Source organism: Kushneria marisflavi (genome assembly GCF_002157205.1).
GTDB lineage: Bacteria > Pseudomonadota > Gammaproteobacteria > Pseudomonadales > Halomonadaceae > Kushneria > Kushneria marisflavi.
In genome coordinates this window covers 2,879,582-2,936,811 of sequence record NZ_CP021358.1, presented here as the reverse complement: position 1 = coordinate 2,936,811, position 57,230 = coordinate 2,879,582, and the positions used below count along the sequence as shown (strand labels likewise).

Genomic DNA, 57,230 nt, shown 5'->3' with positions numbered 1-57,230 from the left:
CCGCCGTGCCACCACGATGGCAGACGCCACCACCAGCCCGAAAAAGAAGGCGTTGAGCAGCATGGCCTGATGATCCAGCAGGTAACTCACCAGATGCGCCAGACTGAGCACGCTGGCAGCTATCCCCGCCAGAAGCGGGATCAGAAAGCCAAGGTTAAGATGTACGATCAGACCTTTCAGACCATTATCACGCAGGGCGCCGAAGGCACTGGGACCAAAGCGACGAATGGTCTCGATCAGCTCCTGATAGATGCCTGTCACAAAGGCAATGGTCCCGCCGGACACGCCGGGCACGGAATCCGCTGCCCCCATGCCCATACCTTTCAGAAAAAGCGTCACATGCCTTTTCACGTGTTCTACTCCAGATCGATGGGCGGTCCATGGACCGACTCGGGATAATCGGTTAAAGCGCGTACAGGCACTTTTGTCAGCGATGCCTGTTACACGGCGGTCGATTCGAGGGCGCGAGTATCGCATCGCGCCCGGTCACTGTCTGCTCCAGGGTGCTCAGACACCCGTTATCCACTCGACTCTGCCTTTTCAGGTCAGGTCTCCGCCCTGTTGACGCGGACCGGTCAGCGCTTCGAGCCAGCCGCTGACATCGGCGATCGAAGCGTGACGAGTCAAATCCGTCTGCAGCGGCGTGATCGACACGAAACCGGCCTCAATGGCGGCAAAATCGGTATCTTCGCCCATATCGGCACTCTCCCCGGAGGCTGCAATCCAGTACCGGGTACGACCGCGCGGGTCCTGAAGCCGTATGGGCTGACTGCCCTGGCCACGCTGGCCCTGCCGGGTCACCCTGAAGCCCTTGAGTTCATCCCAGGGCACGTCGGGGACGTTGACGTTCAAAAGACTCCGTGGCGGCAGCGCCAGCTGCTCGACGGCGCTGACCAGGGTAGCCGCCACGCGCCCGGCCGTTTCGAAATACTGGTGGCCCGCCAGCGACATGGCGATCGCCGAAAGTCCCAGCGACCGCCCTTCCATGGCCGCCGCCACGGTGCCGGAGTAGAGCACGTCATCGCCCAGATTGGCGCCATGGTTAATGCCCGAGATCACCATATCCACGGTTTCATCGAAGATATCGCTTACGCCCAGATAAACGCAGTCGGCCGGGGTGCCGTCGACGCTATAAAAACCGCTGTCCATCGGCGTCAGCGACAGCGGATATGCCAGCGTCAGCGAGTTGCTGGCGCCGCTGCGATCACGATCGGGCGCAATCACTCGCAGCCGGGCCTGATCGACCAGCGCATCGTGCAGCGCTCTGAGTCCCGGTGCATGCACCCCGTCATCATTGGATAAAAGCAGTCTGCGCATTGGACTTCCCTGTTCAGATCAATTCGAAAATGGATGCGGTTGCCCGACGCTGCGATGGCGAACAACGCAAGGCCCCACAAGCCCCGGGCACCAATGAATTAAAGTGCCGGGTGCTGAAAGAGCTCACGCAGCACCGCCGTGGCAAACCCACCGCGCGCCAGCGAAAAATGAAGCCAGAGCCCCTCACCGTCCCGCTCAAGTGACGGCGACTGAAGGCCAAGGCGCAGCGGTCGACGCATGGGTGCAGCGCCGGATGATTCAATGCCCTTGGCAAGGACAGCGTCCCGTTCGGCCACGTGACACTCGAGCATCCGTGCCTCACCACTGACGCCACCGTCGCCACGCCCCCACATCGGGCCGGTCGGATGAATATCCAGTGCCGTCAGCCGCGCTTGCAACTCGTCATCAAGGGCTTCACCGGCAAACTGGCTGGCGCTGCCTTCAAGGTTGAAAACGTCTCCCTCCAGCCCGCTGGCCCAGCTGCCCTGCTGGATGCGCGCGTTCAGCACCTGGTTAAACAGGAAACTACGCGCGCTGGAGAGCAGGAAGCCATCGCGGTCCTGTTTTTTCTTCCAGCCACGCGCCATCAGGGCTTGAGCACGCGTGAGGTTACTGCCCTGATGCCCAAAACGCTGCGGTCCGAAATAGTTCGGCACCCCATGCGCCACCAGTTCCAGCCAGCGTGTTTCAAGCGATCCCTGCGTGACGGCATCACCGCTCACATACAGGGCAAATCGATTGGCGCGGTGCACGCCACGACGCAGCTTGCGCGGATGCCGGCCAAATGACAGCAGCCGCAGTCCGTCCCTTTCAACCAGCGCCAATAGATCCACCGGGGTTACCCGACCGGTCATGGCCACCGACACCCATTGACGAGTCAGTGCGGTATGGTCCTTGAGACCACTGACACCGATATCACGCGGGGCCACCTCCAGCTGATGCGACAGATGGCGAATCAGCTGCGCCGTGGACATATTGCGCTTTTCGCAGTGCAGCCAGAGGTGTTCGCCGTCGCCTTCGGGCGTGAAGGCCATTTGCTCTTCGACTCGAAAGGCCTCGGGAAATTCACGAAACCGACCGGTATGCGGTGGCATACCAAGGCTTCTGGCCCAGTCAGGCAGCGGTGAGTCCTGCCTTTCGCCAACCGATGGGGTCATGAGGCCTCGTCATGGCGCATTAAAAGCGCCACGGCTTCGACAGCAATGCCCTCACCGCGACCGGTAAAGCCAAGTTTTTCGGTGGTGGTGGCCTTGACGTTGACGCAGATGCTTTCAAGCCCGATGTCGCCGGCAATCACCTCACGCATGGCGTCGATGTGCGGCGCCATTTTGGGCGCCTGCGCCAGAATGGTGATATCGACATTGATCAGGCCAAATCCCTGCGCCCTGACCAGCGCTACCACGTGGCGCAGCAGCGCACGGCTGTCAGCACCGCGCCACTGCTCGTCGGTGTCGGGAAAGTGGCGACCGATATCTCCCAGCGCCGCGGCACCCAAAAGGGCATCGCTCAGGGCATGCAGCACCACGTCCCCATCGGAATGAGCGACGAAACCGTGGTCGAAGGCCACGCGCACACCGCCCAGCATCAGATGGTCGCCCTCGCCAAAACGATGGACGTCAAAGCCGTGACCGATACGCAGCCGGGCGAGCAGGGAAGGATCAGACAGGCTCATGGCCGGGCTCCTTGTCGGACAGGGATAAATGAACGCTGGCCCGCTGGGCAGAGAGAATCTGCGCCGCCAGCGCCAGGTCTTCAGGATGGGTGATTTTCAGATTGTCACTGCGACCGGTGACCAGCCGGGGAGCATGACCGAGGCGTTCAACGCCCGAGGCTTCATCGGTCATCAGAAAGTTCGCCTCACGGGCAGTCCTGAAGGCCTCCTGCAACACGCCATAGCGAAAGCCCTGAGGGGTCAGGGCGCGCCAGAGCCCCTGACGCGGTACGGTTTCGTCAACCCGCTGGTCAGCGTCCTGACGCTTGAGGGTATCGGTCACCGGCGCCGCCAGCAGGCCCCCCACCGGATCATGCCGGATAGTGTCCATCAGATGGTGCAGGTCCGCCACGGTGACACACGGGCGTGCCACATCATGGACCAGCACCCAGTCATCAACATGGGCACGATCCGTGAGCCAGTCGATACCGGCGCGCACCGAGTCCACGCGCTCGTTGCCACCGTTTAGACGATGCCAGTGTGCAAAGGGCACCATGGACTCATGGAACCACTGGTCTTCAGAGTCCAGGCACAGCAGCAGCGTGGCCTCGGGAAAGGCCTCATTCAACCGCGCCAGCGTACAGGCGAGCACCGCAGCCTCATCAAGCAGCAGATACTGCTTGGGACAGGCCGCACGCATGCGTGTGCCCCGACCGGCCGCCGGCACGATCAACCATTGAGGGGCACTCATTGCTCTCTCCCGGCAAACTGATCACGCGCTTCATCGGCACTTTGATCGGCACCGGGAGGCGCTACCTTCGTGGGATTGTGACTGGCCTTTTCGCTGGGTACCCAGAAAAACTGTTCATCGTTGCGAATCATGCCCAGATCATTACGCCCGCGCTCCTCGATCGCATCAAGACCGTTTTTCAGATCCACCACCTCGGCGGCAAGACGGTCGTTGCGGTCGGTCAGCAGCTGATTGCTCTCCTGCAGCTCATCGGCGCGCGCCTTGACCCGGCTATGCTCCAAAAGCCCGCCATCTCCCAGCCAGAGCTGATACTGCAGCGCGGCCAGTGCGACGACCAGCGCGATTGAAATCCATTTGAGCATCGTGATCTATATCGTTGTCGGCCGAACCGGCCCTAGGAAAAGCCGCAATTATGCCACTATCCAACGGTGGATGGTCCAGCGGTGGATGGTCCAGCGGGCAACGTGGGTTGCCGCAGAAGTTGTGCGGTGCACCGCCGCTGGACTACCAGCGGCGAATCACATCGGCATGCAGGGGATACAGCGCCAGGTGCTGAACATCGAGTGCGTCGCGACCAAAGCGGGCTCGGTCGCGGAAATAGTATTCAAGCGTTTTCGTAATGGTGGAAAAGGCCAGCTCCGACCAGGGGATGTCCTCTTCACGGAAAAGACGCACTTCAAGACTTTCAGGCCCTGCCGAGAAGGCCGGCTCAAGATCATTGCGCAGTCGCGCCAGATAGATCATGTAGACCTGATTGATGTGCGGCAGATCAACCATGGTGTAGAGACCACCCAGCTCGATCTCGGCACAGGCCTCTTCGCGGGTTTCTCGAATGGCGGCCTCGGGCGTGGTTTCGCCGTTTTCCATGAATCCGGCCGGCAGCGTCCAGTACCCTTCCCGCGGGGAAATCGCCCGCCGACACAGCAGTACCCGATCATCCACAATGGGTAGACTACCGGCCACAATCCGTGGATTCTGATAATGGATGGTGCCGCAGTTGTCACACAGATAACGCGGACGATCATCGTCCAATGGAATGGCAAAGCGCACCGGCGCGCCGCAATGACTGCAAAAATTCATGCTTTCCCCGTCGCTTACGGCGAGTGACCGAACGCTTTACACTACGTCTGATCACTTCATGTGTCGATTGGCGATTTTGTCATGACGCCCTGATTTTTCTGGAAAGTGTCCCTTATGCTGCTAGCGGCGCAACATCGACTTCATGACTATCGCCCGGCCCGGCTGGACGGTCATCATCCACGGGCTGCCGTGTTGATGCCGATCATCAACCATGAAACGCCCACCCTGTTGCTCACGCGCCGCAACGCGCGTCTGAGCTCTCATGCCGGGCAGGTGGCCTTTCCGGGCGGCAAGCTGGACCCCGAAGACGAAAGCCTTGAGGACTGCGCCCTGCGGGAAAGTTTCGAGGAGATCGGCCTGCCGCCCGAGCGGGTGCAATTGCTGGGCCGGCTTTCCGAGCGCTTTTCCGCCAACGGCATGATCGTGACACCCTTTGTAGGGCTGATTGGGCCCGACGTGTCCTTTACGCCCAATCCCGATGAGATCGACACCATCTTTGAGGTCGAGCTGGCACGCCTGATGACCGACCCGCGCCAGCATACCGACGTGATTCGCGATGATGACGCCTGCTGGTATGTGCCCAGCTACACGATTTTTGAGCACACGCTATGGGGGCTGTCAGCGATGATGGTCGTCGAACTTTTAAGCGTCGCCTTTCATGTGGATATCGGGCTGGATCGCTATCCTGAAGCCTCGCCCCTTCGCCATCTTCCTCCTCGACCCTCACGCAGGCGCCCGTCATGAGTACCGTCATTGATGATTTTGACCGCGAGGTTCAAGCCCTGCTGGCGGCCTCGCCCCTGAACCCGGAGCGTATCGACGTCCTCATCGAAGACCTGATTCACCAGGGATTCAGTCATCAGCGCGACTTCTTTTCATCAGCACTGATAGACGCCCTGCTGTCTGATCTTGAGCGTCTTGAAGCGCATGACGCCCTGACAAGCGCCGGTATTGGCCGACTACAGGAACATCAGCTGGCCTCCAGCGTTCGCGGCGACGCGATCCGCTGGCTGAACCGGGAAAGCCCGGCTCAGCAGGTCTATCTCCAGCGCCTTGATGAGCTGCGCGAGGAGATCAACCGGGCGCTGTTCATCGGTCTGTTCGAGTTCGAGGCCCATTTTGCCCGTTACCCACCGGGCGCCTTTTACAAGCGTCACGTGGACAGCTTTCAGGGACGCGCCAATCGGGTGATCTCCACGGTGACCTATCTCAACCGCGATTGGCCCATTGATGGCGGCGGCGAGATGGTGCTGTTCGAAAGCCAGCAGCAGGGGCCGGATGGTTTCGATCCACACGCCCCGATTCGCGAAATGACCCGGGTGCACCCGGAGGCCGGCACGCTGGCCTGTTTTCTGTCGGACGCCGTCCCCCATGAGGTACTGCCCACCCGTCTGCCGCGTGCCAGCATTGCCGGCTGGTTTCGACGCAATGCCTCGGTCAATGGCGTGGTCGATCCGGCACGTTAATCCCCTGGCATCACGATGACAGCGGCAGACATTGGAATGCCCTCGTTATCGTGCTCTTTTCATCGCATGATTTCTTTCCCCTCGCCGTTAAAGTCGATGCCATTACGGCCGACATAAGTTGCTCGTTCTTGACGCTCGACGGATGAAACTTTTGTCGACGACTCTGTTTTTCGACGTGGCGAGACCCAAGTCTGATGAAGTTTCATGCACTTTTGCTGACAACGCTTTTGCTGATAGGCAGCACCGCTGCTCAGGCGCAGACACACCTTTTGGAAGACCGGGTAACAATTAGTGGGTTTGGCACGGCGGGTCTCATTCACAGCGATCAAGGAAAAGCCGACTTTGTGCGTGACACCGGCCAGCCCAAAGGCGCCGAACAGGGCTTGAGCGCCCGAACCGATACGCGGCTGGGCCTGCAGGCCAGCCTGTTTCTGACCAGCGAGCTCGATGCCGTGGTGCAGGGCATGAGCCAGTATCGCAGCTCTGGTGATTTCAGCCCCGAGCTGATGCTGGCCTTTGTGCGTTACGCCCCGACACCGGATTTTCAGATGCGGGTCGGCCGGCTGGGCTGGGATGTCGACCTGCTCTCGGAGTCACGTTATATCGGCTATGCCTCCCCCTGGATTCGCCCACCTGTGGATCATTTCGGGGTGCTGCAGCTGACTTATATTGATGGTGCTGACATGACCTTTACCCGACCGGTCGGCGATGATCTGGTCTGGGCACGTTTTTTTGCCGGCACTTCCGACAGCCGATTTTTCATGACAGATGCCCTGCAGGTGGATTTTGATGCCCACCACGTGCTGGGCGGTCATCTCAATTTTGAAACCGGCCCCTGGAGGTTTCGCGCCGGCTATACCCGAATTCGGTCAGACGTTGATTTCAGCGGCGCTGATGCTGACCTTGTAAGTCAATTTTTCAACATCGATGCCAATGACTACCTGAATCGTCTGACCGGTTTTGACGAAATACAGGTCTATTCACTGGGAGCGTCCTACAGCTCGGGGCCCCTGCAACTGCAGGCGACCTGGAATCGCGACATTTTTGCCAGGGGTAGTACCTGGCTGGATACCGGATTTGTCTCAGCAGCGTGGCGAATGGAGCAATGGACACCCTATGCGCTGATGTCAGGCATCAGAACGCATGATGATAGCGAAGATCCCTTCAGCTCCAACGTCAATCAGAACACCTGGTCATTGGGGCTTCGCTATGACGTGGCCACCAACCTGGCCCTCAAGGCCCAGTTTGACCGTATCCATACCCGCTCACCCGGACTGCTGTGGCGTGGAACCGACGGCACCTGGAAGGACGATCAATCAAACCTTGTCAGCCTCGGGCTGGATTTCATCTTTTAAGGAGACTTCCGTGCCCCGCTTCATGCCCCTGACGTGCCTTGCCACAGTTGCTGTCCTGATAATCAGCACCCCGGTCCGGGCCGACATTGCCATCGTCATCAACGAGGCAAGTCCCGTACACCAGATCAACCATGGCGAGGCGGTCAATATTTTCATGGGCCGCTACCGGCGCCTGCCTGATAACAGCGTGGCCCTGCCGATCGATCAGGGACCGCTCAAGGCTCGTTTTTACAAGGCGCTGGTGAAAAAGGACATGGCCGAGATCAATTCCTACTGGGCAAGACTGGTCTTTTCCGGCCGCGCCTCTCCCCCACAGCAGACCGACACGCTGAAGGATCTTGTCGACATCGTGACGCACAACAACAACGCTCTCGGCTATGTGGACGTCGCCGAAATGCCGCCGAACATGCGCGTTTTACTGACCATCAGTGAGTCGCCATGAAAGGCCTGATGCGCCTTTTCCGCAGCCGGCTGGCCCTGCGCGCTGCCGCCAGCATCGTCGTCATCGTGGGCGCACTGGGGATCGCCTTTTTGGTCTCGGCCGTACACCTGCGTGCTGAATCCGAAAAAAAAATCCAGCAAACGCGGCTTGAGGGGCTGATTGCCACGGTCGAGCGCACGGCCCAGATCGCCTGTTTTCTGGACGACACACAGCTGGCCGGTGAAGTGACCCAGGGGCTCCTGAGCAATCGTATCGTGCGTGAAGCGCGGCTGATTCGTCGCGATGACAGCGCACTGGCCGATCATGCCAATGCCAACGAGCATCAGGGCGGGACGCCCATGACCCGGACCATCCACTCCCCGTTCGACCCCGCTCAGGAGGTCTGCCGCATGACGCTGGTACCGGATCAGGACTGGATTGATAGTATGGTCAACAACGCCACGCGATTTCTGTCAATGGCGCTTGTCCTGCAGCTTCTGGGGATCGGCCTGAGCGTGATTCTGGTGGTATTTTATTTCGTGACCCGCCCGATCAGTGATATTTCACAAAAACTGCACTCCCTGGAGGCGGAAACGGGTCAGAAACTGCCCCCACCCGGAGGCCATCACAAGGATGAGATCGGCAAGCTGGTGTTTAGCGTCAATGCCATGATCGATCGTCTGGTCAGCAGCCTGAGCGAGGAACGCCGGCAGCGGCTGGCCCGTGAAATCGAGGAGCGACGCTACCGCACGCTCTTTGACAACGTCGAGGCCGGCATTTTTGAACTCGACGGTCAGGGGCATCTGCTGTCCGCCAATCCAGCCTTTTGCCGGCTATTTCTGGCGGGCAGAGCGCTGGATACCACCGCACCGCCGATCACCTTTACATCGCTGATCAGCGAGGGCTGTCCTACCACCGAAGAGCTTGCCACGCGCCGTGCCCGTCGGGACGGCACTCGCGAATGGGAAATGGCGATAGGCGAAAATGAACAGCGGCGCTGGGTCAACGTCATGGTCAGCCGTCTGGAAGAGGGCCGTCTTCAGGGCGTGGCCCACGACGTCACCGAGCGGCGTCGGACGGCTGAAGCTGCCGAGAAACTGGCGATGACCGACCCGCTGACCGGGCTAGGCAACCGTCTGGGTTTCGAGCGTCGGCTGAGCGTCATCGAGCGCTATCACCGCCTTCATCCTGAACATCACCATGCCTTGATGCTGCTCGATTTCGACCACTTCAAGCAGATCAATGATGCCCATGGCCACCATGCCGGCGATGAAGTGCTCCAGCAGATCGCCGGAACACTGCGCGCCATCTCGCGCCAGCATGACTTTTCAGCCCGCCTGGGCGGCGACGAGTTCGTGATGCTGCTCGATCATCGCACACCTCGCGAGGATCTGGCCGTCATGGCGCAGCGTCTGATCGACAGCATCAACCAGCCGCTAACGCTGGCTGACGGTCAAAAGGTGCAGCTGGGCATCAGCATCGGCATCGCAGTACTGGGCAGCGATACCGATGATGTCAGGACACTGGTCCAGCTGGCCGATCAGGCGATGTATCGAGCCAAGCGCGAAGGCCGTAACACCTGGCGCTTTCATGATCAAAATCTCACCTTCGATATCTGATCCTTACCCTCACTGTGAGAGAGGTGCCGTTTTATCATTGGCGTGCGCAGCACTGTCATAACGCGCATTGTCCTGATGCGCCGCCTCTTCGGCCTCATCCTTTTCTGCCTGAATTTCAGCCCCGGCCACCATCTCTTCAGTCACATCAAGCTCGGCACCCACCACGGTCTGTACCGGGTGTGCGGCAAACGGCGCCACCGGCTGCGGGGCCGGACGCACACTGCGCCGCCACATGAAAAATAGCGCCATGGCCGCCGAGATCATGGCAAGACCATAGAACAGCCCGTTACCGCCCGTCTGCCCCATCACCCCTGTCAGTATGGGGGCGCTGAGCGTGCAGCCCACCGCATTGATCAGAAGCAGCCCCTGACTCATGCCAACCAGCGCCTGGGGCGGCGCTCGATCGGCGGCGTGACTCATGGCCACCGGATAGAGCGAAAACGCCATGCCTCCGAACACAAAGAGCACAATGCCCAGTGCCAGCTCGCTCATGGCCGCCGCCAGCGGCAACGCCAGGGAGAGCGCAATCAGCGTCATGCCAAGAATGATCAGAACAATCTGGCGATCATGGCGATCCGACCATCGCCCCATGGGATATTGCAGGGCCATACCGCCCACGATGACCGCGGCCATGAACTGACCCAGCCGTTCAACCGACAGTCCCGTCTGCTGAAGATACAGGGGCAGCAGCGAATAGAGCGCCGCCACGATCAGTCCCGAGCCAAAAACGCCCATGATCCCGGTCGGCGTCACGCGAATCAGCCGCCAGGGCGGCAGCGGCACGGCATGCTCCAGCAGTGGCGACACCCGGGGAATGATGCAAAGCGGCAGTACCGAAAGCGACGCCAGCATACCGATCACCACATAGGGCGTGGCATCGAAAGGCGCCTCGAAAAGCCCCAGCAGCAATTGCCCGAGTGCCAGCGCCGCGTAGAGCGAGATCATGTAAAAGGCCAGTATCTGGCCGCGGCGGGCCGAATCGCCGCTGGTCAAAAGCCAGCTTTCGATCACCAGATAGACCCCGACCGTGGCCCAGCCACCCACCAGACGCATGGCAAACCACCAGCCGGCATCAAGCCACAGCGCCTGAGCCAGTGCGGCGGCGGCCACCAGCGAGGCAAAGCAGGCATAGGCCCGGATATGTCCGATGCGCAGCAGCAGACGATCGTTGAGCACCGCCCCCAGCGCCAGTCCCACATAGTAGGCCGAGGACACCCAGCCGATGGTCTCCACCGAGGCGCCGGCGTTATCGAGTCGTAATGTCACCAGCGTGGATAGAAACCCGTTGCCCAGGGCCAGAATGAAAAGCCCCAGCAGCGGTGGCAGGATCAGGGTCAACAGTGGACGAGCCATGGCTTCCTCACAGGACGGCGAACATGGATGGGTCAGTAGCATTGACGGTCAACGCGCCTTGAAACATCAATTGCTCTGGCTTCAATCGATAAGCGACAGACTTGAATCGATGGCTACAGGCTGGCCCGATTGCGAGGGATTTTCCAGCATTGACGGCACCTCCCGGGACAGGTCATCCTGGGTTATCGCACCACCCGGCCATGAAGCCGCGCAGTCAACTGGTTATACTCCCCGTCGATTTCGACACCACCAAAGCGTAGCAATGACGATGAAAGACAACTGGCAGGCGCGCCTTATCATGCGCCTCTGGCAAGTGCTCTCGCAGCGCACGCCGTCCACTCTGTGGCGTCTGGCCTCACGTTTCGAACCCGTTTACAGCCTGATTGGCGTGCGCGAGCGACGCATTACGCGCATGAATCTGCGCCAGGCCTTTCCGGAGGTCAGCGAACAGACCCGCCGACAGCAGATTCATGACAGCCTGCGCCATTCGATCGCGACCATGATGGAGCTGGGATTTGCCTGGCAGGGGGATCCCGAGGCGGTGGAGAAGTCGATTGTCGAGGTGCATGGGCGTGAACTGCTCGATGAGGCGCGCGCCGAGGGACGCGGCGTGATCGTGCTGGCGCCCCACTTTGGCAACTGGGAGATTCTCAACTTCTGGCTCTCCAGCCACTTCCCGTTCACGGCCATGTACGAACCGCCCAAGATCAGTGCGCTTGACCCCGTCATTCGACACGGTCGCGAGCGCATGGGAGCCAGTCTCGTCCCCACGACCTCGCGCGGTGTGGCGGCGCTTTTAAAGGCCCTCAAGCGCAGCGAGGCGATCGGCATTCTGCCCGATCAGGTGCCGGACTGGGGCAGCGGCGAATTTGCCGACTTCCTTGGCTATCCGGCCTACACCGCCACCCTGCTGCCACGGCTGGTTTCGCGCACCAACGCTCGGGTCGTGACCGGCGTGGCCAGACGGCGCGAGGATCGACGCGGCTTTGATATCCACTTTCTCAAGGCCGACGAGCGAGTCTATGCCCAGGATGATGACGCCCTGTCAGCGCGTGGCGTCAACGCCAGTGTCGAAAATGCCATTGCACTGGACCCCATGCAGTATCAATGGGAATACAAGCGCTATCGGCGCACGCCCGGCCAGCGCGAAAACGTGCCCGGCTGGCGCGAGCAGCGCTTTTACAAGCAGGGACGTGGCGGCCGCAAGCTCTGACGCCGGAGGCCGCGGGTCGCATCAATCGCGGAAGTTATCAAACTGCAGCGGCAGATCCGGCCCCTCTTCGCTTTTCAACAGCGCAATGGCCTGCTGCAGGTCATCGCGTTTCTTGCCGGTCACGCGAACCTTGTCGCCCTGAATGGCGCTTTGCACCTTGAGCTTCGACTCCTTGAGCTGCTTGACGATCGCCTTGCAGTCAGGCTGCTCGAGGCCCTGCTTGAGCTGAACTTCCTGACGCGCCTTGACGCCGGACAGCACGGGCTCCTGCTCATCCATGCAGCGGGCATCAATGCCCCGACTGATCAGTTTGGAACGCAGGATGTCGAGCATCTGCTTGAGCTGGAAATCGGCATCGGCTTCCAGCGACACCTTCTCTCCTTCCAGAGTGAAGCTGGCATCGACCCCACGAAAGTCAAAGCGAGTCTGTACCTCGCGGTTGGCCTGATCGACAGCGTTGGTGGCTTCATGCTTGTCAAATTCGGACACGATATCGAAAGAAGGCATGGCATGGTCTCCTGAATGCGCCAAAGGGGCTGATTCTAGCCGAGTCCGCGGGCAAGGCCCATTCATCCGGCACGGCTTTCGTATTCAAAAAGCTGTGCCAGCCGTTCTGCCGCCGGGGTCAGAGGCCGTTCCTGATGGCGGACCAGGTGAAAGCGCGCCGACGGCAGCGGTGTTTCAAGGCTCAGTTCGACCAGACCGGCCATGCCATGATGGGCCACCATGCCCTGAGCAAAGACCCCGATCATGTCGCTCTGGGCGATCAGGTTCAGCGAGGTCGTAAAGGAATCACACTCAAGGCGTGACTGTGCGTTGATGATGTGTTTTTCATCCAGCCAGCGATAAAGACCGGCGTAATAGCCGCTTCGCGGCGTGGGCAACACCCAGCGGGCATGACACAGCATCTCGGGGTTGGTGGCCCCGGCCAGCGGATGATCATGGCGCATGACCACCACAAATGGCTTGTCGAACAGCGGCTGAATACGCAGATCATGATCGATGGTGTCCGTATCCACCGTGCTGATCGTAAAATCGAGTTCTCCGGAACGCAGCCGCTCGACCAGCGCCGACAGCTGTCCCTCCTGAAGATGCATGCTCACCTGCGGATAGTCCTTCTGAAAGCGGGCCACAACCGCCGGCAGAATGGTCCGGGCGACGGTAGCCGATACCCCGATGGCCACATGACCACGACCACGACCGCTGACCTGATCCACACTGTCACGCGCCCGTCTGAGTTCACTGACGATCATCCGGGCATGACGTTCAAGCGCCCGCCCACTGTCGGTCAACGTCACACCGCTGGCCCCGCGCACCAGCAGTGCCGTATTCATGAGCGCTTCCAGCTCGCGAATGGACCGGGTCATGGCCGGTTGCGACATGCCCAGCTCACGCGCGGCCGAGCGGATGCTGCCGTGGGTGGCCACGGCCACAAAGGCCCGAATGTGATGCAGCCGCGGTTCTGCTCTACCTGAATCCATCCTCTGCTCTCTTGTCATGTATCGCACGGGCCCCTGCATCGCGTGGTCATCTACCGTGATAACACTCGGGTATCAGGCAGAACACAGCGGTATCTGCCAAACGGCCATCGCTTTCTCATACAGTGATATGACCTGAACGTTCGATGCGGCCCATCATATCGATAAAAACCCGCCCATTGGCATCAGGTAACCGATAACAATCGCCGGGACTGCACGGCACACAATAATACGTTACTCGGAGCCCCCATCATGGTTGCCACCACGCACCAACAGGCCCATGAGCCACGCCGCTCGACGCGCTGGCTCAATACCATCGAACGCCTGGGCAATCGCTTGCCCGACCCTTTCATGCTGTTTGTCGCCCTGGCCGTGGTCGTGTTGATCGCCTCCGTGATCTTTGCCGCCGTCGACGCCAGCGTTGTCCTGCCGGCGACCGGCGAGAACCAGCCCATACGAAGCCTGATCTCCAGTGAAGGCGTACGCTTCATGCTGGGATCAATGCTGACCAACTTCACCGGCTTTGCCCCGCTCGGGCTGGTGCTGTCGATGATGCTGGGCATCGGGCTTGCCGAAAAGATCGGTTTGCTGGATGTGTTGATTCGCCGCACGGTCATGTCGGCCCCTCGCCAGCTGGTGACCTATACGGTCGCCTTTACCGGCATCATGATGAATGTGGCCTCCGATGCGTCGCTGATTCTGCTGCCGCCGCTGGCCTCCATGGTGTATCACGGGCTGGGGCGTCATCCGGTGGCGGGACTGGCGCTCGGGTTTGCCAGCGCCGGTGCCGGTTTTACCGCCAATCTGTTGATTGTGGGTACCGACGCTCTGCTCTCCGGCATTTCTACGGAAGCTGCCCGGCTGATCGATCCCGACATGGTGGTCACCCCGGTCGACAACTGGTATTTCAACTGTCTGTCGGTCGTGGTGCTGACCGTGGTCGCCGCTCAGATCAGCGAACGCATTACCGAGCCACGACTGGGCACCTATCAGGGCGAGGTTGAACGGGTCGAAAGTGACGAGCCGGCCAGTGCCGGACGAGGCCTGCGCAACGCCGGCATCGCAGCACTTCTCTATCTTGGCGGGCTAGCCACGCTGGTGCTGTGGCCGGATTCGCCGCTTAAAAACGACGACGGCGGCCTGATCCCCTCGCCCTTTTTGTCGGGCATCATCCCGATCATTCTGCTGTTTTTCATCACCGTCAGCGTGGCCTATGGCGTTACCACCGGCAAAATCAAAACCTCCCGGGATGTCTCGGAGCGCATGGCAGAGGCCATGCGGGATCTGGGCGGCTATATCGTGCTCATCTTTGCCGCTTCGCAGTTCATTGCCTGGTTTGGCTGGACGCATATCGGCAGCTGGCTGGCGGTCAACGGTGCAGAGCTTCTGACCTCGATCAACTTCACCGGTCTGCCGGTCATCATCTGCTACATCCTGTTTACCGGCTTCATGAACCTGCTGATCTTTTCGGGCTCGGCCAAGTGGGCGCTGGAAGCCCCCATCTTCGTGCCGCTGTTCATGCAGCTGGGCTATCACCCGGCCTTTATCCAGATGGCCTATCGCGTCGCGGACTCCTCGACCAACATCATCTCACCGCTCAACCCCTATATGGTGGTGGTGCTGACGTTTATCCGAAAATACGACCGAGAGGCAGGACTGGGCACGCTGATTTCGCTGATGCTGCCCTACACGCTGGCCTTTTTGAGTCTCTGGATCGTGATGCTGGTGGCCTTTTATCTGCTTGGTCTGCCGTTCGGACCCGGCATTCACGCGCTGATGCCCTAGCGTGCCAACGACGGCCAGCGCGCAGACCCCCATAGACGCGTCTGGCCTTCAAAGGCCCTGATATTCAAAAAAGGAAAATCCCGCATGTCCGAATCCCTGATGCCACAGCTCAATACCCAGCTTGAGACGCTCACGCCGCAGCTCACCGCCTGGCGGCGCGATTTTCACCAGCACGCCGAGTCAGGCTGGGTCGAATTTCGCACTGCCTCACTGGTCGCCGAGGAACTTGACCGTCTTGGCTATCAGGTCACGCTGGGACGCGATGTCGTTGATGATACCTCACGCATGGGCGTACCTGACGCCGATACTCTGGCCCGTGAAGAGGCGCGCGCGCGTACTCAGGGCGCCATCGAGCGCTGGCTCCCTCAGCTCTCCGGTGGTTTCACCGGCGTGGTGGGCGTCCTTGATACCGGTCGCCCCGGGCCCACCCTCGGCTATCGCATCGATATGGACGCGCTGGACCTTGAAGAGTCCCGCGAGGCCTCGCACCGCCCGGCACAGCAGGGCTTCGGCTCGCAAAATGCCGGTATGATGCATGCCTGCGGTCATGACGGTCATACCACCATCGGGCTGGGGCTGGCACGATTGTTCAAGACGTTTGAATCCGAGCTTTCCGGGCGCATCAAGCTGATCTTTCAACCGGCAGAGGAAGGCGTACGCGGGGCCCGCTCCATGGTGACCGCCGGCGTACTCGATGATGTTGATGTCTTCATTGCCACCCACATCGGTCTGGACATTCCCTGCGGCGAAATTGTCTGCGCTCAGGATGGCTATCTGGCCACGACCAAGCTCGACGTGCGCTATACCGGCGTGCCGGCCCATGCCGGCGGTCGTCCTGAAGAGGGGCGCAATGCCCTGCTGGCTGCCGCTCAGGCCGCCGTGGGGCTGCATGCCATTCCCCGTCACAGCGGTGGTGCCTCGCGCATCAATGTCGGCGTGCTCAACGCCGGCAGCGGTCGTAATGTTGTCCCTGCCACGGCGATGATGAAGATCGAGACCCGCGGCGAAAATACGGTCATCAACGAAGAAATGCGCCGCCGCGCGATCGATGTCATCGAGGGGGCCGCGCAGATGCAGGGCGTCAGTGTCGAGTACAGCCTCGCCGGTGAAGCCGATACCTGTACCTCGAGCCCGGCACTGGTCGATTACATCCAAAAGCGCATCGAAGGGTTGCCGGGCGTTGAGGTGGTCACGCCACGCATCAGCGAACCCTCGGGCTCCGAGGATGCGACCTGCATGATGAAGCGAGTGCAGGAGCGCGGTGGGCTTGCCACCTACATGATCTTTGGCACCGAGCTGGCCGCCGGCCACCACCATCAGTGCTTTGACTTCAACGAGGACGTGCTGCCGCTGGCGGTGCGCACCCTGGCCCATCTCGCCTTCGACATGGCGTTACCGGGAGCGCGCCATGACCGCTGAAGCCCCACGTGAAGAGACCCCGGCGATGCGCCTCAGTGCGCGGGTCGAGGCACGTCGCGATCAGTTCATCGCACTGGCCGATGCCATCTGGGACCATCCCGAAACCCGCTTTGAGGAACACGTTTCAAGCCGCCTGCTGGCTGATGCGCTCGAGGCCGAAGGCTTTCATGTCGAGCGCGGCGTGGCCGGGATGGAGACGGCGTTCGTGGCCAGCATTGGCAGCGGTGCACCGGTGATTGCCCTGCTTGGCGAGTTCGATGCCCTGCCCGGGCTCAGCCAGCGCGGCGGCGCCAGTGCCCACGAGCCACTCGAACCCGGCGGCCATGGGCATGGCTGCGGCCACAACCTGCTGGGCACGGCGGCGCTGGCCGCCGCCGTGGCCGTGCGGGATGAGCTGCACTCGTGTGGCAGACTCGAAGGGGCCGGCACCGTGCGCTTTTACGGCTGCCCAGGCGAGGAAGGCGGCTCGGGCAAGACCTTCATGGTCCGCGAAGGACTGTTCGACGACGTCGATGTGGCGCTCACCTGGCACCCCATGACGTTTACCGGGCTTTTTTCGACGCCGACGCTTGCCAACATTCAGGCCTATTTTCGCTTTCATGGCACGGCCGCCCATGCCGCCAACTCGCCACACCTGGGCCGCAGTGCGCTGGACGCGGTCGAGCTGATGAACATCGGCGCCAACTATCTGCGCGAACACGTCCCGGAACAGGCGCGTCTTCACTACGCGGTGACCGATGCCGGTGGCAATTCCCCCAACGTGGTCCAGTCCAGCACCGAGGTCCTTTATCTGGTACGCGCCCCCGCCATGCCCGAGACCGAGGAGATCTACGACCGTCTGCAGGAGGTGGCTCGCGGTGCGGCGCTGATGACCGGCACGAGTGTCGAGGTGACGTTCGACAAGGCCTGCTCCAGCTACCTGCCCAATCGCACGCTAGAAGCGTTGATGTTCGAGCAGATGGAGACGCTGGGCGCGCCTGACTTTGACGAGCAGGATCAACGCTATGCCCGTAAGATTGCCGATACCCTCACCCCGGCAGGCAGGCGGGCCGATCTCGACACCATGCGTCGGATGACCGGCAACGACACTCAGGCCCGTATCGAAGCGTTTGAGGATCAGGCGCTGGCCGATGCCGTGCTCACACCGGGCGATGGTCGGGAAATCATGAAGGGCTCCACCGATGTCGGCGATGTCAGCCGCGTGGTACCCACCGCACAGTGCTATGTCAGCTGCTTTGCCATCGGCACGGCTCTGCATACCTGGCAGGTCGTCGCTCAAGGGCGCAGTGCGCTGGGTCACAAGGGCATGCTGCGAGCGGCAGAGATACTGGGCAGCACGGCTCTGCGGCTGCTGGAAGATCCCGAGCGGGTAAGTCAGGCACGCGAGGAACTGTCGCGTGTGAACGCGCGTACGCCCTACATCTGTCCGATTCCGCCGGACGTGACACCCTCGCCGCTGGCTTCCTGAGTCGAACCAGCGCGGACAGCCCTTTCCCTGTCGGGTTATGATGGCGCGATATTACTCTCACGAGGAGCCGTTTCGTGACCGACAGGGACCCGGTACTTCATGATCAACCCGGCGCCGACGATGACCCCATGATGGTGCGCATCGGCTACGCTCTCTATCTGGCCAGTCTCCTGACCGGCATTACCGCGCTGGCCGGTCTGGTCATCGCCTATATCTATCGCGGCCGCTCGTCAGGCTGGCTGTATGATCACTACACCTTCCTGATCCGCACCTTCTGGATCGGGCTTTTTTATATGGCGCTGGCCACAATGCTCTCGTTTCTGGGCGTCGGCGTGCTGCTGTTTCCGCTGATTACGGTGTGGATCATCGTGCGCTGCGCGCGGGGCTGGCGCGAACTCGAGCGCCGACGTATCCCGTCGCCGCTGATGAACTGGGCCTGGTAGTCGCGCCTTCGGCCTGGTCCTTTCCCTACAGACACAAGCCTTTGCCCATAAACAACGCCCGCAGCAACCGCTACGGGCGTTGTTTGTTTTCTCAGGGCGCGTTCGCTACACGGCGTTTAATCCACCAAAGCGACCGTTGCGATAATCATCGACCGCCTGCTCGATCTCCTCACGCGTGTTCATCACAAACGGGCCGTGAGACACCATCGGCTCCTTGAGTCGTGGGGCGTGACCAAACAGCAGGGTCGCATCGCCTGAGCCGCGGATCTCGACGTTATCCCCTTCCTGCTCGAACTCGATCAAGTGGCAGGGGCGAATCGCCTGCTCGGAAATCATGATGTTGCCACGCACCACGTAGCAGAAAATTTCGTGATCCTCGGGTACCGGCAGGTGAATGAGTGAGCCTTCCCTGATGGTGATGACCGACATGAAGGTGGGCGTCAATGTTTCGATCGGGCCGCGGAAGGTACTGCCCTGTTGATCGAACTCACCGGCGATCAGCGTCATGTGTCCCCGACCATTATCGAGTTCGACCTGCACCAGCTCATCGGCCTGAAGCCCGGTGTAGCGCGGCTCGGTCATCTTGAGCTCGGCGGGCAGATTGATCCAGAGCTGGAGAATTTCCATGCGGCCGCCTTCGCGCCGAAAGGCTTCGGGCGAAACCTCCGAGTGCACCAGACCGCTGCCGGCGGTCATCCACTGCACGCCGCCGGCGTTGATGATGCTTTCATGGTCACCGCTATCGGCATGCGCCAACGAGCCATCGAGAATAAAGGTGACGGTTTCAAAACCGCGATGGGGATGTGGGCCGAACGGCAGGCCCTTGTTATCGCGATCGTAAACCTGCGGCCCGTGATGATTGAGAAACAACCAGGGATCGAGATAGTCGATCGAGGGGCCGGGCAACGGTCGATGCGTAATCAGATCGCCGATGTCATCGCGAATGGCGGTATGCAGGTGCCGTACTTTTCGAGCTGTCATCGGTGTTTTGTCCTGTATTTAAATGAAACACGGGTGACGATCAGTGTAAGACACATCCCCCGCCTGCGCCGTTAACCTGTCATGGGAATGACGCGGATTCACGCCGCCGCCATGCTCAATCGGCGCAGCCGCAGCCCCACCAGCAGCGCCAGCAGCAACAGCACCGCGATGAAGGCACTCACGCCATTCCAGCCGGCCATGTCCCAGAAGGTGCCGCCCAGCGTGCCGGCCAGACTCGAGCCCAGGTAGTAGCTGAACAGATAAAGCGAAGAGGCCTGACCGCGGGCCTGTGTGGCGCGCTGCCCGACCCAGCCGCTGGCGATCGAATGGGCGGCAAAAAAACCAAAGGTGAAGATCAACATGCCGACCATGATCAGTGCCACGGGTGAGGCCAGCGTCAGGGCAAGGCCTGCGAGCATTACGACCACGAAGACCCAGAACACGCGCGAGCGCCCCAGTCGGTCGGCCAGCCCCCCGGCCCAGGCCGAACTGTAGATACCCGACAGATAAACGATCGACAACAGCCCGATCACCGTCTGGCTGAAGTGATACGGCGCTTCCAGCAGGCGATAGACAATGTAGTTGAACAGCGTCACGAAGCTGCCCATCAGCAGGAACGCCTCCAGAAACAGCCACGGCAGTCCGGCATCACGAAAGTGCAGCCGAAAGGCCCCTGCCAGATTGGCGATGCTCAGCTTTCTGGGTTCAAAGTGACGTGAGGCCGGCAGCATCTTCATGAACGCCAGCGCACTGATGAGCGAAATGATGCCCATGGTGGCCAGCGTCACTCGCCAGTTGACGAAATCCACCATGACGCCGCTGATCAATCGTCCGCTCATGCCGCCAATGGCATTGCCGCCGATATAAAGCCCCATCGACACGCCGATGAAGCTCGGGTGTATCTCCTCGTTGAGATAGGCCATCGCCACGCCACACAGCCCCGCCATGGAAAGCCCCGCAAGTGCCCGCATGACAAGGATCATGCCCCAGTCCTGCATGAACGATGCACCGATCGTCAGCGCAGAGGCACTCAACAGCGCCAGCGACATCATTTTCTTGCGCCCGATGGCGTCCGACAGCGGCCCGGTAATCAAAAGCCCTACCGCCAGCATACCGGTCGATACCGACAGCACCAGGCTGGTGCTGGCCGGATCGATCCCGAAGGCCTCGGACAAAATCGGCAGCATGGGCTGGACGCAGTACAGCAGCGCAAAGGTAGAAAAGGCGCCCAGAAACAGCGCCAGCATGGTCGGTCGATAATCGGGGCCGCCACGCTCGATGAACTCGGCACCTTGCGATGATTGTTGAAACGATACATTGGACACATCCGATGTGCCGTTGCCCTTGTCACTGGTAAGGGGCATGGTCTCTCCCTGGCATCTGCCGCCTGTCGGCGGCGTTGAACCCTTCATTGTCTGACATCAACCGGCAGTGTGCGCGACGGACTGGTCGCGACGTGCCGTTCACTTGTGACGTACCCTTCATTCGAGACCTGGCCTTCGTTCGCCACGTGCTATTCATTTGCCACGTACTATAGAACGTTCGGGCCATACTCACGGCCACCAGACGTGACGCCATTACGTTCTACCTTTCCCTCATGGATCATCCTGAGAGGCCATCAGGCACTCGCGTAGCAAGGCCTGCGCAGAGCCCGGCATCAGCGGGGCGCGCGTCACCATCATCAGCTCACGCTCGATGGCAGGTGATGGCAGTGCATGAACGCGAATGTCGCGATCGATGTCCCGACACCACAGCCCCCCCATCGGCACCAGTGCAACGCCGAGACCGGAGGCCACCATGCGCACAATGGCCTCGATGTCGTCGACCTCGAGCACGGTCGAGGGTGCAAGGCGCTGACGCTTTAAAAAACCGGCCACCTGACGTCCGCCAAAGGAGCTGCGGTCGTACTGGATAAAGGGATGTCCGGCCAGAATCTCCAGCGGATCGCCGCCGGTCACCTCATGCGGGGTAATCAACACAAACGGTTCGCGATGGAACACCTCCCCCTGAAGGGACGCCGGCAGCGCAAAGGGCGGGCGAATCAAAAGCGCCATATCCAGCTCGCCCCGATCCACCTGATCCAACAGCGTCAGTGACACGCCCGGTATCAGCTGGACATGCAGATCAGGCGCCTGCATGCGCATGTCCCGCAGCACCGGCGGCAGCAGCGTGCCCTGCACACTGGTGATGGCCCCCAGACGTAGATGTCCCTGCAGAGCAGTGCCATCGTTTTTTTGCATCTCATCGGCCAGTGCCAGCATCTGCCTGGCCAGGCGCACGACTCGCTGAGCGTCCGGTGAAAGGCGCAGCGCACGTCCGGTACGAATGAAAAGCGTCATGCCCAGTCGGTTTTCAAGCTGGCGGATGCGCGAGCTGATGGCCGATCGTGACAAGCCGATCTGTGCCCCCGCCGATTCAAACGTGCCATGTTGTACGACCGCCAGCAGCGCCTTGAGCTCCTCAAACATCACGAATCCTGCTTTATGGTTTTCAGACGGGCATATTATGCGCTTTTTATTCGATTATTCCGCATTCATATTGAGGGTATTCGTGCTTTCCAAAGGCGAATTTTCATCCTGACAGGAGCTCTCCATGGCACTTTCTCCCTTTCACCTGGCCATTCCGGTACATGATCTGCCTGCAGCCCGGGCGTTTTACGGCGAGACCTTCGGATTGAGCGAGGGGCGCTCAAGCGATCAGTGGGTCGACTTTGATTTCTACGGCCATCAGCTCGTGATTCATGAACATCCCAAAACGCCCGCTCAGGAGAATGCCCATACCAATCCAGTCGACGGACATGATGTTCCGATTCCTCACTTTGGCATTGTACTGGGCTGGCAGGAGTGGGAGCGGCTGGCCGAGCGACTTCGAGCGGCCGGAACGGTGTTCGTGATCGAGCCCTACGTGCGCTTCAAGGATCAGCCCGGCGAGCAGGCGACCATGTTTTTGCTCGACCCCTGCGGCAACGCTCTTGAATTCAAGGCCTTCAAGGACATGAGCCAGCTCTTCGCCAAATAGACCCGCTTTTTGCGATGGAGGACGGCCGACAGGGCTTGACCGCCCGGCGCCGAACAGCACAGAGTGACAGTGCGATGGCCTGGCCATCGTCTGCTTGACGGGGTGCCGGTGAATTCCGGCTGAGATAGCGCAGGACGTGCTCTTTTGAGAGTGCCAAGCGCTGGTCCCGCTGAACCTGATCCGGCTAATGCGCTGTTTGGAAAAGCGCGGGTACCGGCGTAGGGATCAAGCGATGGCGCCGGTGTAACGTCTCACTCTTCTCCACGCCACTTCCTCGATCTTCTCGCCTGCCCTTCGGATCGCTACCACCGGAGGCTTTATGGGCTACTGCCTTACCGACCTGATCAACGCTTGTCAGAACGACTGGCGCGCTTACATCGAGCACGATTTCGTGCGACAACTTGGCGCCGCCACGCTCTCAGAGGAATCCTTTCGCCACTACCTGAAGCAGGACTATCTGTTTCTGATCCACTTCGCCCGTGCCTGGGGGCTGGCCGTCTACAAAAGCCGCGACATGACGGAGCTGCGTCACTCGCTGGACAGTTTAAAGACCATCGTGGATACCGAAATGGGCCTGCACATAGGCTATTGCCGGGAATGGGGCATCGATGAAGAAAGCCTGCATGATCTACCCGAAGCCCACGAAACGCTGGCCTATACCCGCTTCGTGCTGGACTGCGGCCACCGGGGCGAACTGCTGGACCTGCATGTGGCGCTGGCGCCGTGCCTGATCGGCTACGCCGAAGTGGCCGACTGGATCACGTCACACCCACAGACCGTGACTTCTGATACCCCCTATCAGGCGTGGATCGACATGTATCGCGACGAGAACTACCAGCAGGCCGCCCGGCGGGAGCGCCGCTGGCTGGATGCGCGGCTGGCCGAGGTGTCGCCGAGGCGTTTTGAGCAGTTGATCACCACCTTTCGTGATGCCACGCGTCTTGAAAGCGCCTTCTGGCAGATGGGGCTTGATGCGGCAAGCTGAGCGGCTATGCAACCGATTGTTATATTTTCTGCTTCGCATGCTCTACCTGAGCTTCGAGCAAAGGATCAAGTAGCATCCAGATTTCTTGCTCGGGGTCGAACTCGAAATAGAGTGACCTACTAGGAGTACTCAGATTTTCTGCAATTTCGGTGATACTATCGCTAGGGTACATCTGGAAGTGCTCTGACAAGAGTCTGTACATCGAATCAACCGCAACCTCATATTTTTTTAGCGACACACCTTCCGGAAAAACAAACTTCAGAGACCTTCCATCTTGCAAAGACACTATGGTTGAAAATAGCAATGAGCGCTTCCGATCTCTATGTTCCGGATGTTTGCCGTATAGCCTACGAGTAAGCTGCAAGATACCTTTCTTCAGAGCCTGATAATGATCCTTTCCGGCCTCTTGGAGGAATCCCTCGAAGTACGGTTTTGCCAAATACGCGATCACCAATGTCGGCAAGGCCCAGTCAATAGAGGCGTAGAAACCACGGGATCGCGATTCAATTTTTATCTGGAGACGGGGATCAGAAACTGTGGCAGAGAACTCATCTATAAAATCCTGAGAAATGTCTTCCTGATACGAAATACCGATGTGTATTTCTTGACTCATATCCCCTGCCTATAAATATGACGCCGCCATGCACGCGCATGTCGCGTACATAGCATTGTTAGACATTCTAGCTTATATATTTTTTTGCAAAACTTGCTAACTCTTGAGCCCTTTTAGGCTCCCAGTCATTATTTAAAGCAAATTGCCTTATTGCCTCCTCTGTTGCCGTGTGCCCTTGTTTTTTAAGGTCAGAGAAGGCTCTTTTTGCCATGTCTTTATCCGATGGATGGCTTAGCCCTGTTGACATGTTGATACAGCGACCCAGTCGTAAAATTTACTTTTGAATAGGAGTTGGCAATGATGATTGCGATGCCACCCAAGAAGAAGCGCCAACAATTTTTGGATTCTATGTTGATAGCCAACGCTTTCCATCCACCTCTAGCCAAGGCAGGAAGACGATAGTGCTAACATTTCCGATACTGTCAACAATGTCTATGTCTTTATCAGTTAGATATGCGGCAAGCACCACCTGATAATTTTCATATTTTGAAATATTTTTAGGTATATTGAATTCTAGGCGAATGCCGTCATCCAGATCGACGGCTTCACCTTTACTCAACGCTTTTGTCACTTGCGGACCAAGAAATATTGCTATATCAGAAGACCCAAAACTACCTTTTACGAGGAACAATAACACAATCCGTTTAAGTCCTGCTTCTTTGCATAGGTGATAAGCCTCATCTAGCGCCAACTTAATATTATCCTGGCTTTAACCGTTGTTTTCGATCAAAAATCTAGAAGCTGGCATATATATTCCTTTTCTATTTAACACGCGGCTTAGCGGCGCGAACGTAGTGAGTGTCCAAGCCGCGCTTTTTGCAGCTGATGCTACAGCCACTTGTTATATTTATTTACTCAAACTCAAACACTACATTGCCTGAACCAGCCCTAGCAATACTGCAGAGATCATTTTTTGATTTACTCAAAGTAACTCTCCTTATTTTGAAAATATATAACGCTTCAAAGCCGGTGCAGCTTCGCTACATCCGCGTGCTTTGATTTATTAGGCATTTTCATCTGGGATCAACTCACCATCATATTTTTCTGCTGCATCAAGCACTGCAGCAAGAGCATTTTCTGAGCTAGCTCTTCCACATATTTTTTCCATCAACGATCTTCGAACATAATACCTAGATGGCAATTCTGGATTTTTAATATTCTGAAGGCCCTGAAAAGAGCACGTTGCCAATATACCTTGCATATTATCGACCATCTCATCGTGCGACAACTCTATTTCATACGGGAGCTTTTCGAAGTGCTCTGCTTCTATAATCTCGTCTATTACTGATTTTTTCCATACAGTCCCAATTTGAGGGTCCATCTCTCCCTGAACACCTATACGTCCCACATAGATACCTGCGAGAATCACAGCTTCTTGGTTGAGTTGATATGTAGAGCCGCGAATTTGAACCCTCCCGTTAGGGTTGTAGTACAGCACGGGAGAACCTGACATCCCGCTTTTTGACGCGCTATCGATGAGAAATTTTGGTTCCCTGTTCCAACCCTGCTGTACAGATGAAGCAATTGTGGCCCGCTTCCATACAGGCTGTGAATAAAAGTCCTGCACATTGTGCGGATACCCTGGAATAAATAATTCCTCAGTCACATCAACGCTATTAAACCATTTCTCAATCACTTCAGAATTTGGAACAAGATAGCTTTGTATAGGGCATATTTCAGTAGTTTCACCGCCATGTACTTTCATGACAGGGGAGAAATTCATGTCTCTACATTCACCTGTTGAAAGGTATACTTCAGACAAAAAAGTTGCACCAGGATCAAAGGGTATAGCCGCCACATCCACTCTAGGATAATTTTCAGGATGAATATAAAAAAGTGATTTATCTTCATCAACCAAGGGTATTGTAATTGAGTGGCGAGTCACCACACCAAAAGTAGCCACACTAACGGCAAGATTAACCACTACATTATCAGGTATTGCCAACTTCTTTGATAATGGCTTTAATGTTTCAGAATGTCGACCGGCCAGATTATGCCAAGCTGTAACAATAAAGTAGTCTGATCCGTGCTTATAGATAACTCCTGAGCCGATTGAAAGCTCAGTCTTTTGATATCTCATCGTCAAATGAACGACAGAATTACTAGCTGCTGCCAAACTTAACTCCTATATGGTTAGTTGAGGCCGGCAAAAGATGCCTAACAGTGATCATATAGTCAGCTCTATAACCTCAATAAACGCACCGGCAGGTTCATTTGGGTTATTCAGCCGCTCTGATCCAACCTACCTCATTAATTTTATTATTGGCAAAGCAAATGTTGGCTGCCCATACCAAATTCGCGTGCTGGCACGATTTGCCGTTCTCAGCAATACTGTATATATAAATATAAGTTTATATACAAAGAGATACCCCCTGAAGCTAATGGATAGGACCTGGGCTACCTTACGGATAAAACGCTATAGCCTGCGCACTGAGCAAACCTGCTGTTGTTGAATTCGACTCTTCGTTCGCATTCATGTCATGCAACACCCCATCATTATGCAAGATAGAGGTTGAGCAGTTTCTGGAGCATCCTGCGATAGAATGGCACGCGCCAGCAGCCACGCAGAATCGGACCTTGAACGCGATCATTTTTTCTCTATCGCCATGTGCTGGATCAAACTTTAGGCGTTATTGGCCTTTTTGGTCGTGCTAAACGCCCGCAGCATTTACCTAGCATGCTTTCCCATAAAAGGTCATGCGCATTTTCGGGCACTTTTCAGGCTCGTTGCACCTTTTGCGAGGTAAGGCGCCGGACAGGGCTTGACCGTCCGGCGCTGAACAGCACAGACTGAGCCCGCGATGGCATGACCATTGCTGCTTGACGGGGTGCCGGTGGAACCGGCTGAGATCACCTTGTGTCGCCTGGCGATACCACGGTGGATCCCGATGAACCTGATCCGGCTAATACCGGCGTAGGGATCAAGCGAAGGGTCCACGCTGCCATCAATGGCATCTCGCAACACCTCCCCTTCTCTGCCTACGCGGTGCGCCGGCTGACTGATGTCACGCTCTGGAGCACACCATGACCGATACCACCGCCGCTCACGACGCACGCTCCCCGCGCCGCGATCGGAAATCTCCGACCTTTCTGGCCGATACCGCCAAAGTGAACGGTGCCGCCATTGCCCCGCTGCCCGCCTCGCGAAAGGTCTTCATTGAAGGCTCGCGACCGGACATTCGAGTACCGATGCGCGAAATCAGCCTCTCGCCGACCACCACCCGTGATGGCATCGAAGAGAACCCGCCGCTGCTGGTCTATGACACTTCCGGCCCCTATACCGACCCGGACGCCGACATCGACATCCGTCGCGGGCTTGCAGACCTGCGCCGCACCTGGATCGATGAGCGGGGTGACACCGAGTGGCTGGATGGCCCTACCAGTGAGTATGGCCGCCGTCGCGCTGAGGACCCGCGCCTGTCGACCCTGCGCTTTGCCCTGACGCGCACGCCGCGACGTGCGAAGGCAGGCCAAAACGTGACCCAGCTGCACTACGCCCGCCAGGGCATCGTGACGCCCGAGATGGAATTTATCGCCCTGCGCGAGAACCAGCGCCGCCAGCAGATGGGTACTGCAGAGGTCGAGCGCATTCTGGGGCACCAGCACAAGGGGGAGAGCTTCGGCGCCCGCTTGCCGGGGGAGATCACGGCAGAATTCGTGCGTGAGGAAGTGGCCCGCGGGCGGGCGATCATCCCCAACAACATCAATCACCCGGAAAGCGAGCCGATGATCATCGGGCGCAACTTCCTGGTGAAGATCAACGGCAATCTGGGCAATTCGGCGGTGACTTCCTCGATCGAGGAAGAGGTCGACAAGATGACCTGGGGCATCCGCTGGGGCGCCGATACCATCATGGACCTCTCGACGGGCCAGAACATTCACGAGACCCGCGAGTGGATCATCCGCAACTCGCCGGTGCCGATCGGCACGGTGCCGCTGTATCAGGCGCTCGAGAAGGTCAATGGCGTGGCCGAAAACCTCACCTGGGAGATCTTTCGCGACACGCTCATCGAGCAGGCCGAACAGGGGGTGGATTATTTCACCATCCACGCCGGCGTCAGGCTGCACCATGTGCCGATGACCGCCGAACGCACTACCGGCATTGTCTCGCGCGGCGGCTCGATCATGGCCAAGTGGTGTCTGGCCCATCACGAGGAGAGCTTTCTCTACACGCACTTCGAGGAAATCTGCGAGATCATGAAGGCCTATGATGTCGCCTTCTCGCTGGGGGACGGCCTGCGCCCTGGCTCAATCGCCGATGCCAACGACGCCGCCCAGTTCGCCGAGCTTGAAACCCTGGGCGAGCTGACACAGATCGCCTGGCGTCACGACGTGCAGGTGATGATCGAGGGGCCGGGGCACGTGCCGATGCACCTGATCAAGGAGAACATGGACAAGCAGCTTGAGTGCTGTGACGAGGCGCCCTTCTATACCCTGGGGCCGCTGACCACCGACATCGCCCCGGGCTATGACCACATCACCTCCGGCATTGGTGCGGCGATGATCGGCTGGTACGGCTGCGCCATGCTCTGCTATGTCACTCCCAAGGAACACCTGGGCCTGCCCAACCGCGATGATGTCAAGACCGGCATCATCACCTACAAGATCGCCGCCCACGCGGCGGATCTCGCCAAGGGCCACCCTGCCTCCCAGCGACGCGACAACGCACTCTCAAAGGCACGCTTCGAGTTTCGCTGGGAAGACCAGTTCAATCTGGGGCTTGATCCGGACACCGCACGCGAATATCACGACGAAACCCTGCCGAAGGACTCGGCCAAGGTGGCGCACTTTTGTTCCATGTGCGGCCCGAAGTTCTGCTCGATGAAGATTAGCCAGGAAGTGCGCGACCGTTTTCATCACGGGGCACAGGACAGCGGCTCTGAGGGTGATGAAGCGGCCAGGCAGCGCGGCATGGCCGAGCAGGCGGCGAAGTTTCGCAACAGTGGCGGCGAACTCTACAAGGAAATTTAACTTACCGATGCAGCACAGGGCCTCAAAAGTCCCGAGCGGCCTGAATGCATGGGTGTACGCACAACGGCGCCCTGTCAGGGCGCCATATCAAGCTCAAGCACATGTCCGCCCAATCGCTCGACAAGAAAATCCAGCAAGGCCTGAAGCGCCGGCAGTCGTCCGCGACGAGCAGAAAACACCGCATGCAGCGAAGCATCTGCCGGCTTCCAGCCAGGCAGTACTTCTATCAGTCTACCGTGACGCAGGTCTTCTCCGGCAACCAATACAGGTAGTTGTGCAACTCCCAGACCGGCCAGAGCGGCATGACGCAGGGTGACCAGATCATCGGTACATAGCCTCGGCATATATTCGACTTCGGAGTATGCCTCCGCCGGGCCGTACAGATGCCAGACACACCGCCCGTCATTACCGCGTCCGCCCAATGCGGGAAAATGATCGAGCTGTTCGGGAAGATCGACTTTCCCGTAGCGCTCAAGTAGTGCAGGCGCCATCAGAAGCCGACGCTCACTTCGCGCGATAAAGCGCATGTTCAGATCACTGTCTTCCAGCGGCAGTGACCTGACACGCAGCGCAACATCGATGCCTTCATCAACGATATCTACCCGCCGATCAGTGGCCAGCAGCTCGACCCTGACCTGGGGATAGCACGTCATGAAGTCCGACAGCACTGTCGCCATCCTGAAATGCAAAATACCCATGGGACAGCTCAGCCGAATCAACCCCCGCGGCGCGGCCAACGCCTGATCGATCGCCTCCTCAGCAGCCACAGCCTGATCCATCATCGCCACGCAGTGACGATGAAAGACTGTCCCCAGTTCACTCAGCGACAGACGACGTGTACTGCGGTAGATCAACTGGACGCCCAGACGGCGCTCCAGTGCTGCAATGCGTCGACTCAGGCGCGACCGGGGAATCCCCAGTGCACGGGCGGCCTCACTGAAGCTTTCATGTTCGATGACGCGAACAAAATAATGAATATCGTTCAGATCAAGCATCGACTTGTATCACCAGCAGGACAATGCATTGCTTTTGAGACATCTAATCAGCATGCCCCAACCCGAATAAACTAGGCGCCCGCCGCTTTGTCATTGATCGTTGACACGGCCCACACTTTTCATTACTGATCGAGGTCTAACCATGGGACACCGTTATCCCCCGGCATTTGAAAATGTTTCCGTACTGCTCGCAAGGGTGCTACTGACGCTGCTTTTTATATTGGTGGGCTGGGGCAAGCTCATGGACCCGCAGGGAACCATTGAGACCATGCAGCGCCTGGGCGCGCCTGTGCCCACCGTTTCAGCAATAATTGCCATCATCATGGAAGTGCCCGTCGCGCTGGCCATTTTGCTGGGTTACATGACTCGACCGCTGGCCCTGTTGCTGGCCCTTTATACGCTGGGGACGGCTTTTATCGGGCATGCCTACTGGCTGATGCCGGACGCACAGCAATACGGCAACATGCTCCATTTCTATAAAAACCTGGGCATCGCCGGTGGACTGCTGCTGCTTGCCAAAACAGGACCCGGCGGTTACGCCCTGGACCATTGGCAAGACAAAAGGAAAACCGCTACCTGAATGGCAGCGGTTGCTTTCAGCAAAACACTCACTTGCCCTGCCCAGAAAAATATTCAGGCAGGCTCGAAGCGCTTTTGCAGGTAGCCCTTGATGGCGTCGGATTCATACATCCATTCGGTCTGACCATCGTCACCCTCAATGGCCAGACACGGCACCTTGACGCGCCCGCCGCCGGCCTTGAGCGCCTGTCGGGCAGCCTCGTCGTGCTGGGTGTCGCGCAGAGCGATCGGCAGCGCCAGACGATGCATTTCATGGCGTACCTTCACGCAGAAGGGGCAGGTGCGAAACTGATAAAGCGTCAGCGTCTGGCAGGCGCGATCCACCTCGGCCTGCGCCTGGGGGGCGCGTGTGATCGGCTCGGGACGACCGAAACGGTCGCGGGCGATCATGACAGGCGCCAGCACCAGCCGCACGGTTTTGAAAAAGTAGCGCATGACGATTTTCATGATGACACCGTAGGGAAGTAAAACGAAGGAACGGCGCCCATGGTATCAGCCCCGGACGCCACGGTTGACCCCCGGCGCTACGGGATCATCTGCAAAAGTGTCCAGGGGGCTTCACAGGCGTACTTCTGATCGCGCTTGGCGTCATGGTCACCCAGCGCCAGCTCGCGGTCATTGTCGTAAACCACAAACAGGCGTTCGTGATCCAGCACGGCCAGTCCTTCGGCCTTGTGGGTAAAGACCAGCGGCTCTCCCGTATCGTTCTCTACCAGCGCAGGCGCCCTGCCCTGGCTGAAATCTGCCATATCAATCCGCCAGAGATAGCCACCAATGCTGTCGATGCCACCCTGTTCGTTTTCAAAGCTGGTCAATAGATAAAGCTGCTGGTTGTACGGGTCATATTCCAGACTCGATAGACCACACAGGTGCGCCACGGCGTCGAACTGACCGGGGTCGAACGAATAGTGCTCACGCATCTCGTCAACAAACACCAGCTGACCCTGCTCGTTGATCCGGTAATGGGCACCGACCACACGACAGACATAGTTGAAATCATCAAAATGCTGGCCCTGTTCACGCACCCCGAACAACAGCAGACCGTCTCCCTTATCGGCTGGAATGGCCGCCAGCCCTTCGATCTTGTAGTAGGGCATGCCGATGGCCGCCGTCAGGCGCTGACGCAGCTCGAGTGATCCTTCCACGCCGTCACGCGGGTCCGGGTCCACGACCTGCACCCGGTCAGGGTCTCCCAGCGGCCAGATCAGCAGGTGGTTATAATCGTTGAGAGAGTCGTCGTCAGGCTGGATGCGATCAAAGCCGGTGGTGGCCAGCACATGACGGCCATCCACGGTGAGTGCGAAATCCTCATACTTGATGGCCTGGCGAATCAGCGGCTGAGTGTAGTAGGACAGCGTCTCTTCCTGTGGATGCCCCTGATCGTCGAGATCAACAGCAAAGATCGAGGAGCGCTCAATCCCGGGAATCGGCTTGTCACTGCCCAGAATCAGACGCTCGCCGTCATACACCACGGCAGAGACTTCGGCATGCACCAGCGCCTGGCGCTCATCGGCGAGCCCGGCCGGAAAGCAATGCAGTGTATTGTGATATAACAGACGTGCCTGCATGGTAGGACCCTCTGCAAAAGTGGTTCGATCACCATTGTCTGACGTCGGCATCCAGTGAATACAACCCTTCGCCCCGTCATCTGCCGCCCGAGCCGGGATCTGAAGGTCAGAGTCACCCGGCCATGACGCCCCACCCCGGAGATTCGTGCTTGGAAGTTCTCGCCATTACCGCCCCCATCTTCATGCTGATTGCGCTGGGCTATCTTGCTGTCATGGGCGGCGTGGTCACCCGCGATCACGTGCAGGGCGTGGGGCGTTTTGTGGTCACACTGGCCCTGCCGGCGCTTATCATACGGGCCCTGAGTCAGCATGCGCTGACGGAAGTCTTCAACGCGCACTATCTGCTGTCTTATGGTCTGGGCTCGCTGTCGGTTCTGCTGATGGGGCTGGCACTCACCCGGCGACAGGGGCAGCGCCTGGACCATGGCGCCATCATGGCCATGGGCATGGGGACCTCCAACAGCGGGTTTATCGGCTACCCCATCGCCGTGATGGTGATCGGCCCTACGGCCGGGGTAGCACTGGCGCTGTGCATGCTGATCGAAAACATGCTGATGATCCCCTTGAGTCTGGCGCTGGCCGAGGCCGGCCGCCAGCAGGGTGTCTCGGTTTTTCGAATGCTTTTGACCACGCTACGCCAGCTGATTCGCAACCCCATCATCATTGCGATCGTGACCGGCGCGACGCTGTCGCTGACCGGTCTTGATCTGCCAGAACCGCTCTACAAGGCACTCGACATGCTGGCCAATGCCTCGGCACCGGCAGCGCTGTTCGTCATTGGCGGAACGCTCTACGGGCTCAGGGTGCGGGGCATGTATCGCGACGTGGCACAGATTACGCTGGCCAAGCTGGTGATCCACCCGCTGCTGGTGCTGCTGTTCTTTCAGATCTTCCCGATCGACAACACCGAGCTGATGATTGGTGCCCTGCTGATTGCCAGCGCCCCCATGCTGAGCGTTTATCCCATTTTCGGGACACGCTTTGCCATGGATGGACTCTGCGCCGCCGCACTGCTGGTCGCCACGACCGGCGCCTTTTTCACCATCAGCGCCGCCATCTGGTTCATTCACCAGACCGGTGTCTGATCAGCACTCGGCCAGCGTCTTCAGCAGCGTTTCACGGCGGGACTCGTCCATGAAGGCGGCTTCGATGGCGTTGCGGGCCAGCACGCGGAAAGCGTCTTCATCCCAGCCAAAGGCCTCATGACAGGCCATGAAGTTATTGAGCATGCCGCCACCGAAATAGGCCGGATCATCGGAATTGAGCGTCACGCACAGGCCATGATCGAGCAGACCGGGCAGCGTGTGGTCTTCCAGACGCTCAAAGACCTTCAGATACACGTTGGACAGCGGGCAGACCGTCAGCGGAATCTGCTCGTTGGCAAGCCGGGCCACCAGCGCTTCGTCCTCGAGACAGCGTACGCCGTGATCGATACGACAGACATCCAGGGCATCCAGCGCCCCGCTGATATAGGCAGCCGGCCCTTCTTCACCGGCATGGGCCAGCCTTGCGATGCCAAGCGTGCGAGCACGTTCGAACACGGCCGTGAATTTCTCGGGCGGATTGCCCAGCTCGGCACTGTCCAGCCCGATTGCATCGATCTGGCCGTACCAGGGGGCGGCCTGTTCAAGGACATCCAGGGCCTCTTCGGCGCTGCGGTCACGCAGAAAGCTCATGATCAGTGCCGTCGACATGCCAAAACGGCGCGCGGCTTCCTCACGCGCCTGGCCCAGACCGGCAAACAGGGTCCGCATGGCCACGCCGCGCGCCAGGTGCGGCTGCGGATCAAACGACAGCTCGATATGAACCACACCATCGGCATGAGCGCGCCCGAAATAGGCCATCGCCAGATCAAAGAAATCCTGCTCGGTATGCAGGACGTTCATGCCCTGATAGTAGAGATCGAGAAAGGATTGCAGGTTGGTGAAGTTATAGGCCGCGCGGACCTCTTCAATGGAGCCATAGGGGAGCGCAACATCGTTTCTGGCGGCCAGCTCGAACATGAGCTCGGGTTCCAGCGTGCCCTCGATGTGCAGGTGCAGTTCCGCCTTGGGCAGCGTTTGTAGCCAGTCTTTCATGAGCACTTCCTCACAGTCCTGCAGTCAATCAGCACCGAAGTGCCGGATGATTCATCAAATATACGACCGGGGCCGTTTCACAACAGGCAGGATAAACCAGCCGCCCATCGGTGTCGCGCGTACGCCGGCATCAAGAGCTCAGCACCACGAAAAGGGGGCTGCCTTGCTGGCAGCCCCCGGGGTCGATCCACCAGGTGTGGTGATCGTGATCAGCTGCGGCTGGTCACTTCCAGCAGGTGATAGCCGAACTGGGTCTTGACCGGGCCGTGCACCTTGTTGAGATCGCCAGTGAAAACGACTTCATCAAATTCGCGCACCATCTGACCACGACCAAAGGTGCCCAGATCACCGCCCTGCTTACCGCTGGGGCACTTTGAATGCTCACGGGCTACCTCGGCAAAGTCCTTGCCCTGCTCGATCTCGGTCTTGAGCGCTTCGCACTCGGCTTCGCTGTTCACCAGAATATGTCGCGCGCTTGCCTGGGCCATGAAAGAGCCTCCTGAGGTTAAAACCCTGATTGTACGATGCCCCTGAAGTCAGCCATAGCGTCTCGAGGCTTCAAATACAAAAAATGACCGTCCAACAAAAAGGGCCGCTCATTGAGCGGCCCTTTTGTTAACTCTTCAACTCAAGGACGTTACTTTTTAAGGGCATCCTTGGCATTACCCTTGGCGCTTTCAGCATGGCCTTTCGACTGCTGGGCCTTGCCTTCAGCTTCGGTACCGGGCTTGTTGGTGGCCTTGCCTACGGCTTCCTTGACCTTGCCCTTTGCCTTGTCCATTGCGCCTGCTGCCTTGTCGGACTTGGAATCTGTAGCCATGACAGTTACCTCCATGTAGAAAATATGACACCGGACTCTTTGGACGGTATCCGCGTATCCGTGATACGCATGATTGAGTGTAGTCGGTTGTGCCGTATTGCCAATGTCGTTATATCGACCTGATGATACCAACAGCGCGGGTCAATCCTTGCTACTGTCGGAATTGGCCTTGCGCTCGCCCTTGGCCAGATCCTTCTCACCCTTTTCGATCTGGTCCTTGTCACCCGTAGCCTTGCCGGTCTCCTTCTGAATCTTGCCGCCAAGCTTGTCGATCATTCCTTCTGCCTTGCCACCTTTTGACTCTGACATGCCAACCTCCTGTTCTGCATGATGATGCCAACAGGGCCTTTACTAAGCCTTTACTAACAGACGCTTGTGTCGACACCCTTATCTACAGCATAGACGGCACTGGCCGGTCGTCAGCCGTGATTTTGTGAATGAATGTGACGAATCGGGCACAAACATTCAGGCAGCGTTAATAACGCTCGATCAGGCAAACTGCTGGCGCAGCCAGGCCACGATATCAGCAGATTCGTACATCCAGTGGGTTTCGCCGGTTTCCTGAGTGATACGCAGGCACGGCACCATCGTGCGACCGCCGCCCTCACGCAGCTCATCACGGGCCGAGGAATCCTCACGGGTGTTGCGCAGTTCGATGTTGAGCGACAGCTGCTCGATCTCATGCAGCACGCGTCGGCAAAATGGGCAGCTCTCGTATTCATAGAGGGCCAGCGACTGGCACTGCTGGTCCACTTCCGCCTGCGCTTCGGGCGTGCGAATCACTTCATCGGTATTGCTCTGCATTGAGGTCTCCTTTGCATGGGTTGGGCCTCATCTTCAGGGCGTGGATTCCTCGATATCCACGATCCCCGAGCGGCTCATGTTGATTTTCCATCGCTGAACAGTGGTTTTCTGGGAACCGCGGATGGTGCGCGCCACCAGATTGATCTGGTAACGCCGCTCGACCACTTCGCGATTCACCTCGCCATCGAGCAACTGGTAGACATGATGATGGCTGTCTTCCAGCAGATTCGCGATCACTGAAAGATCAAGCATCATGATTTCACGGGTTTCTTCATAGCCGCTGAGAAACCGGGTCGGCAGCATCTTCGAACGGCTTCGATACTGAAGAATCACCTCTTCACGCTGGGTCACGCCACCACCCCGGGTGGCACGAATGTCGTCATCAAGCCGCTTGAAGCGAACATAATCGAGCCATTCACGCTGCTGCCCGACCATCTCCTTGCTGTGGACATCGAAGTACTGGCGTATCCATTTGGGCCTGCCCCGCCGCAGCCAGCGCCACAGCGTATTGCGCAGATCTTCCTTGAAGACCTCACGCATGGCATACAAAAGCGCCAGTATCAGTACAAAGCGCAGGGTCAGGTCCCCGACCAGATTACGCGCCTCCAGCATCATGACCGAAATCACCAGCATCACCACGCCAGTGGCGAGCGCCTTGACGCCGCGCTCCTCCCAGGCACCCAGCTCACGCGTTCGCTGCTTGAGGGTCACTGGATATTCAATCAAACGGCGCAGCAGGCGCATCTTGTTGGAAATGCGCGACGGGCTCTGGGAAGCACGACTCGAGTTGTACTGATGCTCGCTGCGGTAGCGGTTTTCAAACCGGCAGATCTCGAACAGGTCATGGCGCGCCATCGCCTGCGAATCCTCCCACTCGGGCAGACCGGCAATCAGCTTCAAGAGCCGCTGTTCGGTGATCCAGGAGAGGTAATTATCGATATTGATAAAGTACTTGAGCTGATTGTCATCGACGGGTCGGTTGCGGCGCATGCGCCTGGGCACGCTGCGCGCCAGTTCGATGATCTCTTCAAGGGCCTCCACGCTCACCCTATCGGGATGCCCTTCCAGCGGCGCAATCAGACGTTCAAGCGCCACCACATACTGGTAGGCATAAAGGCTCAGACTCAGCCGATAACGCTCGGGTGACTGCCGGTCCCGGCGCGCCAGTCGGCTATGTGCCAGCGGCAGATGACGCTGATTGCTGTAGTAGGTGCGCTTTAGATGGATGGCGTTGTGATAAAAACTTCCTTCCGAGACAACATTACGATGAAGATCGATCTCTGCAGGTACAAACAGATAAAGATCCAGCCCGTGCTCGGTGGCCTCCCTGAGCACTCGTGAGATCTTGATGTTGAAACCTTCCCTGCGCTCTACACTGACCAAGAACGTAACCCTTAAGGCATGACGTGGCTGAGATACTGACATCTTTAACGCATGGACACGGACACGTCGTGACCTGGTTCGAATCTCAATGATGGCATTATTGTCGCTACACTGGGAGACGCCCCATACAGGGTATTTCATTTTATACGTCAGGCACCTGAATGCATGACGCACCAGCCTGAATCGTTCAACCGGGGTAACCAAATCATGCAGGACACCACCGACAAGCATCGTGGCAGGGATCGGGGACGCAACACCACGTCACCGTTTGCCATGCCGGGGCTGGGCTGGAAGGACACGCTGCTGCGCGTCAAGCGCCAGGTGGAGGCCAATCACGCCACCCTGATCGCCGCCAGTATCGCCTTTTATGCCTTTTTGGGGATTTTTCCGGCCATCGCTGCCTTCATTTCGATCTGGGGCCTGGCCTTTGACCCACAACAGGTTCAGGGTCAGATCGAAATGCTCAGTAGCGTACTGCCCGAAGACGCTGCCAGCATCATTCGCCAGCAGGCCTTGTCGGTGAATAGCAACGCCGGTACCGGCATGAGCATTACGGCGGTCGCGGGCCTGGTGTTCACGGTCTATAGCGCCTCCAAGGGAATGAAAGGATTGATGGCCGGGCTCAACATCATCTATGGGGAAAAGGAAGAGCGCGGGCTGATCAAGCTGACCTTGATGACCTGGATATTGACCGGGGCCATGATGGTGATGACCATTCTGACGCTGGGCACCATTGCCGTACTGCCTCCGTTGATCGCCTGGCTGCCCTTTGGCGACACCCTTTCAACCCTTCTGACCTATATCCGCTGGCCCATCCTGCTGATGCTGGTCATTACCGCCATCACGATTCTTTATCGCTACGGACCCGATCGGGCACCGTCACGCGTCAGCTGGATCAGCATGGGGTCCGTCACGGCTACCCTGCTCTGGGCGCTGGGATCGATCGGCTTTTCCATCTATGTTCGAAATTTCAGCAGCTACAATCAGACCTACGGCACCATTGGTGCGGTCATGGTGCTTTTGCTGTGGTTCTGGCTATCGGCCTTTATCGTGTTGCTGGGGGCCGCGCTCAACTGCGAGCTGGAACGCCAGACCCGCGAGGACACGACAACGGGCAAACCGAAACCGATGGGCGAACGGGGGGCCTGGGCCGCCGATACCGTGGCCAGCGACAATCATGACATTGGTGAAAACGCCTTTACCGATGTCAGCAGTGTCCCGACCGGAGAGGATCGCCACCGCGAAAGTTGAGCCACCCGATACTCAAACGCTGTGATCAATCGACAAACGAGTCGACACACGGCGTCCAACCCACCATGAAACAACAGGGAGCGTTTTCATGAGTGAGCACTACCGTCAGCGTCAGCGCGTGAAATGGAAGTGGGGAGATCACTGGGCAGAAGGCAAGGTGACGCGCAAATATACCGACAAGGTGACCCGGCGCATCAAGGGCAGCGACGTCACCCGCAATGCCAGCGAAGAAGAGCCGGCCTATATGATCAAACAGGATGACGGCGATCGTGTGCTCAAGCTCCACAAGGAGCTGCGCAAGGCCTGAGCCATCATTCAGCGGCCAACGTTTTTATATCATGTGTCAAGGAGGACACCATGAGCGACGATCACGAAACGATTTACCAGGACTTCAAGGAAAGCGTCAACATGGCGCCGAAGGAGCTTGAAGAGTGGCTTGAAAGCGACGAATCAAAATCGGTCGGTGACAGCAGCGACGGCGAATCCACCGGACATCGGTCAGGCCGTCGCATTGTCGAGATCAAAAGAAAGCGCAAGGCTGAACTCGATGACAACGACTACAGCCACATGAAAAAGGTCAATCAGTATGTGGCGCGTCATCTCAAGCAGCCGCCGCAAAAGGAAGATAAAGAGACCTCGCGCTGGCGCTATTCGCTGATGAACTGGGGCCACGATCCGCTCAAGTCATCGTAATCAGCGTGCAACAAACGCTTAATTGAAACTGGCATTTAACGATCAGGCCGGGCATACCCGCCGCTCGAGTGCCATGATTTTCGGGAAACACGACACAAGGACGTTCTCCATGAAGTATCGCTCACTACTCGCAGGCGCCGTCATGATGAGTGCCGCCGCCATGGCTCAGGCCAGCCAGCCGGCCACCGACGGCCTCTATTCTGCAGATAAACTGATGGATGCTGATGTTCATCTTCAAAATGAAGATCAGGCTATCGGAGAGGTGGAAGATCTGCTGTTTGGCGATGACATGACGCTTCAGGCCATCGTGATCGAAACCGATGACGACAATTTTGATCCACAGGATCACGGCTATGTCATTCAGCGCGGTGATTTCACGGTCGAAACCAGCACCGACACCGATCTTGAAGACCTGCAATATAACGTGATCGTCAACCTTGATCGCGACGCGCTCAAGCAGCAGCCCACCTGGAGCAATGACTGGTGGCAGAAGGCGCGTCAGCAGGCTTCACAGACCTGGCAAAAGACCAGCGACGCCGCCAGCAGTGCCTGGAAGGATACTCGCCAGGCCACGTCCAATCTGTTGCAGCGTGCCGGTGAAGCGCTGGAAAACTGATTCCTGCGTCTAGCCCTTGAAACTGCGCACCGGATCGCTGGAAACATCCGGACAATGCCCGTCATGGTGTTCACACCAGGCGGGCATATGATTGTCCCGCTCGGGGACCAGCGTATCGCCGCGCATGAGCACAAACAGCGCCAGCAGTATCACTATCAAAAGAATGGCGATATCAACGAGGGGATAATGTCGATGGTGACGCATGGCGACCTCCCGTCCTGTCGACCGGGAACAGCCACCCGCCGCTGACGATATGAGGCGACCGCTCCGTCTATATAAGACTTCTCCTATATTAAAGAAGCTTTAACGGTTTGCCGCGATGCACGTTTTGTCGCACATGGCGTAGTCCTGCTACGCCATGTGCATTATTGCCGGATCAGTCCAGCGTCTTTTGACCGGGCTTGAGGATCACGGCGCCCAGAGGCGGCAGATGCAGTGACAGCGTAAACGGATGACCATGGCTTTCACGCGCCTCACTGTCACGCCCACCATCATTGCCGGTTCCAGTACCACCATACAAGCGGGCATTACTGTTGAAGCACTCCTGCCAGTAACCCGCTGACGGCACACCGACGCCATAATCCGACAGCGCCTGTGGGGTGAGATTGAGCACCACCAGCACCGGCTCGCCGTCGCGGCTCCATCTTAGCCATGCCAGAACGCTGTTCCGGGCATCATCACCGATGACCCATTCAAACCCTGCCGGGATACAGTCCTGCTCATGCAGGGCCGGCTCGCTGGTATAGAGCCCGTTAAGATCACGGACCAGATCGGCAATGCCCTGATGTTCGCTGTCGGCCAGCAAAAACCAGTCCAGTTCGCGGTCATGACTCCATTCACGAAACTGTGCCAGCTCACACCCCATGAACAGCAGTTTCTTGCCCGGATGGGTCCACATCAGCGACAGGCAGGCGCGCAGGTTGGCAAACTGCTGCCAGCGATCGCCCGGCATCTTGTTGATCAGCGACCCCTTGCCGTGCACCACCTCATCATGAGAGATCGGCAGCATGAAGCGCTCGGAGAAGGCATACACCAGCGAAAAGGTCAGCTCGCCATGATGGTAGCTTCGATACAGCGGATCCTCACTCATGTAGCTGAGGGTGTCGTGCATCCAGCCCATGTTCCACTTGTAGTTGAAGCCGAGACCGCCTTCGGACACGGGACGACTCACGCCGGGCCAGGCCGTGGACTCCTCGGCAATCATGACGGCGCCGGGCGCTTCTTCACCAACCACTTCATTGAGATGGGTCAGAAAATCGATGGCTTCCAGGTTCTCCTGCCCGCCGTGACGATTGGGAATCCACTCCCCTTCCTGGCGTGAATAGTTGCGGTAAAGCATCGAGGCCACCGCATCCACGCGCAATGCATCCACATGGAAATGCTTGAGCCAGTAGAGGGCCGAGGCCAGCATGAAGCCGTGCACCTCATGACGACCGAGGTTGTAGATATAGGTGTTCCAGTCCTGATGAAATCCTTCACGAGGGTCCTGGTATTCATACAGCGCCGTACCGTCAAAGCGGGCCAGCCCATGCGGGTCAGTCGGGAAATGCGCCGGCACCCAGTCCAGAATGACGCCGATACCGGCCTGGTGGCAAGCATCGACAAAGGCGGCAAACTCCTGCGGCTTGCCGAACCGGCCGCTGGGCGCGAACTGCGACAGCGGCTGGTAGCCCCAGGACCCGCCAAAGGGGTGCTCCATGATCGGCAGCAGCTCGATGTGGGTAAAGCCCATTTCCTTGACATAGGGAATCAGCCATTGAGCCAGATCGCCCCAGCTGTAAAGCTCGCCCTCATCACCGCCGTGACGCCGCCAGGACGCCGCGTGCACCTCGTAGACCGAGATGGGCGCATCCGCGCCGTGACGTGAGGCGCGCCCTTCCATCCATGCCTGATCCTGCCAGTCATGAGACAGCGGTGCAGCGACCACCGAACCGGTTTCGGGCGGGGACTGGGTCGCCCGTGCCACCGGGTCTGCCTTGAGTGGCAGAAGCCCTGACTGACCCAGAATCTCGTATTTATAGACGGCACCTTCTCCAAGGCCGGGGATGAAGATCTCCCAGACGCCTGTAGGCTGACGCAGCCGCATCGGATAGCGTCGTCCATCCCACTGGCAAAATTCGCCCACCACCGAGACGCGCCGGGCATTGGGCGCCCAGACGGCAAAGCGTACTCCCTTTACCCCGTCCACCGTCATCATCTGCGCACCGAGACAGGTGCCCAGCTCACGGTGATTGCCCTCACCGATCAGATAAAGATCCAGCTCTCCGAGCAGTGGCCCAAAAGTATAGGGGTCCTCGACGATCTCCTCGCCATGCGGCCAGCGAATGCGCAGGCGGTAAGGGACAAGCCGATCCAGCCGACCGACAAAAAGATCCGGCACCTGACCCGGCTGAAGCCGGGTCATGACACGGTTGCTGTCGCGCTCGAGCAGCTCCACACCAATGGCGCGCGGCAAAAAGGCCCGCACGACCATCTCATGATCCACTTCATGTGGCCCAAGCACGGCAAAGGGATCCCCATGGGTACCCTCGACCAGTGCCTGCGCGGCATCGGGGTGCAGGGATGTGCGATCGAGTGACGCGCTGTGAACGTCCTGTTTACTGCGAGTCGTCATGATGACCCTCCCCTGGTTGGGACATGTCGTTGGACGAGCGGGCGCTCAACTCGTCAAAGAGTGCGACCAGACCTCGCATGGGTACACTCAGCCATGCCGGCCGATTGGCGGCCTCATAGGCAATCTCGTAAGCGGCCTTTTCCAATGTGAACAGCGACAGCGCAGCACTGGCACCATCCTCGAACTGCCACTCATGGGCCACCTGATGCGTGGCCTGGCGGTAGGCCAGCAAAAACGCCTGTGTGACCCGGTGACGATAGTCTTCGATGACATCCTGACTCACCGCTTCCCGATCATGGGCCACATCGGCGCGATAGGCATTGTCCAGCGCCATGGCCGAGGCATAGTCAAAGGAGCGCACCACCCCTGCCACATCGCGCAACGGGCTGCTCTTCATGCGGCGCTCATCGAGTGAGCGGGCAGGCTCTCCTTCAAAGTCGATAATGTAGGCATCGTCATGCGACACCAGTATCTGGCCCAGATGCAGATCACCGTGGGTACGCGTGCACAGGCTGCCACGAGCATGATGAGCGAACGAATCCGCCATCTCGTAGAGTGACTCACGTCGCTGCAGCAGCCAGTCGGCCAGCTTCTGATCCTCTTCGCTGGCACCGCCCTTGTGGCTTTCGAGAATCTCCATGGCCCGGGCCAGCTGAGCACGCACACTCTCGGCCCATGCCTGCGTCCGGGCGTCGTCGGCGATCTCGGGGGCAAAATCGGCTTCCGGCGTTTCCATGGCCAGCAGGGTATGCATCTCGCCCAGCCGCTGTCCCAGAAGGCCTGCAAAGCCGGTCAGGTTCGCCAGCGGATCGTAGGCATCCTCCTGCTCGGACTGAACCATCTCGCTGACATCACGAATGGCGCGCTCGAGCGTGTTGAGTGTCCACTCCCAGGCATCGCCCTGATTGTCGATATACCCCTGCAGCACCATCAGCACGTGAGGCACGCCCTGATCATCAACGCGGGTGACTTCACCCAGCATCGGTGCAATGTGATTGAAACCGCGCTCGGTCAGATAACGACCCATCTCCGCTTCGGGATGGATACCGCTTTCGATCCGGCGAATCAGCTTGAGCACCATGCGGTCATCAATGATCACGGAGCTGTTGGACTGCTCGGCGCTCAGATAACGCAGTTCGGCGTCCTGAGATGACATCTCCATCTCGGCCAGAAGCGAGGTGGATCTAAAATGCAGCTCGCCGGGACGCGGCGCCTCGGCGTCCGTTTCCACCACGCTATGGCTCAGATCCAGCACCGTACCTGCCCGCAGCGCCTGAACGACCGCCAGGGGCAGGCCCGGCATCGCAAAGGCATCGGTCAGAAGCCCGACTTCCCGGCCGCGGCGAATGCGGGCCATGGCCAGCTGCTGTGGCAAAAGCGACGTTTCATCCTCGCCGATCATGCCCAATGGCAGCACATAGCGCTCATGGGACGATGGCTCGTTGCCCTGATGCGACTGAACCTCGATTTCGCCCAGCAATATCGTCGGCGAGCCGGAGGCGTACTCATCGATGACCGGGCCATCCAGGCCGACCGCCCAGGCCAGTGAGACCCGATCGATGGTGCTGTTTTTGGAGGCAAACCAGCGTCTTCGCGGCAGATACTGCGGCAGGCTTTCGTTTTCCAGCGAGCGGCGTGTTCTGCCGGAACCAACCTCCTCCAGCCGCTGTTTGATCACCAGCGTCAAAAGCTCCGGCATCATTTCCTGAGCCGGCGTGTGCCATTGCGGCATGGCCGTCTCCGGCGCCAGCAGGAACCAGTAAAAACCATAGGGTGGCAGCGTCAGCAGATAGCTGAGCTGTCCGATCGGCGGGAAGCTGCTGCCCCCGAGCATCTCCACCGGTACACGCCCTTCCCAGCTTGAAAGGTCCAGCTCCACCGCCTGTGCCGAGCGTGACACGTTGGCCACGCACAGGATGGAATCGACCTCACCGCTATCCTCATGGGTGTATTCGCGAATGTAGGCCAGAATGCGTCGATTCTTGGGATACAAAAGCTTCATGACGCCGCGACCGAACGCCTTTTGCTGGCTGCGCACGGCCAGCATGCGGCGTGTCCAGTTGAGCAGCGAATGGGGGTCGCGGGTCTGCGCCTCGACGTTGATGGTCTGAAAACCGTACAGGGCATCCATGATCGGCGGCAGTACCATGCTGGCCGGGTCGGCGCGAGAAAAGCCGCCGTTGCGGTCCATGGACCACTGCATGGGGGTACGCACACCGTCGCGATCCCCCAGGTGGATATTGTCCCCCATGCCGATCTCATCGCCGTAATACACCGTGGGTGTACCCGGCATCGACAGCAACAGGCTGTTGAGCAGCTCGATACGACGGCGATCGCGCTCAAGCAGCGGTGCCAGACGACGTCGAATGCCCAGATTGATGCGCGCACGACGATCGGAGGCGTAGTGATTCCAGAGATAGTCACGTTCGCGGTCGGTCACCATTTCAAGCGTCAGCTCGTCATGGTTGCGCAGGAAAATGGCCCACTGACAGTTTTCGGGAATTTCCGGTGTCTGGCGCAGAATGTCGGTGATGGGGAAGCGATCTTCCTGTGCCAGTGACATGTACATGCGAGGCATTAGCGGGAAGTGAAAGGCCATGTGGCACTCGTCACCCTCGCCGAAATAGGGACGTGTGTCCTCGGGCCACTGGTTGGCCTCGGCCAGCAGCATGCGGTCGGGAAAATGCTCATCGATCACCGTACGGATGCGCTTGAGCACGTCGTGGGTCTCGGGCAGATTCTCGTTGTTGGTGCCTTCGCGCTCGACCAGATACGGGATGGCATCCAGACGCAGACCATCCACGCCCATTTCCAGCCAGTAATGCATGACCTTCATGACCTCATCGAATACGACGGGGTTATCGAAGTTCAGGTCGGGCTGATGAGAGTAGAACCGGTGCCAGAAGTACTGGCCGGCCACCGGATCCCACGTCCAGTTGGACGTCTCGGTATCCAGAAAGATGATGCGGGTGCCGCTGTAGTGGGTATCGCTGTCCGACCAGACATAAAAGTCGCGCTCGGGCGAGTCCCTGGGCGCATGCCGGGCCCGCTGAAACCACGGATGCTGATCGGAGGTGTGATTGATGACCAGCTCGGTGATGACGCGCAGGCCGCGGGCATGTGCCTCCTCGATAAACTGTTGCGCCTGTTCGAGCGTGCCGTAATCAGGGCTGACCGCACAGTATTCGGAGATGTCATAGCCGTCATCGCGGCGCGGCGACGGATAAAACGGCAGCAGCCAGACGGTGTTGACGCCCAGTCCCGCGATGTAATCAAGACGCTCGATCAGCCCCTGAAAATCGCCGATACCGTCATTATTGGCGTCATAAAAGGATTTGACGTGGACCTGATAGATGACCGCGTCCTTGTACCACAGCGGATCCTTGATAAAGGCGGGTTCTCCCTCTCCTGCCGCCATGGCCTGCTGGGACGATCCGGAGATATCACTGGCATTCATCATGAGACATTGTCCTCCTCGCCTCGACACGCGGTCGCAGACGATCGTGTTGCGTCATGCCTGAAAAAGGCGTGTCACCATGGCGGTACGTGGCTCTGCCACGAACACACCATCCTGTCTGCTGAACTTGTTGACTGAACTATTGCGCCGGGCGAAGGCGCCAGATGCCAAAGGGCATTTGCGGCGTCAGATGCGTGCTCTGCCACTTGCCATGCCAGGTCCATCGGTGACCGGTCATCAAGTCCTCGCCATGTGTCTCGGCATGATCTTCCAGGCCCAGCTCCCATAGCGGCAGCTCGAAGTGACCGGACTGATCGTGGAAAGGATCAAGGCTTACGGCCACCAGCACCACATTGCTCATGTCCAGCGTCGACTTGATGAAATAGAGAATGCGCTCATTGTCGATGGTGCCAAAGCGAACGCCCAGATGGGTCTGAAGCGCCGGATTCTGACGTCGAATCCAGTTGAGTCGGGCGATCTCGGCGCTGATGTTGCCAGGGGCGAAGTAGTCCCGTGCCTTGAGCTGGTATTTCTCGGAGTCGAGATACTCCTCCTTGCCCGGCACCGGCGCCGCCTCGCAAAGCTCAAAACCCGAGTACATGCCCCAGAGCCCCGAACCCATGGTGGCCAGCGCCGCCCGGATCAAAAAGCCCGCACGTCCGGAACCCTGCAAAAAGGTCGGATTGATATCAGGCGTATTGACGAAGAAGTTGGGCCGATAGCACTCACGCAGCGGTGACTCGTTGAGCTGGGTCAGATACTCGGTCAGCTCGGCCTTTGTATTGCGCCAGGTGAAATAGGTGTAGCTCATGGTGAAGCCGACCTTGCCCAGCCGCGCCATGATGGCCGGGCGGGTAAAGGCTTCGGCAAAAAAGAGGACATCCGGATCACGCGAGCGGATATCGGCAATCAGCCACTCCCAGAACGGGAAGGGCTTGGTATGGGGGTTGTCGACGCGAAAGATCTTCACCCCCTCATTTACCCAGCCCTGCACCACATCGCGCAGCGCCAGCCAGAGCCCGGGCACGGCATCCCGGGCGTAGAAGTCGACATTGACGATGTCTTCATACTTCTTGGGCGGGTTTTCGGCGTAGCGAATCGTGCCATCCGGACGCCAGGCAAACCAGCCGGGATGCTCGCCAAGCCAGGGGTGATCCGGCGAGCACTGGATGGCGAAATCCAGCGCAATCTCGAGCTCATGCTCACGGGCGGCCGCCACCAGGGCACGAAAATCTTCAAGCGTGCCCAGCTCCGGATGAACCGCTTCATGGCCGCCATGCTCATTGCCGATGGCATAGGGGCTGCCAGGGTCACCGGGGCCGGGGGTCAGCGTATTATTGGGTCCCTTGCGGTGGGTATGACCGATGGGATGGATGGGCGGGAAATAGAGCACGTCAAAGCCCATGTCCCTGATTATCGGCAGTCGGGCGTGCACATCGTTGAAAGTGCCATGCTGACCGGGAGTCCGGCTTTCCGAGCGGGGAAAGAGCTCATACCAGCTGGCAAACTCTGCCAGCGCACGATCCACCTCCAGTGGCATGACCGCGCTGCTGCTTAGATGACGCTGGGGGTCGCACTGCTGCATCAGCGTCAGGGTGTCACGCGACAGCAAAAGCGCCACTCTATCGCTGTCACTGTCAGCGGCCTCGAGCCGTGAAAGCAGTGTCTTGAGCGCTTCGGCCGATACCTTGTCGGAGTCTGCTCGTTCAAGAGCCCGGGCGACATGTGCCTGCCCCTCCTGCAGCTCAAGGGCAATCGGAACGCCGGCGCCGTGCTTTTTGCTCAGCTCATGGTGATAGGTGCCGTACAGGTCCCACCAGGCCTCGACCACGAATTCGTGGGTCCCGGTTTCGGTGGGAATAAAGACGCCTTCCCACAGATCATTACCCAACGGTTTGACCAGTGTCAGCGACTCACTGTGCCACTCATCGGTAGAGGTTGACGAGGACTGCACACGCTCCTGCGTGCAGCGCCAGCGAACGCGGGCGGCCAGCACGTCGTGGCCGTCAGCGAAGATCACGGCGGTCACATTGACCGGTTGCCCGACGATGGCCTTGGCGGCAAAACGCCCCTGCTCAACGCCGGGTTCAATCTGTTCGATGGCAATGCGATCGGCCATGGTGGCCTGCATTACCGGCGCATCCTGCTGCGCATCGTTTCGGGATGTATTGCGTTGCACCATCGACATTGCTGCTCGCTCCTTTCCCTGGGCGCAGCCCCTTGTCCTTGTCGGGTACGGACAGGGCTGTCGGCAATCCGCCGATGGCAAGCGCCATCGGCGACATGGTTTGACTACCCGTTGCGGCTGGCACCGCTGTCATCTCTCACCAGCTCCAGCAGCACCATGGAACGGCTTTCGACCTCAAAGGTGCTGCCGAAATCATGATGGCCTCCTTCCCTGCTGTCAGGCTCGGCGGTGTTGAGACGGAAAATCCAGTGACGCCCGGAAGGTACTTCCGGCATCGTCCAGGTGATCGGCTCATGATGCGCATTGACGATCATCAACAGCGTACTGTGTGAACCCGCCCGACGGATGCCGGTCGGCTGGGCACGACCATCCAGCAGTACGCCGATGGCGCGAGAGTGGTCCGCCTCCCAGGTGGCAACATCCATTTCGTCGGCGTCCGGCGTCAGCCAGGTCACATCGCGGACTTCCAGCTCATCGTTCCAGTCGCCGGTGAGGAAACGGCTGCGATGCAGCATCGGGTAGCGCCGCCGCAGCGCAATGATATGGCGGGTGAACCTCAGCAGATCACGCCCTTCCTCGGAAAGCTCCCAGTTGACCCAGCCAATCTCACTGTCCTGACAGTAGGCGTTGTTGTTGCCGCCCTGGGTACGTCCGAATTCGTCTCCGGCCAGCAGCATCGGCGTGCCCTGAGAGAACATCAGGGTAGCGAGCATGTTGCGCATCTGACGCATGCGTAGCTCACGAATCTCCTGATCGTCGGTCTCGCCTTCGACTCCATGGTTCCAGGAGTGGTTATCATCGTGACCGTCGTTGTTGTCTTCGCCGTTGGCCTCGTTGTGCTTTTCACTGTAGGTCACAAGGTCACGCAGGGTGAAACCGTCATGTGCCGTGATGAAGTTGACCGACGAGTACGGCTTGCGACCCCGGTGATTGAACAGGTCCGCTGAACCGGTCAGGCGCGTGGCAAATTCGGCCAGCTGGCCTTCATCGCCTTTCCAGAACGCACGCATGGTGTCGCGGAACTTGTCATTCCACTCGGCCCATCCCGGCGGGAAGCCGCCGACCTGATAGCCACCCGGGCCACAGTCCCACGGTTCGGCAATCAGCTTGCACTGGGACAACAGCGGGTCCTGACGACAGGAGTCGAGAAAACCACCGCCTTCATCAAAGCCATGCGGCTCACGCCCGAGAATGGTGGCCAGGTCGAAACGGAAACCATCGACGCGCATCTCGTCAGCCCAGTAGCGCAGCGAGTCGGTGACCATCTGCAGCACACGAGGATGAGACAGGTTGACGGTATTGCCGGTGCCAGTATCGTTGATGTAGTAGCGCTTCTCTTCCGGCATCAGACGGTAGTAGCTGGCGTTATCGATCCCCTTCCAGGAGAGCGTCGGCCCCATCTCGTTGCCTTCGGCGGTGTGGTTGTAGACCACATCCAGAATGACCTCGATACCGACCGCATGACAGCAGGCCACCATCTGCTTGAATTCGCTGATGGTGTTGGTCGCCATGTATGCCGGATGCGGGGCAAAAAACGACAGGGTGTTGTAACCCCAGTAGTTGTGCAGCCCCTTCTCCTGCAGATGACGGTCGTCGGCAAAGGCATGGATCGGCATCAGCTCCAGCGAGCTGACGCCCAGGTTGCGCAGATGGTCGAGCACTGCCGGGTCACTAAGGCCCGAGAAGGTCCCCCGCATCGCCTCGTTGACCTTCGGATTCATCATCGTCATGCCACGAACGTGAGCTTCATAGAAGATGGTGCGATCCCAGGGCACATGAATCTCGCGCGAACGTCCCCAGGTAAACGCGGGGTCAATGACCCGGCACTTGGGAATGAACGGTGCGCTGTCACGTTCGTCAAAACTCAGATCGCCATCTTCATGGCCGATGGTATAGCCATAAAGGGCATCGTCCCACTTGAGCTCACCGACCAGCTGGCGCGCACACGGGTCAATCAACAGTTTGTTGGCATTGAAACGGTGTCCGTTTTCGGGCTCATAGGGGCCATGAACCCGGTAACCGTACAGCTGACCCGGTCGAGCATCGGGCAGATAGCCGTGCCAGACCTCATCGGTAAACTCGGGAAGCTCGATACGCTCAAGCTCTTCTTCACCGTCTTCGCTGAAAAGACACAGCTCCACCCTGGTGGCGTGCGCTGAAAAGAGGGCAAAGTTGACCCCCAGTCCGTCCCAGCTGGCACCCAGCGGATAGGGCAGGCCTTCACGAACCCGGCTGCGCTGCTGACCGTAGGTCGAGTTCAGGGGCGCTTCACGTCCACCCGAGGTGATTCCGGGTGTCGGTGCGCCGGGATGAATCGGTGTTGTCGTCATACATCACTCCCAAAAGGGAAATACAGGGGCTCTGGCCGTGCGGTGAGCACGACTACTGGCTCGGTTTATCATCGTTACTGCTGGTGCTGCGTTTGCGTTTGGTAGTGGCTGTTTCGTCAGCGCTCTTCTTTTTGGCCGCCGCTGTCTTGCGAGCGGCACCTGATTTGGTCGCCGCCGTTTTGGCGGTAGTGGTTTTGCCTTCTGCGCTGTCGGCAGCGCTGCGCCGTTTGGTCGTGGCACTGCGTTTGGCGGGCGACTTTTTGGCCGCCGGCTCGGCGGCGGTGTCAGCGTCAGCCTGTGCGGCGACGGAAGCTGATGGTGTTGCAGTTTTGGCACGTGTGGCCGGTTTCGGTTGCGCGTCCTGTGGCACGTCGGTAATCCGCTCGGCGGCCACCATGCGACAGGCCATGTGCCAATGACGCTCTGCCTGACCGTCAGGACACTCCTCGGCTTCCCATATCCGGTAAGCCAGTAAACGAATACGAAGCTGATCATCTGCCATGTGATCCATTCTCCTTCGTGGGTCATGCCCCTGATATCCGGCAGACCCGTTTTGTCTGAAAGGCACCAACGCTGCGTCGATACCTGCAATAAGGGTTATACCGACTGCATCTGATCGGTTCCGGAGGCCTCAGCCCGCGTTGTCTCGGCCTGCCGCGCCTCTTCAGCATTCAAGGTGACCGGTGCCGTATCGCGAAACAGCACGCAAAACGGCAGCGCCGCCATGAGCTCTGCTATCGGCGCCTGTAGATTGACGGCCTGCCCGGTCGTCAGCGACTGCCAGCCACGGGCCTCATCTACCGAACATTTCAAACGGGTATCGCCCCAGCGCGAAGCGTCAATGCGCAGCGTATCGCCTTCAAGCAGCGAGCTGGCGTGACGCGTGGCAATCACCATGACGGCCCGCCCTTCATGCTCGCGCGTAAAACCGATCAGCTGTCCGGCACGCTCGCCTTCAAACGCCACACCCTGATAGTCGCCCTGCAGGAAGGGCTCCGGCAGGCGCTGTCGAAGACCAAGCACCTGCGTGATCAGGGCCTGCTTGATGTAACCGTCGCGCCAGCCATCGATCAGCTCGCTCAACGGCTGCCCCTGCGTCAGCTGCTCGCGACGCGTGTTGAAATCAACCGGACGACGGTTATCGGGATCGACCAGTGAAAAGTCCCAGCGCTCGGTGCCCTGATAGCAGTCCGGTACCCCCGGCACGGTCATGCGCAACAGCGTCTGGACCAGGCCATTGAGCGCACCGGCCGGACTGATCGCGGTCACGACGTCATGAATCGAGCGGCGAAGGTCAGCACCACGGTCTTCGGTGAGCAGCGTCATGACAAACGCACGACACTGAGCCTCGTAGGCCTCGTCCGGATAAAGCCAGTGCGAGTTCAGCTTGGCCTCGCGCAGCGCCTTTTCCTGCCAGTCGGCAATACGATGAGCAAAGGATTCAAGGCCTTCGCCATCATCAAGCGACAGGGTCAGCGGCCAGGCCCCCACGATCAGTTGATAGAGCATCATCTCTTCAGCGGCGGAAGGGCCGGCCAGAGCGCCGTCTTCGTCACCGGGCTGACGCAGTGATGAGGAAGTGATCAGCCACTCCCGGACCTGCTCTGCCCAGCGATCGCCCCATTCTGAAAGCGCCGCCAGACGCGCACGGACGTCTTCACCTCGTTTGTGGTCATGAGTGGCCGTGGTCACCATCGTTCCCGGGAAGTGGCGTGCCTGCCAGGCATTGAAGCGGTGAAAGGCCTCGGCCGGACCAGCAAAATGTGCGCCATCAAATCCGACATCGTTACGCGAAATCAGCACGGCGCTGCGGTAACCGGCGGTGTCCTCCACGGCCTTGGCTGCCAGCGGCGAGGTCAGCTGGGCAAAGCGTACGATGGCGTTACGACGCAGCCGACAGCCCGGCGCATCATCATTATTGGGTGCCTCACCGCCCAGCCAGTCATAGATCTGATCCAGCACCGCCTGCTCCGGCGGCGTGAGCGCTTCCCTTGCTGCGATCACGGCATGGGCGAAAAAGTTTTCATCGCGCGGCGCCAGTCCCTGATCATCGGCATAGGTACGATAGATGGGGAACTGCACGGCCAGCTCGCGCAGCACGCGCCGGATCATGGCAGGCGTTGTGTCCCGGGTCATGGGGTCGTGGCGCGCTACATCAGACAGCGCTCGCACGGCCCGCTCGAATTCGGTCACCAGTGCCGTGCTGATGATTTCACGCCGGGCACGGATCACTTCACTGTCAAAGCTGTGCGCACGCCCTGAAAATGACTGCCACAGCGCCTTGAGGGGTGCTTCACCCTCTGAATCATGCTGAAGCTTCGAGACGGCGTTCATGAACTCATAACCGGTGGTGCCGGTCACCCCCCAGTCCAGCGGCAGCGACTCGTTGCCTTCCAGAATCTTTTCTACAAAGATCGGGACAGGCGTCTCGGGGGCGCCGCCGGGTCGACGCGTGGCCGCCTCATCGACACGTGCACGCAGCAGGCGGCAGTAGCCGGCCGGGTCGGCCAGCCCGTCGACGTGGTCAAGACGCACCCCGTCCACCAACCCCCGTTCGATCAGCTCCAGCAGATAGACATGGGTCTGTGCAAACACGGCCGGGTCGTCCACCCGCAGAGAACCCAGTTCGGTGATGTCAAAAAAGCGGCGCCAGTTGAGGCTGTCATTGGCCGTACGCCACCAGGCCAGACGATAGTGCTGACGCTCGAGCAGCACGTGCAGCCGCTCGGCCCCTTCCGGCGTTTCCGGGTTGTAGCGTGCCAGCAGGGTCTCAAGCTCCGCGCGACCTTCCTCGGTGCGCACGTGCTCGACAAGCATCAGCCCTGCCCGCTCGGCACCTTCTTCCAGCGATACCGCCTCTTCGATCTGCTCAAAGGGACGCGCCTGCTCACCCATGCCGTTTTCCAGCAACATCAGCGCATGGCAGCGCGGATCGATGGGAAAGCAATGCTCGAAATAATCGATCTGGAAAAGGCCGGTGGTCTCATCAAGCGTAAGTTTCATGTCACCCGACACCAGCGCCTGACCATAGGGCTCGCCCAGAAACGGCACCAGCAGGCGCCCTTCCAGGGTCGGGTCGCCGTTATCACGCCAGTTGATGTCGAACATGTCAGCAAAACGACTGGACGGCCCCCAGCGCAGCACATCCAGCCAGTAGGGATTTTCACGACCGCCGACGGCCAGGTGGTTGGGCACAAAATCGACGATCAGCCCCATGCCATGCTGTCTGAGCCGGCCGACCAGCCGGGTCAGCGCGGCCTCATCACCGATTTCGGGATTGAGCCTGGTCGGGTCGACGCCGTCATAGCCGTGAGTCGAGCCACTGCGTGCGGCCCACAACGGGGAGGCATAAAGATGAGTGATGCCCAGCCCTGCGAAATAATCGACCAGCGCCTCGGCATCATCGAGGGTGAAGTCCTTGTGAAACTGCAGACGCAGACACGACAGCAGCGGCTTCAGATCGGGCTGGCTGGAGACTACCTCCATGGATGCTTCACTCATGCGTCCCTGCTCCTGCGCGTGCGGTGGTCATGGCCCGGAGTCTGCTCCTGACCTCCGGGGTTTCAAACATGTCGTCAACACTCAAGGGCTGACGACGACGCCAGTTGGGGTGCTCATCCAGGGTTCCGGGCAGATTGGGCTGTTCTTCAAGCCCCAGAAGATCCTCAAGCTGAAGCAGCACCAGCGGCGCCGGTGTTGACCCGATATGGTGTGCGGCGGCTTCAAGCCAGGTATCGCGATCAGCGTCCGGCGAAATCCCAAAGGTGTCGGCCAGTGCCGCGATGTCCCGAGTGCGCTGCTCACGCTGCTGCTCGGACGTTTCGTCTTCACCGAGCATGTCGAGCTTGATGCGCCAGTCCAGATCGCGCCCCAGCCGCCAGCCGGCCACCGTGGGCAGATCATGGGTGCTGGTCATCGCCACGGCGCGCGATGGATAGTCCCGGGCGGCAGTAAATTCATCGTCCTCACGTTCGAACCACAAAACGCCCATACCCAGAATCCCGAACTGCTCCAGACGCTCGCGGAACGCGGGTTCGACCGTACCCAGATCCTCGCCGATGATCACGGCGCGATGACGCCAGGATTCCAGTGCGATCAGGCGCAAAAGCGATTGCTCGGGGTAACGTACGTAGGCGCCCTGGGTGGGCGAGGCGCCTTCCGGAATCAGCCACAGACGGGAAAGCCCCATGATGTGGTCGATGCGTAGACCGCCTGCACCGTGCAGGCACGCCCTGAGCGTGGCGATAAAGCCGTCAAAGCCGTACTCGATCAGGCCCTGCGGCGAGAAGCCCGTCACACCCCACTCCTGCCCATTGGCGTTGAAATCATCCGGCGGCGATCCGATGCGCAGCTTGCCCAGCATCTCCTCGGGGCGACTCCAGGCCTGGCTACCGTGCGGGTCCACGCCCACGGCGATATCGGCGATCAGTCCGATGCGTTGCCCGGCATCGATGGCGCGCTGCTGCACGGTGGCCAGTTCAAGGGCAATCTGCCACTGCGCAAAGGCATAAAAGGCCACGCGTTCGCCGTGTTCCTGACTAAAACTCGCGACCGCCTCGCTTTTGACATCCTGCATATCATCTGGCCATGCATGCATGGGGCCGAGCACTTCGCTGATCGCCTCAAAGCGACAATGGTTTTCCAGTGTCTCGCCGCTTTCCCTGCGAAAAGCGTTCAGTGCCTGACGACCCGCCTCGGAAAGCGAGCCAAACTCATGCTCGAGCGCCTGCCAGCGCATACGGCTGACGTGATCATAATCCACCAGCAAGGTGGCCTCATTACCGGCCGCCGTATCCTCTGTCACGCCGTTATCAGAGGCACTGTAGAGCGGATTGAACGCCAGCCGCGTTGAGGGCGAATAGGGAGAAAACCGCTCGGGCTGATGAGGAAACAACGCATGCACCGGACTGATGGCCATGGCGTCCAGCCCGTTTTTACCGGCATGCTCGGCCAGTTGCCCCAGCGCCTCACAGTCACCGATACCACCATCGTTGTCACGACGCAGGCTGTAGAGTTGCACGCCAAGGCCTGCCATCGAGGGCGCGCCGTCTCCGGCAAGCGCTGCCACGTCCATGCAGCGATGCGGTGCAACCGCCAGTCGTCGCCTTTTTCCTTCAATCTGAAGCTGGTAATAGCCGGGCTCGGTCACGGCTTCCAATCGACCCAGGTTATCGACACACCCTTCAAGAGTGCGCCCGCTTTCATCGATCAGGGTGTATTGGACGCCTTCGTCCACGACACCTGGCAATTCGATGCCCTGTTCAATTTCGCCGACAATCAGCGGCGGCCAGTCGGCCACGCTTTCAGGCGCCTGCAGTCGCTTGATGGCAGCCAGACTCTCACTGATTTCCTTTGAGGTATCACAGCGATAGCCCAGCCCGGCCAGCACCCCCTTGATGGTGGCCTCATCCAGCTGCTGTGGCCGGTCCTGGCTGTCCTGCCAGTCAATGATGATGCCGGCGGCTTCGGCCAGCGATATCAGTGCGCGGTTCATAGATGGCTGCTCAGACAGGCGCGAACCGCCCCGGGTGCCAGCGTCGTGGCATCGTCCGATTCGCCAAGTTCATAGAGTCGCTGCCCTTCCGGAGCGTCGATACTGACGCGCTGCTTGCCCAGATTGACCGCAATGGCCAGCACGGTGCCATCGCCCATGCGCCAATGTGCAAGGATCGCGCCCTCGCCCAGCGGCACGGCGCCCATGGGACGTGTACCGGGCAGGCGCGGAATGATTTCAGCGTGGCGAATATCCAGCAGCGTCATGTAACGGGTACGCCACATGGCGGCTTCCGGGTCATCCATCGACTCACTTTTCAGGCAGGACTGCTCGAAGGTCGATACCGCATTGGGGTCGGGAATCTGCGCGCGGGTCTTTTCGTCCTTGAAGTGCGAGAAGTCGGCAAATTCGCTGCGGCGGCCTTCACGCACGGCATCGGCCAGCTCATCGCGGTGATCGGTAAAGAACAGAAACGGATGTTGCTCGCCGGACTCTTCCCCCATGAACAGCATTGGAATCATCGGGCACAGCAGTAAAAGCGCCGTGGCCGCCTCGAGGCGCTCCTGATCGACCAGTGAAATGAGCCGCTCACCCATCGCTCGATTGCCGACCTGATCGTGATTCTGCAAAAAGGCAATAAAGGCCGTGGGAGGCAGGTGGCCGCTGGGCTCACCGCGTGAATGACCATGCCGATCGTTTTGACCCTGGAAGATAAAGCCGCCGTGAAGGGCACTGGCCAGCTTGTCGGTAGCATGATCGCAGTAGTCGGCGTAGTACCCCTCATGCTCACCGGTCAGCAGCGCATGGAGTACATTGTGGATGTCATCGTTCCACTGTGCGGTGTAGGTGCTTTCCAGCAGTGAGGCGCTGTTGCGCTCGTTTTCAAGCATCAGATGGATATGACGCGTGTCGTTGACCTGCGCTTTGATCCGCTCGCTCATTTCGCGCAGGAAGCCGTCATTATTGATGGCAT

General features: G+C 59.1%; 54 protein-coding genes and 2 riboswitches (2 of these 56 running past the window's edge). Of the genes, 19 read left to right on the top strand and 35 right to left on the bottom strand.

The features are described from left to right. The 7 genes from B9H00_RS13415 to B9H00_RS13385 all read right to left on the bottom strand — a co-directional run. Positions 1–351, bottom strand: partial view of a DUF368 domain-containing protein gene (locus B9H00_RS13415; protein ID WP_086901069.1) — the beginning only. It extends 603 nt beyond the left edge of the window; the window shows 351 of its 954 coding nt (coding positions 1–351); its start codon is at positions 349–351; its stop codon lies beyond the left edge, outside the window. A 189-nt stretch (positions 352–540) separates the two neighbouring features. Next, entirely contained in the window at positions 541–1,317 is a 777-nt protein-coding gene (gene surE, locus B9H00_RS13410; RefSeq protein WP_086901068.1) for a 5'/3'-nucleotidase SurE, read from the bottom strand. Between the two features lie 98 nt (positions 1,318–1,415). Beyond that, a complete protein-coding gene (truD, locus tag B9H00_RS13405; RefSeq protein ID WP_236944285.1) occupies positions 1,416–2,474 on the bottom strand; it encodes a tRNA pseudouridine(13) synthase TruD in 1,059 nt (352 codons plus the stop codon). After that, entirely contained in the window at positions 2,471–2,956 is a 486-nt protein-coding gene (ispF, locus tag B9H00_RS13400; RefSeq protein WP_086901888.1) for a 2-C-methyl-D-erythritol 2,4-cyclodiphosphate synthase, read from the bottom strand. The genes truD and ispF overlap by 4 nt, the downstream gene beginning before the upstream one ends. Positions 2,957–2,975: 19 nt before the next feature. Beyond that, entirely contained in the window at positions 2,976–3,719 is a 744-nt protein-coding gene (ispD, locus tag B9H00_RS13395) for a 2-C-methyl-D-erythritol 4-phosphate cytidylyltransferase (protein WP_086901067.1), read from the bottom strand. Continuing rightward, the gene (gene ftsB / locus B9H00_RS13390) at positions 3,716–4,081 is read right to left on the bottom strand and encodes a cell division protein FtsB (RefSeq protein ID WP_086901066.1); all 366 of its coding nucleotides are present in this window, start codon (positions 4,079–4,081) and stop codon (positions 3,716–3,718) included. Before ftsB ends, ispD begins: the two co-directional genes overlap by 4 nt. 142 nt (positions 4,082–4,223) lie before the next feature. Continuing rightward, positions 4,224–4,799: an NUDIX hydrolase gene (locus B9H00_RS13385; protein WP_086901065.1), complete on the bottom strand. Its 576-nt coding sequence runs from the start codon at positions 4,797–4,799 to the stop codon at positions 4,224–4,226. Between the two features lie 114 nt (positions 4,800–4,913). On the opposite strand from B9H00_RS13385, the gene B9H00_RS13380 reads away from it, so the two are divergent. The 5 genes from B9H00_RS13380 to B9H00_RS13360 all read left to right on the top strand — a co-directional run bounded on the left by B9H00_RS13380 (position 4,914) and on the right by B9H00_RS13360 (position 9,660). Continuing rightward, positions 4,914–5,543 (top strand): CoA pyrophosphatase, encoded by a 630-nt coding sequence (locus B9H00_RS13380; protein WP_086901064.1) that lies wholly within the window; start codon positions 4,914–4,916, stop codon positions 5,541–5,543. Beyond that, positions 5,540–6,265 carry a 2OG-Fe(II) oxygenase gene (locus B9H00_RS13375; protein ID WP_086901063.1) on the top strand — a complete coding sequence of 242 codons (726 nt, stop codon included), beginning with the start codon at positions 5,540–5,542 and terminating at the stop codon, positions 6,263–6,265. Before B9H00_RS13380 ends, B9H00_RS13375 begins: the two co-directional genes overlap by 4 nt. A 194-nt stretch (positions 6,266–6,459) precedes the next feature. Next, on the top strand, positions 6,460–7,620 hold the full coding sequence (locus B9H00_RS13370) for a porin (protein ID WP_086901062.1): 1,161 nt from the start codon (positions 6,460–6,462) through the stop codon (positions 7,618–7,620). Positions 7,621–7,630: 10 nt separating this feature from the next. Continuing rightward, positions 7,631–8,062 (top strand): hypothetical protein, encoded by a 432-nt coding sequence (locus B9H00_RS13365; protein ID WP_120211713.1) that lies wholly within the window; start codon positions 7,631–7,633, stop codon positions 8,060–8,062. Next, the gene (locus tag B9H00_RS13360) at positions 8,059–9,660 is read left to right on the top strand and encodes a sensor domain-containing diguanylate cyclase (RefSeq protein ID WP_086901060.1); all 1,602 of its coding nucleotides are present in this window, start codon (positions 8,059–8,061) and stop codon (positions 9,658–9,660) included. The genes B9H00_RS13365 and B9H00_RS13360 overlap by 4 nt, the downstream gene beginning before the upstream one ends. 9 nt (positions 9,661–9,669) lie before the next feature. Here the strand turns inward: B9H00_RS13360 and B9H00_RS13355 are convergent, their stop codons facing one another. Beyond that, entirely contained in the window at positions 9,670–11,013 is a 1,344-nt protein-coding gene (locus B9H00_RS13355) for an MFS transporter (protein WP_086901059.1), read from the bottom strand. Between the two features lie 262 nt (positions 11,014–11,275). Between B9H00_RS13355 and B9H00_RS13350 the strand changes: the two genes are divergently transcribed. Then, positions 11,276–12,226 (top strand): lysophospholipid acyltransferase family protein, encoded by a 951-nt coding sequence (locus tag B9H00_RS13350; RefSeq protein ID WP_086901058.1) that lies wholly within the window; start codon positions 11,276–11,278, stop codon positions 12,224–12,226. 21 nt (positions 12,227–12,247) lie between these two features. Here the strand turns inward: B9H00_RS13350 and B9H00_RS13345 are convergent, their stop codons facing one another. Then, a complete protein-coding gene (locus tag B9H00_RS13345; RefSeq protein WP_086901057.1) occupies positions 12,248–12,733 on the bottom strand; it encodes a YajQ family cyclic di-GMP-binding protein in 486 nt (161 codons plus the stop codon). 62 nt (positions 12,734–12,795) lie between these two features. Then, positions 12,796–13,707, bottom strand: a complete 912-nt coding sequence (locus tag B9H00_RS13340) for a LysR substrate-binding domain-containing protein (protein WP_169713444.1) — start codon at positions 13,705–13,707, stop codon at positions 12,796–12,798. Positions 13,708–13,956: 249 nt separating this feature from the next. Between B9H00_RS13340 and B9H00_RS13335 the strand changes: the two genes are divergently transcribed. The 4 genes from B9H00_RS13335 (at position 13,957) to B9H00_RS13320 (ending at position 18,819) form a co-directional block, all read left to right on the top strand. Further along, positions 13,957–15,489 carry an AbgT family transporter gene (locus B9H00_RS13335; protein ID WP_086901055.1) on the top strand — a complete coding sequence of 511 codons (1,533 nt, stop codon included), beginning with the start codon at positions 13,957–13,959 and terminating at the stop codon, positions 15,487–15,489. A gap of 84 nt (positions 15,490–15,573) precedes the next feature. After that, positions 15,574–16,908, top strand: a complete 1,335-nt coding sequence (locus tag B9H00_RS13330; protein WP_269466846.1) for an amidohydrolase — start codon at positions 15,574–15,576, stop codon at positions 16,906–16,908. After that, positions 16,898–18,376, top strand: a complete 1,479-nt coding sequence (locus B9H00_RS13325; RefSeq protein WP_236944284.1) for an amidohydrolase — start codon at positions 16,898–16,900, stop codon at positions 18,374–18,376. Before B9H00_RS13330 ends, B9H00_RS13325 begins: the two co-directional genes overlap by 11 nt. Positions 18,377–18,450: 74 nt before the next feature. Next, a complete protein-coding gene (locus B9H00_RS13320) occupies positions 18,451–18,819 on the top strand; it encodes a DUF4870 family protein (protein ID WP_086901054.1) in 369 nt (122 codons plus the stop codon). A gap of 105 nt (positions 18,820–18,924) precedes the next feature. On the opposite strand, the gene B9H00_RS13315 is transcribed toward B9H00_RS13320, so the two are convergent. The 3 genes from B9H00_RS13315 to B9H00_RS13305 all read right to left on the bottom strand — a co-directional run bounded on the left by B9H00_RS13315 (position 18,925) and on the right by B9H00_RS13305 (position 22,268). Next, a complete protein-coding gene (locus B9H00_RS13315; protein WP_086901053.1) occupies positions 18,925–19,800 on the bottom strand; it encodes a pirin family protein in 876 nt (291 codons plus the stop codon). Positions 19,801–19,898: 98 nt separating this feature from the next. Beyond that, a complete protein-coding gene (locus B9H00_RS13310) occupies positions 19,899–21,164 on the bottom strand; it encodes an MFS transporter (protein WP_086901052.1) in 1,266 nt (421 codons plus the stop codon). A gap of 231 nt (positions 21,165–21,395) precedes the next feature. Next, entirely contained in the window at positions 21,396–22,268 is an 873-nt protein-coding gene (locus tag B9H00_RS13305; RefSeq protein WP_086901051.1) for a LysR substrate-binding domain-containing protein, read from the bottom strand. Between the two features lie 124 nt (positions 22,269–22,392). Here B9H00_RS13305 and B9H00_RS13300 point away from each other — a divergent pair, with 124 nt between their 5' ends. Together B9H00_RS13300 and tenA are read left to right on the top strand one after the other, a co-directional pair. Then, positions 22,393–22,818, top strand: coding sequence for a VOC family protein (locus B9H00_RS13300; protein WP_086901050.1), 426 nt, complete (start codon positions 22,393–22,395; stop codon positions 22,816–22,818). Positions 22,819–22,906: 88 nt separating this feature from the next. Continuing rightward, positions 22,907–23,060, top strand: a riboswitch (TPP riboswitch). Between the two features lie 77 nt (positions 23,061–23,137). Continuing rightward, a complete protein-coding gene (gene tenA, locus B9H00_RS13295; protein WP_086901049.1) occupies positions 23,138–23,803 on the top strand; it encodes a thiaminase II in 666 nt (221 codons plus the stop codon). A 19-nt stretch (positions 23,804–23,822) separates the two neighbouring features. Here the strand turns inward: tenA and B9H00_RS13290 are convergent, their stop codons facing one another. The 4 genes from B9H00_RS13290 to B9H00_RS13280 all read right to left on the bottom strand — a co-directional run bounded on the left by B9H00_RS13290 (position 23,823) and on the right by B9H00_RS13280 (position 26,532). Beyond that, a complete protein-coding gene (locus B9H00_RS13290; RefSeq protein WP_086901048.1) occupies positions 23,823–24,416 on the bottom strand; it encodes a hypothetical protein in 594 nt (197 codons plus the stop codon). Positions 24,417–24,483: 67 nt separating this feature from the next. Then, entirely contained in the window at positions 24,484–24,627 is a 144-nt protein-coding gene (locus B9H00_RS16820; protein WP_157663224.1) for a hypothetical protein, read from the bottom strand. 135 nt (positions 24,628–24,762) lie between these two features. Then, a complete protein-coding gene (locus tag B9H00_RS13285) occupies positions 24,763–25,107 on the bottom strand; it encodes a hypothetical protein (protein ID WP_086901047.1) in 345 nt (114 codons plus the stop codon). Positions 25,108–25,419: 312 nt separating this feature from the next. Next, positions 25,420–26,532: a serine protease family protein gene (locus B9H00_RS13280; protein WP_086901046.1), complete on the bottom strand. Its 1,113-nt coding sequence runs from the start codon at positions 26,530–26,532 to the stop codon at positions 25,420–25,422. Between the two features lie 698 nt (positions 26,533–27,230). After that, positions 27,231–27,354: riboswitch (TPP riboswitch) on the top strand. Between the two features lie 86 nt (positions 27,355–27,440). On the opposite strand from B9H00_RS13280, the gene thiC reads away from it, so the two are divergent. Then, on the top strand, positions 27,441–29,387 hold the full coding sequence (gene thiC / locus B9H00_RS13275; RefSeq protein WP_086901045.1) for a phosphomethylpyrimidine synthase ThiC: 1,947 nt from the start codon (positions 27,441–27,443) through the stop codon (positions 29,385–29,387). A gap of 74 nt (positions 29,388–29,461) precedes the next feature. Here thiC and B9H00_RS13270 read toward each other — a convergent pair whose 3' ends face one another. After that, entirely contained in the window at positions 29,462–30,382 is a 921-nt protein-coding gene (locus B9H00_RS13270; protein WP_086901044.1) for a LysR substrate-binding domain-containing protein, read from the bottom strand. Between the two features lie 142 nt (positions 30,383–30,524). On the opposite strand from B9H00_RS13270, the gene B9H00_RS13265 reads away from it, so the two are divergent. Continuing rightward, positions 30,525–30,962 carry a DoxX family protein gene (locus B9H00_RS13265; RefSeq protein ID WP_086901043.1) on the top strand — a complete coding sequence of 146 codons (438 nt, stop codon included), beginning with the start codon at positions 30,525–30,527 and terminating at the stop codon, positions 30,960–30,962. 53 nt (positions 30,963–31,015) lie between these two features. Here the strand turns inward: B9H00_RS13265 and B9H00_RS13260 are convergent, their stop codons facing one another. Together B9H00_RS13260 and B9H00_RS13255 are read right to left on the bottom strand one after the other, a co-directional pair. After that, positions 31,016–31,408 carry a glutaredoxin family protein gene (locus B9H00_RS13260; protein WP_086901042.1) on the bottom strand — a complete coding sequence of 131 codons (393 nt, stop codon included), beginning with the start codon at positions 31,406–31,408 and terminating at the stop codon, positions 31,016–31,018. Between the two features lie 77 nt (positions 31,409–31,485). Continuing rightward, positions 31,486–32,529, bottom strand: a complete 1,044-nt coding sequence (locus B9H00_RS13255) for a hypothetical protein (RefSeq protein ID WP_086901041.1) — start codon at positions 32,527–32,529, stop codon at positions 31,486–31,488. Positions 32,530–32,678: 149 nt separating this feature from the next. Between B9H00_RS13255 and B9H00_RS13250 the strand changes: the two genes are divergently transcribed. Next, positions 32,679–33,614 carry an AEC family transporter gene (locus tag B9H00_RS13250; RefSeq protein WP_236944283.1) on the top strand — a complete coding sequence of 312 codons (936 nt, stop codon included), beginning with the start codon at positions 32,679–32,681 and terminating at the stop codon, positions 33,612–33,614. On the opposite strand, the gene B9H00_RS13245 is transcribed toward B9H00_RS13250, so the two are convergent. From B9H00_RS13245 to B9H00_RS13225, 6 genes are all read right to left on the bottom strand, one after another. Next, the gene (locus tag B9H00_RS13245) at positions 33,615–34,607 is read right to left on the bottom strand and encodes an adenosine deaminase (RefSeq protein WP_086901039.1); all 993 of its coding nucleotides are present in this window, start codon (positions 34,605–34,607) and stop codon (positions 33,615–33,617) included. A gap of 209 nt (positions 34,608–34,816) precedes the next feature. Continuing rightward, positions 34,817–35,095 carry a peptidylprolyl isomerase gene (locus tag B9H00_RS13240; RefSeq protein ID WP_086620517.1) on the bottom strand — a complete coding sequence of 93 codons (279 nt, stop codon included), beginning with the start codon at positions 35,093–35,095 and terminating at the stop codon, positions 34,817–34,819. Between the two features lie 149 nt (positions 35,096–35,244). Then, complete coding sequence (locus tag B9H00_RS13235; protein ID WP_086901038.1) at positions 35,245–35,427, bottom strand: CsbD family protein; 183 nt, start codon at positions 35,425–35,427, stop codon at positions 35,245–35,247. A gap of 141 nt (positions 35,428–35,568) precedes the next feature. After that, entirely contained in the window at positions 35,569–35,736 is a 168-nt protein-coding gene (locus tag B9H00_RS16815) for a CsbD family protein (protein WP_120211711.1), read from the bottom strand. A 180-nt stretch (positions 35,737–35,916) separates the two neighbouring features. Beyond that, positions 35,917–36,231 (bottom strand): glutathione S-transferase N-terminal domain-containing protein, encoded by a 315-nt coding sequence (locus B9H00_RS13230; RefSeq protein ID WP_086901037.1) that lies wholly within the window; start codon positions 36,229–36,231, stop codon positions 35,917–35,919. A gap of 33 nt (positions 36,232–36,264) precedes the next feature. Beyond that, positions 36,265–37,614 (bottom strand): hypothetical protein, encoded by a 1,350-nt coding sequence (locus B9H00_RS13225; RefSeq protein ID WP_086901036.1) that lies wholly within the window; start codon positions 37,612–37,614, stop codon positions 36,265–36,267. Between the two features lie 207 nt (positions 37,615–37,821). On the opposite strand from B9H00_RS13225, the gene B9H00_RS13220 reads away from it, so the two are divergent. From B9H00_RS13220 to B9H00_RS13205, 4 genes are all read left to right on the top strand, one after another. After that, positions 37,822–38,865 (top strand): YihY/virulence factor BrkB family protein, encoded by a 1,044-nt coding sequence (locus tag B9H00_RS13220; RefSeq protein WP_086901885.1) that lies wholly within the window; start codon positions 37,822–37,824, stop codon positions 38,863–38,865. An 88-nt stretch (positions 38,866–38,953) separates the two neighbouring features. Further along, positions 38,954–39,172, top strand: coding sequence for a hypervirulence associated TUDOR domain-containing protein (locus B9H00_RS13215; RefSeq protein ID WP_086901035.1), 219 nt, complete (start codon positions 38,954–38,956; stop codon positions 39,170–39,172). A 50-nt stretch (positions 39,173–39,222) separates the two neighbouring features. Further along, complete coding sequence (locus B9H00_RS13210) at positions 39,223–39,558, top strand: DUF3140 domain-containing protein (RefSeq protein WP_086901034.1); 336 nt, start codon at positions 39,223–39,225, stop codon at positions 39,556–39,558. Positions 39,559–39,667: 109 nt separating this feature from the next. Continuing rightward, the gene (locus tag B9H00_RS13205) at positions 39,668–40,174 is read left to right on the top strand and encodes a hypothetical protein (RefSeq protein ID WP_086901033.1); all 507 of its coding nucleotides are present in this window, start codon (positions 39,668–39,670) and stop codon (positions 40,172–40,174) included. Positions 40,175–40,183: 9 nt separating this feature from the next. Here B9H00_RS13205 and B9H00_RS13200 read toward each other — a convergent pair whose 3' ends face one another. From B9H00_RS13200 to treZ, 9 genes are all read right to left on the bottom strand, one after another. Next, the gene (locus B9H00_RS13200; protein WP_086901032.1) at positions 40,184–40,378 is read right to left on the bottom strand and encodes a hypothetical protein; all 195 of its coding nucleotides are present in this window, start codon (positions 40,376–40,378) and stop codon (positions 40,184–40,186) included. 172 nt (positions 40,379–40,550) lie between these two features. Continuing rightward, the gene (gene glgB / locus B9H00_RS13195) at positions 40,551–42,788 is read right to left on the bottom strand and encodes a 1,4-alpha-glucan branching protein GlgB (RefSeq protein WP_086901031.1); all 2,238 of its coding nucleotides are present in this window, start codon (positions 42,786–42,788) and stop codon (positions 40,551–40,553) included. Continuing rightward, a complete protein-coding gene (gene treS, locus B9H00_RS13190; protein WP_211329579.1) occupies positions 42,772–46,248 on the bottom strand; it encodes a maltose alpha-D-glucosyltransferase in 3,477 nt (1,158 codons plus the stop codon). The genes glgB and treS overlap by 17 nt, the downstream gene beginning before the upstream one ends. A gap of 136 nt (positions 46,249–46,384) precedes the next feature. Beyond that, positions 46,385–48,433: an alpha-1,4-glucan--maltose-1-phosphate maltosyltransferase gene (locus tag B9H00_RS13185; RefSeq protein ID WP_211329578.1), complete on the bottom strand. Its 2,049-nt coding sequence runs from the start codon at positions 48,431–48,433 to the stop codon at positions 46,385–46,387. 104 nt (positions 48,434–48,537) lie between these two features. Beyond that, entirely contained in the window at positions 48,538–50,763 is a 2,226-nt protein-coding gene (glgX, locus tag B9H00_RS13180) for a glycogen debranching protein GlgX (protein WP_086901030.1), read from the bottom strand. A 52-nt stretch (positions 50,764–50,815) separates the two neighbouring features. Further along, positions 50,816–51,265, bottom strand: coding sequence for a DUF2934 domain-containing protein (locus tag B9H00_RS13175; protein WP_157663223.1), 450 nt, complete (start codon positions 51,263–51,265; stop codon positions 50,816–50,818). A 95-nt stretch (positions 51,266–51,360) separates the two neighbouring features. Continuing rightward, on the bottom strand, positions 51,361–54,264 hold the full coding sequence (treY, locus tag B9H00_RS13170) for a malto-oligosyltrehalose synthase (protein ID WP_211329577.1): 2,904 nt from the start codon (positions 54,262–54,264) through the stop codon (positions 51,361–51,363). After that, positions 54,257–56,257: a 4-alpha-glucanotransferase gene (gene malQ / locus B9H00_RS13165; protein WP_086901028.1), complete on the bottom strand. Its 2,001-nt coding sequence runs from the start codon at positions 56,255–56,257 to the stop codon at positions 54,257–54,259. Before malQ ends, treY begins: the two co-directional genes overlap by 8 nt. Next, positions 56,254–57,230, bottom strand: partial view of a malto-oligosyltrehalose trehalohydrolase gene (treZ, locus tag B9H00_RS13160; protein WP_086901027.1) — the 3' portion only. The gene runs 820 nt beyond the window's last position; the window shows 977 of its 1,797 coding nt (coding positions 821–1,797); its start codon lies beyond the right edge, outside the window — the gene reads right to left on this strand; the stop codon is at positions 56,254–56,256. The genes malQ and treZ overlap by 4 nt, the downstream gene beginning before the upstream one ends.

What these genes read in the sequence shown, in the direction of transcription:
- B9H00_RS13310 (WP_086901052.1), bottom strand. Translation starts at nt 21,164, where the DNA reads ATGCCCCTTACCAGTGACAAGGGCAACGGCACATCGGATGTGTCCAAT.
- B9H00_RS13375 (WP_086901063.1), top strand. Translation starts at nt 5,540, where the DNA reads ATGAGTACCGTCATTGATGATTTTGACCGCGAGGTTCAAGCCCTGCTG.
- B9H00_RS13245 (WP_086901039.1), bottom strand. Translation starts at nt 34,607, where the DNA reads ATGAAAGACTGGCTACAAACGCTGCCCAAGGCGGAACTGCACCTGCAC.
- B9H00_RS13185 (WP_211329578.1), bottom strand. Translation starts at nt 48,433, where the DNA reads ATGTCGATGGTGCAACGCAATACATCCCGAAACGATGCGCAGCAGGAT.
- B9H00_RS13345 (WP_086901057.1), bottom strand. Translation starts at nt 12,733, where the DNA reads ATGCCTTCTTTCGATATCGTGTCCGAATTTGACAAGCATGAAGCCACC.
- B9H00_RS13355 (WP_086901059.1), bottom strand. Translation starts at nt 11,013, where the DNA reads ATGGCTCGTCCACTGTTGACCCTGATCCTGCCACCGCTGCTGGGGCTT.
- B9H00_RS13300 (WP_086901050.1), top strand. Translation starts at nt 22,393, where the DNA reads ATGGCACTTTCTCCCTTTCACCTGGCCATTCCGGTACATGATCTGCCT.
- B9H00_RS13255 (WP_086901041.1), bottom strand. Translation starts at nt 32,529, where the DNA reads ATGCAGGCACGTCTGTTATATCACAATACACTGCATTGCTTTCCGGCC.
- tenA (WP_086901049.1), top strand. Translation starts at nt 23,138, where the DNA reads ATGGGCTACTGCCTTACCGACCTGATCAACGCTTGTCAGAACGACTGG.
- B9H00_RS13200 (WP_086901032.1), bottom strand. Translation starts at nt 40,378, where the DNA reads ATGCGTCACCATCGACATTATCCCCTCGTTGATATCGCCATTCTTTTG.
- B9H00_RS13175 (WP_157663223.1), bottom strand. Translation starts at nt 51,265, where the DNA reads ATGGCAGATGATCAGCTTCGTATTCGTTTACTGGCTTACCGGATATGG.
- B9H00_RS13340 (WP_169713444.1), bottom strand. Translation starts at nt 13,707, where the DNA reads ATGGATTCAGGTAGAGCAGAACCGCGGCTGCATCACATTCGGGCCTTT.
- B9H00_RS13385 (WP_086901065.1), bottom strand. Translation starts at nt 4,799, where the DNA reads ATGAATTTTTGCAGTCATTGCGGCGCGCCGGTGCGCTTTGCCATTCCA.
- B9H00_RS13210 (WP_086901034.1), top strand. Translation starts at nt 39,223, where the DNA reads ATGAGCGACGATCACGAAACGATTTACCAGGACTTCAAGGAAAGCGTC.
- B9H00_RS13330 (WP_269466846.1), top strand. Translation starts at nt 15,574, where the DNA reads ATGTCCGAATCCCTGATGCCACAGCTCAATACCCAGCTTGAGACGCTC.
- B9H00_RS13305 (WP_086901051.1), bottom strand. Translation starts at nt 22,268, where the DNA reads ATGTTTGAGGAGCTCAAGGCGCTGCTGGCGGTCGTACAACATGGCACG.
- B9H00_RS16820 (WP_157663224.1), bottom strand. Translation starts at nt 24,627, where the DNA reads ATGGCAAAAAGAGCCTTCTCTGACCTTAAAAAACAAGGGCACACGGCA.
- B9H00_RS13270 (WP_086901044.1), bottom strand. Translation starts at nt 30,382, where the DNA reads ATGCTTGATCTGAACGATATTCATTATTTTGTTCGCGTCATCGAACAT.
- B9H00_RS13220 (WP_086901885.1), top strand. Translation starts at nt 37,822, where the DNA reads ATGCAGGACACCACCGACAAGCATCGTGGCAGGGATCGGGGACGCAAC.
- treS (WP_211329579.1), bottom strand. Translation starts at nt 46,248, where the DNA reads ATGATGAATGCCAGTGATATCTCCGGATCGTCCCAGCAGGCCATGGCG.
- thiC (WP_086901045.1), top strand. Translation starts at nt 27,441, where the DNA reads ATGACCGATACCACCGCCGCTCACGACGCACGCTCCCCGCGCCGCGAT.
- B9H00_RS13240 (WP_086620517.1), bottom strand. Translation starts at nt 35,095, where the DNA reads ATGGCCCAGGCAAGCGCGCGACATATTCTGGTGAACAGCGAAGCCGAG.
- B9H00_RS13230 (WP_086901037.1), bottom strand. Translation starts at nt 36,231, where the DNA reads ATGCAGAGCAATACCGATGAAGTGATTCGCACGCCCGAAGCGCAGGCG.
- B9H00_RS13215 (WP_086901035.1), top strand. Translation starts at nt 38,954, where the DNA reads ATGAGTGAGCACTACCGTCAGCGTCAGCGCGTGAAATGGAAGTGGGGA.
- B9H00_RS13350 (WP_086901058.1), top strand. Translation starts at nt 11,276, where the DNA reads ATGACGATGAAAGACAACTGGCAGGCGCGCCTTATCATGCGCCTCTGG.
- malQ (WP_086901028.1), bottom strand. Translation starts at nt 56,257, where the DNA reads ATGAACCGCGCACTGATATCGCTGGCCGAAGCCGCCGGCATCATCATT.
- surE (WP_086901068.1), bottom strand. Translation starts at nt 1,317, where the DNA reads ATGCGCAGACTGCTTTTATCCAATGATGACGGGGTGCATGCACCGGGA.
- B9H00_RS13335 (WP_086901055.1), top strand. Translation starts at nt 13,957, where the DNA reads ATGGTTGCCACCACGCACCAACAGGCCCATGAGCCACGCCGCTCGACG.
- B9H00_RS13380 (WP_086901064.1), top strand. Translation starts at nt 4,914, where the DNA reads ATGCTGCTAGCGGCGCAACATCGACTTCATGACTATCGCCCGGCCCGG.
- truD (WP_236944285.1), bottom strand. Translation starts at nt 2,474, where the DNA reads ATGACCCCATCGGTTGGCGAAAGGCAGGACTCACCGCTGCCTGACTGG.
- B9H00_RS13265 (WP_086901043.1), top strand. Translation starts at nt 30,525, where the DNA reads ATGGGACACCGTTATCCCCCGGCATTTGAAAATGTTTCCGTACTGCTC.
- glgX (WP_086901030.1), bottom strand. Translation starts at nt 50,763, where the DNA reads ATGACGACAACACCGATTCATCCCGGCGCACCGACACCCGGAATCACC.
- B9H00_RS13325 (WP_236944284.1), top strand. Translation starts at nt 16,898, where the DNA reads ATGACCGCTGAAGCCCCACGTGAAGAGACCCCGGCGATGCGCCTCAGT.
- B9H00_RS13235 (WP_086901038.1), bottom strand. Translation starts at nt 35,427, where the DNA reads ATGGCTACAGATTCCAAGTCCGACAAGGCAGCAGGCGCAATGGACAAG.
- B9H00_RS13315 (WP_086901053.1), bottom strand. Translation starts at nt 19,800, where the DNA reads ATGACAGCTCGAAAAGTACGGCACCTGCATACCGCCATTCGCGATGAC.
- ispD (WP_086901067.1), bottom strand. Translation starts at nt 3,719, where the DNA reads ATGAGTGCCCCTCAATGGTTGATCGTGCCGGCGGCCGGTCGGGGCACA.
- glgB (WP_086901031.1), bottom strand. Translation starts at nt 42,788, where the DNA reads ATGACGACTCGCAGTAAACAGGACGTTCACAGCGCGTCACTCGATCGC.
- B9H00_RS16815 (WP_120211711.1), bottom strand. Translation starts at nt 35,736, where the DNA reads ATGTCAGAGTCAAAAGGTGGCAAGGCAGAAGGAATGATCGACAAGCTT.
- B9H00_RS13260 (WP_086901042.1), bottom strand. Translation starts at nt 31,408, where the DNA reads ATGAAAATCGTCATGCGCTACTTTTTCAAAACCGTGCGGCTGGTGCTG.
- B9H00_RS13360 (WP_086901060.1), top strand. Translation starts at nt 8,059, where the DNA reads ATGAAAGGCCTGATGCGCCTTTTCCGCAGCCGGCTGGCCCTGCGCGCT.
- B9H00_RS13290 (WP_086901048.1), bottom strand. Translation starts at nt 24,416, where the DNA reads ATGAGTCAAGAAATACACATCGGTATTTCGTATCAGGAAGACATTTCT.
- treY (WP_211329577.1), bottom strand. Translation starts at nt 54,264, where the DNA reads ATGAGTGAAGCATCCATGGAGGTAGTCTCCAGCCAGCCCGATCTGAAG.
- ftsB (WP_086901066.1), bottom strand. Translation starts at nt 4,081, where the DNA reads ATGCTCAAATGGATTTCAATCGCGCTGGTCGTCGCACTGGCCGCGCTG.
- B9H00_RS13370 (WP_086901062.1), top strand. Translation starts at nt 6,460, where the DNA reads ATGAAGTTTCATGCACTTTTGCTGACAACGCTTTTGCTGATAGGCAGC.
- B9H00_RS13205 (WP_086901033.1), top strand. Translation starts at nt 39,668, where the DNA reads ATGAAGTATCGCTCACTACTCGCAGGCGCCGTCATGATGAGTGCCGCC.